This is a genomic window from Pseudoalteromonas sp. J2K-J031, from assembly GCF_058197095.2.
In genome coordinates, this window is the sequence record NZ_CM200279.1 from 192,843 (window position 1) to 250,513 (window position 57,671).

General features: G+C 40.4%; 49 protein-coding genes (2 of these 49 cut by a window edge). 28 read left to right on the top strand and 21 right to left on the bottom strand.

Annotated elements, in window-relative coordinates; translation table 11 throughout:
• The 3 genes from AC3KZC_RS00915 to AC3KZC_RS00925 form a co-directional block, all read left to right on the top strand.
• Nucleotides 1–1,609: the 3' portion of an alkaline phosphatase gene (locus AC3KZC_RS00915; RefSeq protein WP_490578312.1), read on the top strand. It extends 221 nt beyond the left edge of the window; only the last 1,609 of its 1,830 coding nucleotides appear in the window; its start codon lies beyond the left edge, outside the window; the stop codon is at nt 1,607–1,609.
• A gap of 96 nt (nt 1,610–1,705) precedes the next feature.
• Nucleotides 1,706–2,434 (top strand): hypothetical protein, encoded by a 729-nt coding sequence (locus tag AC3KZC_RS00920; RefSeq protein WP_490578311.1) that lies wholly within the window; start codon nt 1,706–1,708, stop codon nt 2,432–2,434.
• A gap of 78 nt (nt 2,435–2,512) precedes the next feature.
• Entirely contained in the window at nt 2,513–3,430 is a 918-nt protein-coding gene (locus tag AC3KZC_RS00925; RefSeq protein ID WP_490578310.1) for a DMT family transporter, read from the top strand.
• Here AC3KZC_RS00925 and AC3KZC_RS00930 read toward each other — a convergent pair.
• From AC3KZC_RS00930 to yjeH, 6 genes are all read right to left on the bottom strand, one after another.
• The gene (locus AC3KZC_RS00930; RefSeq protein ID WP_490578309.1) at nt 3,427–5,373 is read right to left on the bottom strand and encodes an alpha/beta hydrolase family protein; all 1,947 of its coding nucleotides are present in this window, start codon (nt 5,371–5,373) and stop codon (nt 3,427–3,429) included. The two genes, AC3KZC_RS00925 and AC3KZC_RS00930, sit on opposite strands and share 4 nt — an antisense overlap.
• A gap of 63 nt (nt 5,374–5,436) precedes the next feature.
• The gene (locus AC3KZC_RS00935) at nt 5,437–5,805 is read right to left on the bottom strand and encodes a hypothetical protein (protein ID WP_490578308.1); all 369 of its coding nucleotides are present in this window, start codon (nt 5,803–5,805) and stop codon (nt 5,437–5,439) included.
• Between the two features lie 174 nt (nt 5,806–5,979).
• Nucleotides 5,980–7,266, bottom strand: coding sequence for a hypothetical protein (locus AC3KZC_RS00940; RefSeq protein WP_490578307.1), 1,287 nt, complete (start codon nt 7,264–7,266; stop codon nt 5,980–5,982).
• Nucleotides 7,267–7,683: 417 nt separating this feature from the next.
• Nucleotides 7,684–8,697 (bottom strand): DUF389 domain-containing protein, encoded by a 1,014-nt coding sequence (locus AC3KZC_RS00945; RefSeq protein ID WP_490578306.1) that lies wholly within the window; start codon nt 8,695–8,697, stop codon nt 7,684–7,686.
• A gap of 33 nt (nt 8,698–8,730) precedes the next feature.
• The gene (gene glpK / locus AC3KZC_RS00950; protein WP_490578305.1) at nt 8,731–10,245 is read right to left on the bottom strand and encodes a glycerol kinase GlpK; all 1,515 of its coding nucleotides are present in this window, start codon (nt 10,243–10,245) and stop codon (nt 8,731–8,733) included.
• 248 nt (nt 10,246–10,493) lie between these two features.
• Entirely contained in the window at nt 10,494–11,780 is a 1,287-nt protein-coding gene (gene yjeH, locus AC3KZC_RS00955; protein WP_490578304.1) for an L-methionine/branched-chain amino acid transporter, read from the bottom strand.
• A gap of 139 nt (nt 11,781–11,919) precedes the next feature.
• Here yjeH and AC3KZC_RS00960 point away from each other — a divergent pair, with 139 nt between their 5' ends.
• Nucleotides 11,920–12,345, top strand: coding sequence for an Lrp/AsnC family transcriptional regulator (locus AC3KZC_RS00960; protein WP_490578303.1), 426 nt, complete (start codon nt 11,920–11,922; stop codon nt 12,343–12,345).
• A gap of 62 nt (nt 12,346–12,407) precedes the next feature.
• Here AC3KZC_RS00960 and ccoG read toward each other — a convergent pair whose 3' ends face one another.
• Both ccoG and deoC read right to left on the bottom strand, forming a co-directional pair.
• A complete protein-coding gene (gene ccoG / locus AC3KZC_RS00965; protein ID WP_490578302.1) occupies nt 12,408–13,790 on the bottom strand; it encodes a cytochrome c oxidase accessory protein CcoG in 1,383 nt (460 codons plus the stop codon).
• Nucleotides 13,791–14,032: 242 nt separating this feature from the next.
• Nucleotides 14,033–14,806 (bottom strand): deoxyribose-phosphate aldolase, encoded by a 774-nt coding sequence (gene deoC, locus AC3KZC_RS00970; protein WP_490578301.1) that lies wholly within the window; start codon nt 14,804–14,806, stop codon nt 14,033–14,035.
• Between the two features lie 383 nt (nt 14,807–15,189).
• Here deoC and AC3KZC_RS00975 point away from each other — a divergent pair, with 383 nt between their 5' ends.
• Entirely contained in the window at nt 15,190–15,756 is a 567-nt protein-coding gene (locus tag AC3KZC_RS00975; protein WP_490578300.1) for a DNA-3-methyladenine glycosylase I, read from the top strand.
• Between the two features lie 46 nt (nt 15,757–15,802).
• On the opposite strand, the gene AC3KZC_RS00980 is transcribed toward AC3KZC_RS00975, so the two are convergent.
• Nucleotides 15,803–17,221 carry a sigma-54 interaction domain-containing protein gene (locus AC3KZC_RS00980; RefSeq protein ID WP_490578299.1) on the bottom strand — a complete coding sequence of 473 codons (1,419 nt, stop codon included), beginning with the start codon at nt 17,219–17,221 and terminating at the stop codon, nt 15,803–15,805.
• Nucleotides 17,222–17,395: 174 nt separating this feature from the next.
• Between AC3KZC_RS00980 and AC3KZC_RS00985 the strand changes: the two genes are divergently transcribed.
• The 4 genes from AC3KZC_RS00985 to AC3KZC_RS01000 all read left to right on the top strand — a co-directional run bounded on the left by AC3KZC_RS00985 (nt 17,396) and on the right by AC3KZC_RS01000 (nt 22,177).
• Entirely contained in the window at nt 17,396–19,351 is a 1,956-nt protein-coding gene (locus tag AC3KZC_RS00985) for a hypothetical protein (RefSeq protein WP_490578298.1), read from the top strand.
• 286 nt (nt 19,352–19,637) lie between these two features.
• The gene (locus AC3KZC_RS00990) at nt 19,638–20,576 is read left to right on the top strand and encodes an ABC transporter ATP-binding protein (protein ID WP_490578297.1); all 939 of its coding nucleotides are present in this window, start codon (nt 19,638–19,640) and stop codon (nt 20,574–20,576) included.
• Nucleotides 20,563–21,750, top strand: a complete 1,188-nt coding sequence (locus AC3KZC_RS00995; protein ID WP_490578296.1) for an ABC transporter permease — start codon at nt 20,563–20,565, stop codon at nt 21,748–21,750. The genes AC3KZC_RS00990 and AC3KZC_RS00995 overlap by 14 nt, the downstream gene beginning before the upstream one ends.
• A 211-nt stretch (nt 21,751–21,961) precedes the next feature.
• Nucleotides 21,962–22,177: a hypothetical protein gene (locus tag AC3KZC_RS01000; RefSeq protein WP_490578295.1), complete on the top strand. Its 216-nt coding sequence runs from the start codon at nt 21,962–21,964 to the stop codon at nt 22,175–22,177.
• Between the two features lie 309 nt (nt 22,178–22,486).
• Here the strand turns inward: AC3KZC_RS01000 and AC3KZC_RS01005 are convergent, their stop codons facing one another.
• Together AC3KZC_RS01005 and AC3KZC_RS01010 are read right to left on the bottom strand one after the other, a co-directional pair.
• Entirely contained in the window at nt 22,487–23,098 is a 612-nt protein-coding gene (locus AC3KZC_RS01005; RefSeq protein ID WP_490578294.1) for a lipase family alpha/beta hydrolase, read from the bottom strand.
• 68 nt (nt 23,099–23,166) lie between these two features.
• Nucleotides 23,167–24,198 (bottom strand): choice-of-anchor H family protein, encoded by a 1,032-nt coding sequence (locus AC3KZC_RS01010; protein WP_490578293.1) that lies wholly within the window; start codon nt 24,196–24,198, stop codon nt 23,167–23,169.
• 173 nt (nt 24,199–24,371) lie between these two features.
• Here AC3KZC_RS01010 and AC3KZC_RS01015 point away from each other — a divergent pair, with 173 nt between their 5' ends.
• Nucleotides 24,372–25,595: a PepSY-associated TM helix domain-containing protein gene (locus AC3KZC_RS01015; protein ID WP_490578363.1), complete on the top strand. Its 1,224-nt coding sequence runs from the start codon at nt 24,372–24,374 to the stop codon at nt 25,593–25,595.
• 77 nt (nt 25,596–25,672) lie between these two features.
• Here AC3KZC_RS01015 and AC3KZC_RS01020 read toward each other — a convergent pair whose 3' ends face one another.
• On the bottom strand, nt 25,673–26,209 hold the full coding sequence (locus AC3KZC_RS01020; RefSeq protein ID WP_490578292.1) for a YaeQ family protein: 537 nt from the start codon (nt 26,207–26,209) through the stop codon (nt 25,673–25,675).
• 106 nt (nt 26,210–26,315) lie between these two features.
• On the opposite strand from AC3KZC_RS01020, the gene ylqF reads away from it, so the two are divergent.
• From ylqF to AC3KZC_RS01055, 7 genes are all read left to right on the top strand, one after another.
• A complete protein-coding gene (ylqF, locus tag AC3KZC_RS01025) occupies nt 26,316–27,260 on the top strand; it encodes a ribosome biogenesis GTPase YlqF (RefSeq protein WP_490578291.1) in 945 nt (314 codons plus the stop codon).
• Nucleotides 27,261–27,342: 82 nt separating this feature from the next.
• Nucleotides 27,343–27,744: a DUF4124 domain-containing protein gene (locus AC3KZC_RS01030; RefSeq protein WP_490578290.1), complete on the top strand. Its 402-nt coding sequence runs from the start codon at nt 27,343–27,345 to the stop codon at nt 27,742–27,744.
• Nucleotides 27,745–27,747: 3 nt separating this feature from the next.
• Nucleotides 27,748–28,506, top strand: coding sequence for an oxygen-binding di-iron domain-containing protein (locus tag AC3KZC_RS01035; protein ID WP_490578289.1), 759 nt, complete (start codon nt 27,748–27,750; stop codon nt 28,504–28,506).
• A 790-nt stretch (nt 28,507–29,296) separates the two neighbouring features.
• Nucleotides 29,297–31,021: a hypothetical protein gene (locus tag AC3KZC_RS01040; protein ID WP_490578288.1), complete on the top strand. Its 1,725-nt coding sequence runs from the start codon at nt 29,297–29,299 to the stop codon at nt 31,019–31,021.
• Between the two features lie 324 nt (nt 31,022–31,345).
• Entirely contained in the window at nt 31,346–31,993 is a 648-nt protein-coding gene (locus tag AC3KZC_RS01045) for a methylamine utilization protein (RefSeq protein ID WP_490578287.1), read from the top strand.
• Nucleotides 31,986–34,355 carry an EAL domain-containing protein gene (locus tag AC3KZC_RS01050; protein WP_518525903.1) on the top strand — a complete coding sequence of 790 codons (2,370 nt, stop codon included), beginning with the start codon at nt 31,986–31,988 and terminating at the stop codon, nt 34,353–34,355. Before AC3KZC_RS01045 ends, AC3KZC_RS01050 begins: the two co-directional genes overlap by 8 nt.
• Complete coding sequence (locus AC3KZC_RS01055; RefSeq protein ID WP_490578285.1) at nt 34,348–35,568, top strand: hypothetical protein; 1,221 nt, start codon at nt 34,348–34,350, stop codon at nt 35,566–35,568. The genes AC3KZC_RS01050 and AC3KZC_RS01055 overlap by 8 nt, the downstream gene beginning before the upstream one ends.
• 242 nt (nt 35,569–35,810) lie before the next feature.
• Here the strand turns inward: AC3KZC_RS01055 and speE are convergent, their stop codons facing one another.
• A complete protein-coding gene (speE, locus tag AC3KZC_RS01060; RefSeq protein WP_490578284.1) occupies nt 35,811–36,683 on the bottom strand; it encodes a polyamine aminopropyltransferase in 873 nt (290 codons plus the stop codon).
• Between the two features lie 350 nt (nt 36,684–37,033).
• Here speE and yihG (AC3KZC_RS01065) point away from each other — a divergent pair, with 350 nt between their 5' ends.
• Genes yihG (AC3KZC_RS01065) through AC3KZC_RS01075 form a run of 3 tightly spaced genes read left to right on the top strand, consistent with a single transcriptional unit; the run spans nt 37,034 to nt 40,051 of the window.
• The gene (yihG, locus tag AC3KZC_RS01065) at nt 37,034–37,927 is read left to right on the top strand and encodes a 1-acylglycerol-3-phosphate O-acyltransferase, YihG family (RefSeq protein WP_490578283.1); all 894 of its coding nucleotides are present in this window, start codon (nt 37,034–37,036) and stop codon (nt 37,925–37,927) included.
• A complete protein-coding gene (yihG, locus tag AC3KZC_RS01070; RefSeq protein WP_490578282.1) occupies nt 37,927–38,844 on the top strand; it encodes a 1-acylglycerol-3-phosphate O-acyltransferase, YihG family in 918 nt (305 codons plus the stop codon). The genes yihG (AC3KZC_RS01065) and yihG (AC3KZC_RS01070) overlap by 1 nt, the downstream gene beginning before the upstream one ends.
• Before the next feature lie 10 nt (nt 38,845–38,854).
• On the top strand, nt 38,855–40,051 hold the full coding sequence (locus tag AC3KZC_RS01075; protein WP_490578281.1) for a mechanosensitive ion channel family protein: 1,197 nt from the start codon (nt 38,855–38,857) through the stop codon (nt 40,049–40,051).
• Here the strand turns inward: AC3KZC_RS01075 and AC3KZC_RS01080 are convergent.
• The 3 genes from AC3KZC_RS01080 to chrA are packed head-to-tail and all read right to left on the bottom strand — an operon-like array spanning nt 40,017 to nt 43,292.
• Nucleotides 40,017–40,961 carry a histidine kinase gene (locus AC3KZC_RS01080; RefSeq protein WP_490578280.1) on the bottom strand — a complete coding sequence of 315 codons (945 nt, stop codon included), beginning with the start codon at nt 40,959–40,961 and terminating at the stop codon, nt 40,017–40,019. The genes AC3KZC_RS01075 and AC3KZC_RS01080 overlap by 35 nt on opposite strands.
• Complete coding sequence (locus AC3KZC_RS01085; RefSeq protein ID WP_490578279.1) at nt 40,958–42,127, bottom strand: sensor histidine kinase; 1,170 nt, start codon at nt 42,125–42,127, stop codon at nt 40,958–40,960. Before AC3KZC_RS01085 ends, AC3KZC_RS01080 begins: the two co-directional genes overlap by 4 nt.
• A gap of 37 nt (nt 42,128–42,164) precedes the next feature.
• Nucleotides 42,165–43,292, bottom strand: coding sequence for a chromate efflux transporter (chrA, locus tag AC3KZC_RS01090; RefSeq protein ID WP_490578278.1), 1,128 nt, complete (start codon nt 43,290–43,292; stop codon nt 42,165–42,167).
• A gap of 186 nt (nt 43,293–43,478) precedes the next feature.
• Here chrA and AC3KZC_RS01095 point away from each other — a divergent pair, with 186 nt between their 5' ends.
• Together AC3KZC_RS01095 and AC3KZC_RS01100 are read left to right on the top strand one after the other, a co-directional pair.
• Nucleotides 43,479–44,276 carry a substrate-binding periplasmic protein gene (locus AC3KZC_RS01095; RefSeq protein WP_490578277.1) on the top strand — a complete coding sequence of 266 codons (798 nt, stop codon included), beginning with the start codon at nt 43,479–43,481 and terminating at the stop codon, nt 44,274–44,276.
• Nucleotides 44,277–44,399: 123 nt separating this feature from the next.
• On the top strand, nt 44,400–45,044 hold the full coding sequence (locus AC3KZC_RS01100; RefSeq protein WP_490578276.1) for a YiaD family glycine zipper/OmpA-like lipoprotein: 645 nt from the start codon (nt 44,400–44,402) through the stop codon (nt 45,042–45,044).
• A 71-nt stretch (nt 45,045–45,115) separates the two neighbouring features.
• Here AC3KZC_RS01100 and AC3KZC_RS01105 read toward each other — a convergent pair whose 3' ends face one another.
• Both AC3KZC_RS01105 and AC3KZC_RS01110 read right to left on the bottom strand, forming a co-directional pair.
• Entirely contained in the window at nt 45,116–45,469 is a 354-nt protein-coding gene (locus tag AC3KZC_RS01105; protein ID WP_490578275.1) for a rhodanese-like domain-containing protein, read from the bottom strand.
• A gap of 2 nt (nt 45,470–45,471) precedes the next feature.
• Nucleotides 45,472–45,660 (bottom strand): YgaP family membrane protein, encoded by a 189-nt coding sequence (locus AC3KZC_RS01110; RefSeq protein ID WP_490578274.1) that lies wholly within the window; start codon nt 45,658–45,660, stop codon nt 45,472–45,474.
• A 136-nt stretch (nt 45,661–45,796) separates the two neighbouring features.
• On the opposite strand from AC3KZC_RS01110, the gene AC3KZC_RS01115 reads away from it, so the two are divergent.
• From AC3KZC_RS01115 to AC3KZC_RS01125, 3 genes are read left to right on the top strand one after another with little or no spacing between them, the layout of a single operon-like run.
• On the top strand, nt 45,797–46,108 hold the full coding sequence (locus tag AC3KZC_RS01115) for an ArsR/SmtB family transcription factor (protein ID WP_490578273.1): 312 nt from the start codon (nt 45,797–45,799) through the stop codon (nt 46,106–46,108).
• Nucleotides 46,105–49,434 carry an efflux RND transporter permease subunit gene (locus AC3KZC_RS01120; RefSeq protein WP_490578272.1) on the top strand — a complete coding sequence of 1,110 codons (3,330 nt, stop codon included), beginning with the start codon at nt 46,105–46,107 and terminating at the stop codon, nt 49,432–49,434. The genes AC3KZC_RS01115 and AC3KZC_RS01120 overlap by 4 nt, the downstream gene beginning before the upstream one ends.
• A gap of 2 nt (nt 49,435–49,436) precedes the next feature.
• On the top strand, nt 49,437–50,495 hold the full coding sequence (locus AC3KZC_RS01125) for an efflux RND transporter periplasmic adaptor subunit (protein WP_490578271.1): 1,059 nt from the start codon (nt 49,437–49,439) through the stop codon (nt 50,493–50,495).
• Between the two features lie 73 nt (nt 50,496–50,568).
• Here the strand turns inward: AC3KZC_RS01125 and AC3KZC_RS01130 are convergent, their stop codons facing one another.
• Nucleotides 50,569–51,246 (bottom strand): nitroreductase family protein, encoded by a 678-nt coding sequence (locus tag AC3KZC_RS01130; RefSeq protein ID WP_490578270.1) that lies wholly within the window; start codon nt 51,244–51,246, stop codon nt 50,569–50,571.
• A 316-nt stretch (nt 51,247–51,562) separates the two neighbouring features.
• Here AC3KZC_RS01130 and AC3KZC_RS01135 point away from each other — a divergent pair, with 316 nt between their 5' ends.
• Both AC3KZC_RS01135 and AC3KZC_RS01140 read left to right on the top strand, forming a co-directional pair.
• Nucleotides 51,563–52,438 (top strand): ABC transporter ATP-binding protein, encoded by an 876-nt coding sequence (locus AC3KZC_RS01135; RefSeq protein WP_490578269.1) that lies wholly within the window; start codon nt 51,563–51,565, stop codon nt 52,436–52,438.
• A gap of 9 nt (nt 52,439–52,447) precedes the next feature.
• Nucleotides 52,448–56,029, top strand: a complete 3,582-nt coding sequence (locus AC3KZC_RS01140; protein ID WP_490578268.1) for an ABC transporter permease/M1 family aminopeptidase — start codon at nt 52,448–52,450, stop codon at nt 56,027–56,029.
• Nucleotides 56,030–56,130: 101 nt separating this feature from the next.
• Here AC3KZC_RS01140 and AC3KZC_RS01145 read toward each other — a convergent pair whose 3' ends face one another.
• The gene (locus tag AC3KZC_RS01145; RefSeq protein WP_490578267.1) at nt 56,131–56,583 is read right to left on the bottom strand and encodes a GNAT family N-acetyltransferase; all 453 of its coding nucleotides are present in this window, start codon (nt 56,581–56,583) and stop codon (nt 56,131–56,133) included.
• Between the two features lie 463 nt (nt 56,584–57,046).
• Between AC3KZC_RS01145 and AC3KZC_RS01150 the strand changes: the two genes are divergently transcribed.
• On the top strand, nt 57,047–57,361 hold the full coding sequence (locus AC3KZC_RS01150; protein WP_490578266.1) for a DUF3718 domain-containing protein: 315 nt from the start codon (nt 57,047–57,049) through the stop codon (nt 57,359–57,361).
• Between the two features lie 97 nt (nt 57,362–57,458).
• On the opposite strand, the gene AC3KZC_RS01155 is transcribed toward AC3KZC_RS01150, so the two are convergent.
• A protein-coding gene (locus AC3KZC_RS01155; RefSeq protein WP_490578265.1) for a substrate-binding periplasmic protein crosses the window boundary here: on the bottom strand, nt 57,459–57,671 show its end. Its footprint extends 522 nt past the window's final position; only the last 213 of its 735 coding nucleotides appear in the window; its start codon lies beyond the right edge, outside the window — the gene reads right to left on this strand; it ends in the stop codon at nt 57,459–57,461.

A 57,671-nucleotide genomic window follows, 5' to 3' on the forward strand; every position in this document is an offset into this window, starting at 1 on the left:
AGCGACAAACGAAGTGACTGCTACAGAGCATGTGTGTGCGCCGACCCTGACTAGCCTTGCAGCATCGGATGTTGCAACAACCACAGCAAACCAGTGGTATAGCGACAGTGAAAACCGTGTTTTACAAGCTAAAGACATGGCGGCAAAAATCGCTAAAGAATCAGGTAAAGCAAAAAATGTAATTTTGTTTGTTGGTGATGGTATGGGTATTTCAACTGTGACCGCTGCGCGTATTTTGGCAGGTCAATACAAAGGCATGATGGGTGAAGAGCACCAATTAAGCTTCGATAAATTACCATTTTCTGGTTTTTCTAAAACTTACAATGTAGATGCACAAACCCCTGATTCAGCAGGTACTATGACTGCGATGATCGCTGGTGTTAAAACCGATATGGGCGTGATTGGTGTTGCTGAAGGTGCTACGCGTGGCAATTGTTTATCAACCAAAGGTCAAGAGCTTGTCACCGCAACGGAGCTCGCGGAGCTTGCTGGTAAATCAACGGGTATTATCTCAACCGCGCGCATTACCCATGCAACGCCAGCGTCTGTTTATGCTAAGGCGGCAGATCGTAACTGGGAAGATGTTTCAGATATGCCTGCCAGTGAGGCGGCAAATTGTGAAGATATCGCCTCGCAACTTGTTAACTTTGAAAAGAACTTAGAAGCACGTTTTGCGGGTGTAAATGTAGATGGTTTAGATGTGGTGATGGGCGGTGGTCGTCGTCACTTTTTACCAAAAGATATCGCGTATAATTCTCCCGATGCAATGAGTACTGTTGAAGGTGACCGTACTGATGGTCGTGACTTAACAGTTGAATGGAAAACGCAATATCCAGCGGGTCACTATGTGATGGACCAAGCTGGGTTTGATGCAATTAACCCTGCAACGACCACCAAATTATTTGGTTTGTTTAATGAATCACACATGCAGTATGAAGCCGATCGTAAAAACGATATTGCAGGCGAGCCATCACTGAGTGAAATGACGGCTAAAGCTATCGATATTCTTGATAATAATGACAAGGGCTTTTTCTTAACCGTCGAAGCAGGGCGCATTGATCATGGCCATCATGCAGGGAATGCTTATGCAGCGCTCACTGATACTGTTGAGTTTGCCAAAGCAGTGCAAGCAGCGGTAGATGCTACCGACTCAGATGATACCTTAATTATTGTGACTGCCGACCATAGTCATGTATTTACCATTGCAGGTTACCCTAAACGGGGTAATCCAATTTTAGGAAAAGTGGTTGGAATTGGTAAAGAGACACCTAGTTTAGCGGCTGATGGCATGCCCTACACCACTGTGGGTTATACCAATGGAATTGGTTATAAAAACTTAGGCACTCAAACGGATGCTGACCAAGGTTATAATCACCCAATTGTGACAGGTCGTGTTGATTTAACTGATGTCGATACGCAAGCATCGGGATTTTTCCAAGAAGCGTTAGTGCCATTGTCGTCTGAAACGCATGCAGGTGAAGATGTGGGGATTTATGCTTCTGGCCCAGGTGCGCATTTAGTGACGGGAACAAATGAGCAAAGTTATATTTTCCACGTGATGGATTATGCTGCTGATTTAGTGAAAAATGCTGAAAAAGCAGTGCAGTAACTATTTTTAACCTGACATGATAGGCACATAAAACTGTCAAATATGTGTAGTAAATTAGGGGCTCTTCAGCCCCTTTTTATTTTTAAGAAGTTACTTATGAAATATTTACTCTCGACCTTAGCGCTGTGCATGACTAGTTATGCCAATGCGGGTATTTCGGCATGCACACTCAACCCATCTTTGCTGGCAGCTCAGTACACCATTGTTACACAAAAAGGTCAGGGGGTTGTCAGTCAGCCATTTGAGCTTTGGCGCAATGGCAATTTAGTGGCACATTATCAACCTGAACAGCGCATGAGTGAAATTTGGCAGCATTTGAGTAATGGTCAAATTCGCCCTATTCGTTACTTTGAAGATTATAAACATGGTATTGAATATCAATCTGTTGATTTAATCGGCACAACTGCAGTGCCAGCTTGGCATGATAAATACCAGCTTATGACTCAGCAGCAGTTCGACAACATGACCTTGATACATGAAAGCGGTGAGGGCTGTGAGCAATTACAAACCTATACACTTAATAATGAGGTGGTCGTGTTAACGGTTAAGTGGTTACCTGCGCAAAAGTTAGTACAATCTTTAAAAGCGATAAAAAAAGATGCGAGCGAAGAGTGGCAACTTAAACACCTTGTGACGTCTGAAGATGCAATAAAACAAAAGTTTGCAGTGTGGGATAGCTATCAAACTACCGATTATGCCGATGTGGGTGATAATGAATCAGACCCGATGCTTGCGAAGATGATTAAACTCGGCTTTATTTCGCATGGTGCTTCAGGATTTTATCATGCTGATGGTACTCAAATTGAAAGCAGTCATCATCATTAATAACGGCTAAATAGTATTGATTGCACCCTTGTAGGCATCAGGATACATTCTCAATCTTAATTTTGAGGAGCACAGAGTATGCCTACGTTGCTTTGGCCTATTTTTTATGTATTGGCATCAGCCATTTTTATGGCAACAATCGGGATTTTTGCGCGTTTTGCTGTCTTACCTGCCGAGCACATCACATTTTTTCGTTTAGCTATTGGGGCGTTGTGTGTTTTTGTTTATTTATTCTTAAGTCGGCAATACAAAACAATTTGGCATAAACCCGCTTGGAGCACTGTGCTCAATGGGGTTATGTTGGCCAGTTTTATGGTGTGTTATATCGAAGCCATGCAATACACCACTATGGCCAATGCAATTATGTTGATTTACCTTGCCCCGTTATTGGCCGCTGTTGTTGCTCATTTTATTTACCATGAAAGGTTAAGTGCGGCGAGTTTGGCGGCTATTTTGTTGGCTTTGTTTGGTTTTGCTATGATGATGAATTTTGAGCTAGCAGTTGCTTATTCTACACAAGAGCGATTGGGTTTATTTTATGGTGTTTTGAGCATGCTCAGTTACGGCACATTCATTTTACTAAACCGCAAAAAAACGACTCAAACCCCTTATCAAAGTACCTTAGTGCAGCTTTTAGTTGGCGCTTTATGTGTTTTACCTTTTGTACTAGCCAAACCTGTCACTATTTCAATGCATCAAGCTGCGTGGTTGCTTGCTATTGGTATCATTCCTGGATTTTTGGCGATGTTATTTGCGGTCAAAGCGTTACGAGAATTACCCGCCATGACCTTTTCAACATTGGCCTATATTGAGCCCGTTGCGGTGGTGATGCTGGCATGGTTCATTTTTGATGAGCAGCTAGGGGGATTACAGCAAGCAGGTTGTGGCTTAATTATTGCCGCTGGTATCGGGCAAAGTTATGTTGAACATGTAAATAAAAAACGCAGAGCGCTAAAAGCAAAGGCTGAGACATGTGCCTCAGCCCAAGGGGCTTAAAGTAAGTGTTTATCTAAAAAGGTTTTTACTTCATTGAGATAACTCATTTGATTGTCAATATTCCAAAAACCATGACCTTCTTTTTCAATTACAAAAGAGGTGTACGTTTTTTTATGAAGATCAAGCGCTTCTTTAAGTTTAATGACATGCTCAACGGGAGCGCGTTCATCACGCTCGCCATGAGCTAAAAATAAAGGTGCCTTGATTTTATCAGCACCATACACTGGCGAGTTTTGTTTGAGTATTGCGTCGTTAGTGCCAATGACTTTACTAAGATAATCTTCTGTACTGCTGCGTTTTTGTAAGTCACCTTTGGTGTACAATAAGGCTAAGTCGTAAATTCCCGCATTGGCGACAGCACATTGATAAGTATCAGGGTAGAGTATGGCACTTTGGACAGCAGAATAGGCACCAAAACTAGCCCCCATGATGCAGACTTTATCTGCTTTTGCTAAGCCTTGAGCGATAGCCCAATCAACGGCATTTTTAAGGTCTGCTTGAATGGTTGTGCCCCAGTTGAGATAACCAGCCCGCGAAAATTGCTCCCCATAACCGCTTGAACCTCGGTAATTGACTTGTAATACCGAGTAGCCATTGAGAGCTAAGAATTGCACCTCAGGATCAAAACCCCATGTATCTCGGACTCCGTGCGGGCCACCGTGAACTAGCAATACCAATGGTGCAATTGTGTTACTTTGCGCTTGCTGTTTTGCTTTGGTGAAATATCCGGCCACAGTAAAATCGCCACTTTTGAAACTGACAGGTTCTGTGAATGCTAATTGGTCTTTAGCTATCTTTAAGCTATTGGGAAAAAGACCCTTAAGCTCATTTTTCTTTTGATTATAAATATAATATTCACCAGGATTAACATCAGAAGACACTTTGACAATTGAGAGTTCGCCATCTTTGGTTTGGCTTTCAATACTCACTGCATTACCGGTAAAGGTCGTTAAAATATCTTTAAATGCTTTTGCTTCAGGAAGTGCTTTATTAAGTAAAATATAAACCGGATAGCCATCATCTAACCGTAAAGCGTAAATGTTTTTACCATCATGTGTGAGATTTACAGATGAAACATCTACTTTTTTATCAGTGAATACAGGTTTATAGCTCCCATCGACAAACGAATACTTAAACAAGCCGGTTAAATCTTGGTTTAAGTTGTCTAGTGCATAAAAACCACTGTTATCATTGGTGATTGTAAGCGGGGTGAAGGCTGATCCAAACTGTGCGTTATTCACTTTTTGCCATTGATCATCGACCTTAAAATACACCATTTTTTCATTTTCTTTGCTAAGGCCAATAGCGAGTTGAGGCTCACCCTCCTGATCTGTGACAATTTTAACATTTGGAGCAGGGGCGCTACCTAACTCCTTTTGATTGCCGCGATAGATATTAATTTTACGCAATTCGCCTAAGCGATCTTGTCGATCATTCATGGCGGTCGACAAGATTAAAATATGGCGTTTATCATCAGGCAAGGTATCCACTATAGTCGCCCAGCCATAGTCTTGCTGTTTGCGGGCAAGGCGCGTGCCTGTTTGGTTTTCGCCTGAACGATAACCATAAATCAGGTTTGAGTTTTTACCATCATAATCAACCGCTAACAGCTCTCCATAAGATTCAGTGTATTCAAGCCAAGCTGCTTTTTGTACGACTTCAATGACTAAGCGTTCATCATTTGCCCAAACGTAAGGGCCAACTTCGCTATTGCCTTCAAGGGTGATTAAACCAACAAATTTCAGTGTATTACGGTCGGTCACAGCAAGTGCTTGTTTACCCTGATGGTTAATTCGCATGGAGATGTAGTCACCGCTAGGCGAAATTTGTACATCGTTATACTGCATCGCATTAAATAAATTTTTAAGCTCAACAGCGTCGGAAAAGGGAGAGGTTAATGTGCAAAGTATCAGCACAAAGCTGATAAATAATCGAGTTATCATTGTTATATCCTTGTTAATGTATGTGCAAGCATATAAAAAACAACTCGAAATTGGTACGGAAATTTAGCTGCCGCTAATGATAGCAATGAGTTTATTTACAAATAATTTTATAGCCGCTTCGTCGCTAAACTTAAACGCTAAGCCGTAGTGAATGGGTTTGCTGCTTTTAAAAATACGCGTTGGGAAGCGTGTCATTTCAGCACTGTGAAAATACCCTTCTTTATGCTTTACCCCTGCAAGTGCGTTTAAATCGGCAACAAATACTTCATAGGCTGGGCGAATTATCAGTTGGGGTACGCCGCTCTCAATGTGTAAGTAAAAGGCTTCTTTACTATTAGGGAGCATGTATTCGGTTAGGTTTTTAATGTTGAAGTTTGAGCGACATTGAAGCTCAGTTAAACAGGTGCTGATTTGTTGTTGAGTGATAGCCACGAAACGCTCCAAAAAGTACTAATATTTTCAATCCATTAGACGCTATCGGCACTTGCTTAGCAATAAAAAAAGCCCACCATAAGTAAACTTAAAGCAGGCTTCGGGAACAACAACTACATTTGTCAGGGTTGTTACTTAATATCGGGGGCAGAAATTAAGTGAACTCAGTGCTAGTTAGTGATCATGCTCTTGGGCTATCCCTAACCAGGTAATTTTATTTGGCACAAAATCAAGCTCTAACAAGGTGCTTGCTTTTTGCTCATGTAAATCAACAGCGATAATTTTTTGCTGTTGTTTGGCTGCAATGAATAACGTTTCATCAGCACGTGAATAAGTTAAGTTTAAGGTATCGTCAGCTTGCTCAAGTACTTTAAAGCGAGCCGTTACTTGCCATTGTGCTTCGGCTGAAAAAATAGATAAATAGCCTTGGTTGTCGATGACATATAGGTAGCCTTCTTCTTGATCTGCAACAGAGGCTACAACAGAAACACTGTCATTTTCACGCCATGTAATTTCGCTCATTTGCTGATTTTCAGGATCAATCAGGTAAAAGAAGTTACGTTTTGCATTACCAATAAATAGTTCGCTATCGTGACTTGATTTTAGCGAGCCAATTCTTGCACCTGCTGGCATGTCAGCGATGTTTGCAATCTTGCTGTTAGTGAAGTTTTCGCCCGATTGGGTGATAACAAGTACACCATCACCACAACCAAAAGCAATGTGCTCGTGATTTTGTGCGCTGCCATGTAGATTTGGGCAGCTCAGTTCAAAACGCTGCTCTTGATGAAAGTGGTCGTCATGCAAATGATATAAATCTACAAAGTCAGGCAGTGTATTGGTTGTTGCATCACTGCGATGAGTTGTGAGTACAAAATCTTCGCGCAGCTGTGCTGTGCCGTGCATTGCGTTTTCGAACGTGTGCTCAGCGACAATTTTCCCTTCTTTAATGCCGTGGTCATCAAGAATTAAAAATCCAGCTGGAATATTTAAGGTATTGTCACCATCAATAAATAAGCTAGCGCGTTCTTCATTGACATCAAAATGGGTTGGTTTAACGTGGCTGATATTAAAGCCAATCATGCTTGGGTCTATTTTGTAGCCATGATCGTGATCACCGTGGTCTTCCTGATATAAGCCACCATCAACAAACTCAACAAGGTCATTTGCGCGCTGCACTAAAACCGCATAGCGTAATCCAGGGCTTGCGTATAAACCATCAACAACATGGGTGGTATTAAAGCTATCTAATAACTGATTTTTATCTAATTCAAACAATGACACGCTTGCTTGATCTGCATGACTAATCGCTAAGCGACCTTTAGAAACAATTGTTTCATGTTTATGGTCGTTATCTTTTTGTTTGCTTTGCTCAGCAGCCATTTTATCGATTTCGCTATTACAGGCAGTCAATAAAGTTAATGTGCAAACAAGGGCGCTGAGTTTAAATCGTTTTAGATACATCTGGGTTGGGCTTCATGTTATGTGATAATATAGCGCAATGTTATATTATCACAAACGTATTGTGAAGAGTGTTGGGAATATTTTTTGTATAGATAAAATAAATGTCGTTTTTGATAAAGTATTACCTGTGCTCGATTTATACCCAATGGATTTCAAGGTGCATGTGGCACGCGGCCACCACTCGAGTATCTTGAAAGACGACGGGTATATGCATCAGGGTGATTTAACCTGAGTTATGGGCAGAGATTTTCAAGTGAAATAAGGCTGATTGTCGCATCAATAGCGAGCCTACTGCACGGTAATCACACTACTGCACGGTAATCCATTGAAAATAGAGTTTTATTATCCAGTATTCAGGTTGCCGCTACATGCGGGCATTAAGCTGCGAGTAATATGCAGCTTAATGCGATCTGTTGATTAAGAATCTGACAGCTCAGATGGTTGATAGTGTAAGACATCTCCATTTCTATCAATCACTTCAATACTGATGTAGCGGATCCTTACCTCAATTTTTTGACGCAAGCCTTCATTATTTAGTCGTGATTCTAAATGCTGCACAATGCTTGCACTTGGTTTGATGGGCGCACGCAGCACTACTTTTACCAGCCATGTATCGTTGTTGTCTTCGAAGTGAATTTTAACTACATTCGCCGCAGTAGACTGATTGAATTCTTGATTGATAATGCGGCGAACTTTACTCTCATAGAGTTGTTTTTCGACAATAGACTGCAAATTCATTAGTAATACGCCAGTAATCAGTAAGAGCAATAAAAGAGAAATGGCATTTCGTTTGATAACCGTAGTAAAAGTGATGCCATCCCAATTCAAAAAACCATGAAAACCGTTAAACCATAATACCAGCGAAGAAATAAATTGAATGGCTAAAATATTGGTGAATGTTAATAAAAATGCACCTTGCGCTAATTCAAATTCACCTTTGCTTAATAAAATACTGGCTGCGCATAAGGGGGGAACAAGGGCGGTTGCAATAGCGACCCCCACAAATGAAGTGCTTAATCGGGGTGAAATTGTTGCGTAGGCCCCAGCCGCTCCACCGGCGAGTGCAATCATTAAATCGATAAAATTAGGAGTTGTACGGGCCATAATCTCAGGGGTAATAGGAATATCGCCATGAATAAAGCCGATAATAAAAGCGACAAAACAAACAAGCAGCGAGCCTAATACAATCGACTTGAGTGAATCACTCATTAAGCTTTTGTCATTTTCCACCACACTTAACGCTACGCCTAAGATGGGGGAATACAGGGTTGCAACAATCATGGCACCAATAACAACCGCAGGGCTATTAGCAATTAAGCCATAGCTCGCAATAATAGCTGCCAGCATATTCATGATAATAAAGGCGATATCAAGTTTTGCGTTTGATTTTATGTTCAGCCGAGTTTGTTCTTTAAATTCTGTAATATCCATTTTGACCCTAAATAATATGGAAAAGGGAATTGTTTATTCGCTTTGTATGGCGTTACTTTGCACGCGAGATAAAGCCATTTGCCAGCCTTTAAGTAGGCTCGTCCGTTGATTATCAGCTAAAGTAGGGTGAAATACTCGCTCAACCACCAGATTTTGTTTTAATTTTGTTATATTAGGCCAAAATCCAACGGTCAAACCTGCTAAAAACGCAGCACCTACAGCAGTGGTTTCATTTTGAGTGGTGCGTATTACAGCTACATTGCTAATATCTGCTTGAAATTGCATTAAAAAATCATTATTTACAGCTCCACCATCGACTTTTAATTCAGTCAGCGTAATACCGCTATCATGGCACATTGCAGCCAGTAAATCTTGGCTTTGATAGGCGATGGCTTCGAGCGATGCACGGATAATATGATTGCGATTTGTGCCTCTTGTAAGCCCTATAAGTGCACCTCTGGCATCCGGATCCCAATGAGGCGCGCCAAGACCAACAAAAGCAGGCACTAAGTAAACACCTTGGGTGTCGGTTACTTGGGTTGCAAAATAGTGTGTGTCTTTCGCTTCGCGAATTAGGCCTAGCTCATCTCGTAGCCATTGAATTGTGGCGCCCCCCATAAAGACCGACCCCTCAAGCGCATAATTTATTTCACCTTGTGGGCCAATCGCGATAGTGGTCAATAAACCCTGTTTTGATACCGCAGCCTGCGCGCCTGTGTGCATCAATAAAAAGCATCCTGTGCCGTATGTATTTTTAGCGCTACCTGATTCGGTACAAAATTGGCCAAACAAGGCCGCTTGTTGGTCGCCAGCTAAGCCTGCAATTGTTATTTCGCTGTCTTGCCCTGCGATGCGTGTTGTGCCATACATCGCAGCTGATGGCATCACATTTGGTAGTAAGTTGCTAGGAATGTCGAAAATTTTCAGTAAACGTTGATCCCAGTTTTGCTGGTGGATGTTATATAACATAGTGCGCGATGCGTTGGTGGGGTCGGTTGCGTGTACTTTACCTTCTGTTAGTTTCCAGAGTAGCCAAGTATCGATTGTGCCAAAAAGTAACTCCCCTTGTTCTGCTTGCGCACGTGCGTTGGGTACGTTATCAAGTAACCACTTTATTTTACTAGCTGAAAAGTAAGGGTCGAGTACAAGCCCAGTGGCTTGATTTATATACTCTTCATGTCCGAGTTGTTTTAGCTGCTGGCAAATGTTATTGCTGCGGCGACACTGCCAAACAATGGCATTATGGATGGGTTTACCGGTATTTTTGTTCCAAATAACCGTGGTTTCACGTTGGTTGGCAATGCCAATAGCTGCTATTTCATTACCGTGGATCCCCGCATTAGATAATGCCTCTATTAAAGTCGCGCTTTGGCTGGCCCAAATTTCCATCGGATCATGCTCAACCCATCCTGCCTGAGGATAATACTGGGTCAATTCTCTTTGTGTCGTGGTAATAATTGACGCGTGATGATCAAAAATTAAGGTTCGAGAGCTGGTTGTTCCTTGATCTAACGCTACAACGTATTTTTTTATCGTGCTGGTTGTCATGCCTAAACCTTAATTGAAAGTGCAAAGTTAATGTTTATTAAACTAACTATTTTGCAAGGTAATTTGCAATCTTATTTTTGTGATTTTATATATTTCAATTGGTTAGGTTTGTGGTGGGTTAATAATTTGAGCCAAATGCTCTTAAGGTTCGCAAGCACTATCTGAAATCAACTAGAGACGTTAGATTTCATTAGATAGGAAGGCGAGTAATAAAATAGTTTTGTCGTTTTTTATTACTCGTACTTAAATTATATGTTTGGTTCAGAAATGGTCGTTTCGTTTAGTGATGCGATTTTGATTTGTTTACCCGTTTGGTACTGAAGCTGCCAATAAAGTAGTGGTGTAACACTCGTAATTAAGATCACCGCATACAGCATGTGCGCAGCCAGCCCGTAAATTAAACCTGAGCATAATAAAAGACCAAGTAAAATAAGCGGGCGAGAGTTTTTGGCTAATAAACGCCATGCTGCCAACATACTGATTGAGTAAATCACCACAAAAACCCCATTGACCCATGCAATTAAATCTTCAATATTTTGCTGTGTGAGATAGGTGAGAATTAGCACGCTCGCCATGAGCAGTAACATACAACTCAATGCCCGAGTGGGCACCGCAAAGCGATTTTTTTGGCTAAAATAGCGTGGCATGATGCCATCTTGGCTAAAACTACACAGTAAGCGTGCCACACTGGCAGTGTAAACATTAACGGTTGCAAGACCGCCTGCAATCCCTAAAGCGCCAATGACAATCGCACCATATCCGCCAATCAGTTGATTAAAAGCAGCAACCATTGCCAGAGGTTCAGTATTGGGCACTTTTAGTAGTAACCAAGTGCATGCTAAATATAATGCGCCGACCAGCAAAGTGCCGATCATCATGGCGGGGATCATGTCGCGTTTAGGGTGTTTAAAGTCATCGGCAAGGTGTGTCATGGCTTCGACTCCTAAAAAACTCCAAAAAGCCAAACCTGCCGCTAGCATGATGAAATCAAACTCCACAACGGTTGTGTTTGATACCGGCATTGAGGGGGTGAATGTTGCAGCGCCCAGTAGTAAAAGCACCACAAATACAATCATTAATGTGAGTAGAAATTGTAACTTGGCAGAGACATGAATACCGCGATAATTGAGTAAAAATAATAAAAGCAGCGTGCCAAGTTCCATTAAAAGTTGCCCCAAAGGAGTGAGGCTCACTAAGGAATTCACAAATTGAAATGTCATTAAAATGGCTGCGGGTGCACCAATTGGCACGACAAACAAAAATATCACTCCAATCACTCGGCCTGTTAGTCTGCCAAAGGCTTGCTCGGCAAAATAGGCAGGCCCTGCGGCGTGAGGGTGCAGGGCACTTAGGCGGGCAAACACTAATGTCACCGGAATAATGGCCACCGTCAGTAATAACCAAGCAATTAAAGCGCTTTGATGGGCAATATTAATGGTCATTTGCGGCAGAATAAAAATACTGGTGCCTAGCAGCGTTGTCGCCATTAAGCCGGCACCTTGCCAGCGGCCAATACCTGAGTGGTTTGTTTTCATGTTTATGTACTTTCAATAAGTTGAATGATTATTTTAAGTTGGAATGAGGTAACATTCTGCCTATTCTAACCAACTATTTAACGGTATTAAGGCTAAAAGCCGACAAAGTGTTGGTCAATTGTAAAGCCGAGGGCTGACTATGGATAAATTTGATCAGAATATTATTGCCGAGCTAAAAAAGAACGCCCGAGTGAGTATTTCTGCTATTGCGGAAGTCGTGAGCCTTTCGCGTTCTGCGGTATCGGAGCGATTAAAAAAACTTGAACAAAGTGGGCTAATTCGTGGCTATCAAGTGCTATTAAGTGAGTCGCAAAAAGAAGGTGTAACGGCGTATTTTGAAATTCAGCATCAATGCGCCCGCTGCGCAGATGTAGTGCATGTATTTCAGGCTATTCCTGAGGTGGTAACCTGCAGGGGGATCACTGGGGATATGGACTTATTGGTTTATGTGAATGCCCCTTCAATGCAACGCTTACATCAAATACGTGAAGGGCTTGATGCCCATCCAGATATCATAAAAATCAAAACGCATGTTGTACTGAGTGAGTGGATTAATAACCAATAAAAAGCAGGTTACACTTGTATAGACAAGGCTAACCTGCACATTGGTTTTAATTGGTTGGAAAGTTAGTTTTTATAAAACTTAGAGTCTTTGGTTAAGGTAAGTTGTGGATCATCAACGCCTGTTACGGTAAAGGCCACATCGGTGACTTTATGTGCTAAATCGTATCCGTCAGCAATTAAAGTCACTGGGATTTTTTGCATCACTCCCGGTAGCACTGTAATGGTGTTAGGAGCGCTAAGTGTTGCATGCTCAATGCCTGTTACTTTAATGTTAAAGTGCTGTACTTGTTGTGTTTTATTGCTAATTGTTAAGGTATAAGGGTTTTCAATTAAGCCCTCAAAGTTGGTACGATACAAGACATTGCGATCGCGCAGCACCGATACTTCAAGCGGTACTCGCACCGCCAGCCAAATTGCCATAATCGCAAAAATAGCGACAGTAAACACAGCGTAACCCACTAGTTTTAAGCGCCAAGGGTTGGTGGGTTTACCCGCCATATTATTTTCACTGGTGTATTTAATGAGGTCTTTTTGATAACCAAACTTTTCCATCGTTTGGTTACACGCATCAATACACAAACCACAGTTAATGCACTCATATTGCAAACCATTACGAATATCGATACCCGCAGGGCACACTTCCACACATAAATTACAGTCAACGCAATCGCCTAAGTTTTTACTTTTTGGATCGTCTTTACGTTTACGGGGGCCGCGATTTTCACCTCGCGCGCTATCGTAGGTGACTAATAAAGTATCTTTATCAAACATAACGGATTGAAAACGAGAATAAGGGCACATGTAAATACACATTTTTTCGCGCAGCCAACCTGCGTTGCCATAAGTGCAAAGCGTAAACAAAAAGACCCAAAACACCACTAAGCCACTTGCTTGCCATGTTGCAAGGTCGGTGTACAAATCATAAACCGGAATAAAATAGCTCATAAAAGTGGTAGCTGTGAGCACCGACATAGCAATCCAAATTGAGTGTTTTGCTGCTTTTTTTAGTGTTTTTTCGGCGGTGTTCGCTGATTTATCGAGCTTGATACGTTGATTGCGGGTGCCTTCAATTTTGTGCTCGACCCAAATAAACATCAGCATCCATACGGTCTGCGGGCAAACATAGCCACACCATACTCGGCCAAGCCAATTGGTGACAAAAAATAACGCAAAAGCACCGGCCATAAAAAGTCCAGCGACGAGCATAAAATCTTGTGGCCATAGGGTGAGTGAAAAAATGCGAAATTGCTGATTGGCGACATCAAATAAAATTGCTTGTTGACCCTGATAAGGAATAAAGGGGATTAGAATAAAACTAAGCATTAACAGCCAGTTTAGCACTCTGCGGTAGAGTTGAAATCGACCTTTTTGCTCGCGCACATAAATGCTTTGATCTTGCTTATAGGGTTTGATGATTAAATCTTCTTCTTTGAAATCAAATTTCATAACGGGTTTCTCAATGACGGTAATAATCCTACACCTCAAGTAACATGCCAATTTTAAATTTCATTAAGTGGTTGATTTTAAGTGGTTATAATTTAATTCTCTTTGTGTTTTGTGCGGTATTTCGTGGGTTGAACGGTATGTCGTGCTTTATTGTGTTTTTTTTCCCCTGGGCGCTAAAGATGAGAACAATGCCTTATTGTTCATTAATAAAGCATTTTTTGGGCGGCTAATTTAAAGGAGAGTTAATAGTGCGATGATTGGGTGCTTGATGTGCCATGCCCTAAGGTGTCGAGTAAATTAGCCAATAAGCTTGAAGCACCAAAACGAAAGGTGTTTTTACTCGGCCACTTGTCCCCTAAAATACTGGCAGCTAACTGTAAATATTGTTCGGCTTGTGCGGCATCTTTTACGCCTCCAGCGGCTTTAAAACCACACTTTAGGCTATGCTCTTTAATTGCTTCAAGCATGATTTTTGCAGCCTCTAAGGTTGCGTTGATAGCGACTTTTCCGGTTGATGTTTTGATAAAGTCAGCACCAGCAGCAATGGCAATTTCAGAGGCTTTTTGAATTAAAGCGGGCTGACTTAATTCGCCGGTTTCAAGAATCACTTTTAAAAGCGCTTTATTGTGGCAGGCTGCTTTACAGCTTTTCACTAAATCAAAACCAACTTGTTCATCACCGTCTATCAGGGCGCGATACGGAAAAACAACATCCACCTCATCAGCCCCTAATTCAATGGCGGCGAGAGTTTCTTGGGTTGCCTTTGCTATGTCGGTCGACCCATCAGGAAAGTTTGCTACGGTAGCGATTGTGAAATCTTGTGCGCCCAATTGGTTTAATGTTTCGCGCGCAAAAGTAATAAACTGTGGGTAGATGCAAATAGCGGCTGTGTGCCCTGCTGGGCTTAGTGCTTGATGGCATAATGCACGGATTGTTTCTGGCGTATCATTAGCATTTAAACTGGTCAGATCCATCAAACTAAGGGCTTGTTGTGCCGCGCTTTTTAAGTCGCTCATAGGGTGTTAATCTCAATTAGCTGTTGTCGCATTCAAGGTTAAGCAATCTTAAAGTGGAATACCATTGCTTTTTATTGCTAAGGTCAACTCACCTGAGCTCTGAATAATAAATTTATCTCCAGCGGCTACTTTCAACGCTAACGGCGTTGAATTTACTTACAATAGGCCAGCTATTGACGCGTAAATTCGCCTTGTTATCCTTAAAAGTTTCCGGCTACAACAGACTTGAAAAAACATTTACCAATTCAATATCAATACGTTGGTAAATCTCTTAACCAAAGCTCAGGTTAACTCGGTTTTTTAAATGTACCGCTTGTGGCCGTGCCTTGTGCCGCAGGGGGCGGGTTAATTATTAAAAATATTTTTATAATAAGAGTAACACTATGAATAATATGGCGCTTTGTCGTTGCCCTTGGGTGGATTTAACAAAAGCTGATTATGTGCAATACCACGATGAAGAGTGGGGTGAGCCAGTATATGACGATAAAAAAATGTTTGAGTTTGTGGTGTTAGAATCAGCGCAAGCGGGGCTCAGTTGGTACACCATTTTAAAGCGTAGGGCGAGTTATCGTGCGGCCTTTGCACAATTTGATGTGGAACAAGTTGCGGGTTTTGACCAACAAAAAGTTGAATTGTTGATGCAAGATAGTGGCATTATTCGTAATCGTGCAAAAATTAATGCCACCATTTCAAACGCTCAAGCATTTATAAAAATTCAGCATGAGTTTGGTAGTTTTTCGAATTATTTATGGGGTTATGTCAATCATCAACCGATAGTGAATCGGCCGCAAAGTAAAGGGGATTACCTTGCGACCTCTGCGTTGTCGGACACTATTAGTAACGATTTAAAAAAACGGGGCTTTAAGTTTTTTGGTTCAACCATTTGTTATGCCCATTTACAAGCATGTGGTTTGATTAATGATCACAGTGCTGATTGTTTTAAATCCTAATCGAAATAGGCTAAGCAAAGGTTATTGATAACAAAAGGGTCGCATTTTATCGCTTAATCCCTAATTTTTGCATCCGTGATCGTAACGTGCTGGCTGGCAAGCCTAATTGTTTTGCCGCACCGTGCTCACCCCCAATCACCCAATGGCAATGTTTTAAGACCTGTAAAATATAGTCCTTTTCGGCTTCTGCCAGTGTGACTATCGGTTGTGGGCCACTTGCGCCCTGACTCACCAATTTTTGTTGTAACTTTAAGGTGCTACTGTGCGATAAAATTACTTCTCGCTCGAGGATATTTTGTAGCTCGCGGATATTACCCGGCCAATTGTATTTCATTAACGCCGCTAAGCTGTGTTGGTTAATGCTTTTAATTTGTTTGCCAAGTTTTTTATTTAAATGTCCCAAAATATTAATACATAACAAAGGAATATCTTCTAATCGTTCGCGAAGCGCTGGTACAGCAATGGGAAATACATTGAGGCGATAAAATAAATCCATCCGAAATGTCCCTTGATCAACCATGGCTCGTAAATCACGATTGGTTGCCGCAATAATCCGAATATTCACTTTAATAGTTTGATTTCCGCCTACACGCTCAAACTCTTGCTCTTGTAAAACTCGTAATAACTTACTTTGTGCAGTCAGTGAGAGCTCACCAATTTCATCTAAAAATAAAGTGCCTTTGTCAGCGAGCTCAAACCGACCTTTGCGACGCTCGTTTGCACCGGTGAATGCGCCTTTTTCATGGCCAAACAATTCAGACTCAAGGAGGTTCTCGCTAAATGCCGCGCAATTTACTTTCACTAAAGGCGCATTTTTGCGTTGGCTGAGCTGATGAATATTGCGCGCTACGAGTTCTTTACCTGTGCCGTTTTCACCTAAAATCAGCACTGTACTGTCGGTTTTACTTACTAATTCGATTTGGCTAAGCATTGATTGGTAAATTGGGCTTTGACCTACTAAACCCGAGCCTGCCCAGCTTTCTGATAATTCACTTTGTAAATAGACATTTTCGGCAAGTAGCTTTTCACTTAATAGCCTGATTTCATTGAGCGCATTACGCAGCGCTAAATCAGTTTGTTTTTGCTGGCTAATATCTCGAAACAACGCCACAGCACCAACTATTTCACCTTGGTGATACACAGCCGTAGAAGTATATTCAACATCAAATCGGCTGCCATCTTTACGCCAAAAAACCTCGTTATCGACATGTCTGGTTTTGCCATCTTTAACGGTTGCGTAAATATTGCATTCGTCAGCCGGATAACAGCGTCCATCAGCATGGCTATGGTGATGGTACTGATGGATTTTTTTACCGAGTAATTCATTGTTTTTCCAGCCCGTCATACGTTCAGCTGCGGGATTTATAAACACCGCATTGCCTTCAAGGTCAAATCCGTAAATACCTTCACCGACAGCATTGAGCAATAAATCTGAGTTTGCTAACAAGTTTTTTAAATCGTTCATAATCTAAGCCACGAAATATCGTGTTTATATTGTGTGTTTTTTTCGATGAAAGGTAAAGTTGAAACTGAATGGTTTTTATTTACAAAACATTACATTGGAGAGCCTTTTTACGCATTTTAAGGGAGGAGTTAATGTACAATAAACGGAATTTTTCTAAAGGAATATAGGAACATAATGTTGAAAAAACTACTCATCCCTCTAGCTATTAGCTCTGCATTCTTACTTTCAGGTTGTTTAAAAGTTGAAGATAATGACAACACTCAGCAAATCATTGATGAAATCAACAAGACTAATAAAACAACAGAAAGCTCAGTAACTTTAACAGGCACTGTATCAGAGTATTTGTCTGGGGAAGTCATTAATGGATTGTTGATGCGCTATCACATTGCAGGTAAATGGTCAGAAGCTCAAAAGTTGACGTCAAATCAGTTTGAAATTAAAGAACTTAACCCAAATAGCGACCTAATTATTGAGTTCAAAGATGAAAGCGGTAAATTCCTTACTCGGGGCTTTTATTTGAAAACATCAGGAGCTGCTAGCGGACAAGTCGCTTTACAAAGTTTAGGTAAATTAAAGTTGATTCAAGGTGAAGAAAAAACCTTTTCTATTTTGGAAGATGGCTCAAATAATCCGTTAGAAAATATTGATGTGTCATACACAATTTCAGCATACCTTAATGATACATATTCGGATTTGGAGCAGCACTTGGAACGAGCCACCTTCGATGCTCAAACAGGTCTTTATTCTTTAATGCTGCCTAAGGCTCTAAACGCAGAGGTTAAATTTAAATTTGATATTGATTTTGATGGTAAAAATGATTATTTCTTTATAGAAACACATAGAAGCACCCTCAATTCATCCGATTTAGCTTTGCAAGACGTTATTTATGTAAAACCAAACGGGCTTGTGCAAAGCTTTGGTGTTGAATTACAGCTGATTAATCCGTTTGGGGAAGTGATCCCGGATTTAACGCTCTTTACGAGTTATGAAAATTCACCAAATCAAGCGGTGACATACAGCCCTGAAACTCAAAGTTATACATTTGAATATAAGGGAAATAACCAGCTCACTGTTAGTGTGCCCAGTTTTAAATTCAATGATGTGACGTTCAATAGCGCTTCAGTATTAATTAAACCGAATCCTGAAGGTGTGTCTGTTTCGTATTCGGGTCTTATAAATAACAATCACACGACACTTGAGCTTATCAATGACACGTTGAAAATAGCTGTCATGCCAAAAGAGGAGTCTAATGGCTCTTATTATGGTAATGGGATTGTCAGCAAGCGATTGAATAATATTGATTCTAGTTATAATGTCTTTTTTAAAAAACCGGTAAGCCTATCTGAAAACTCAGTTTTACTTGAAAAATTAAATCAATTAAAAATTACCAAAGGAAATGATTCAGAAACTGATAATGTACCTGCCGGAGTGACAGTTCTTGAGCGAGAATCAACACCTGTCGAACTTGAAACTTCATTAACTTATAACGATACATTTTTAAAAGCTTCAGCAAGCAAAGCCTTGTCGCCTGGTTTCTATCGATATAGGTTGAGTAATATCGTTGATAAAGAAAGCGGATTAGCTGTGAATATTTATGACTCCGCAGAGCAGCAATTTGAAATAAATCAAACAGTGTCTCAAGAGTTTAACATTAATGAATTGGTGCTTGATAATAATAATAAAATGAATGCGGGCAAGTTAATCGTGGCAAAAAATACTGCAGGTGTTGAAGCTTCATTTCAAAACCAATATAACCATTCGACTCTATTCATACCTAAATCGATGGAGACGTTAGATTATTTAAACCTCACTTTATTCGAAACTGTAAAACGTGGTTCAATCAATCAGCATTTCGAAGTGCTTACTATAGTTGATGGCACTTCTATTGGGCGTTCAAAGGTCTTTGCTACCAGCCTTGCTGGTAATGAGGTTATCCGCGATAAGTCTGGATATAATAACGTTTTTTACACCGTTTTAGCTGATGGTTTATGGTATCAAAAAGCAGAGTATTATTTTCCTGATGATGACCATATGGCTGACTCTGAAAACTCAGCTCGTTTTTATTATGAATACCGTATTAAAGGTCAGGCTGAAGTTAAAAAAGGAACTTTACAGTTATTTGTACAATGATTTTGACTTGGTTTTATTTTTAAGGCGCTCAATTGAGCGCCTTTTTTATTTAGTTTGAGTTTGGGACAATAATTTTTTAAGTATGACAAAGTGAATTAACTCACCACAAGCGGGCTTAGTAAGTTAATCCAAAGTGGTTAACGTTGAAAATATTTGCCAGAGAGATTTATTTACTCAGTGTTGAGATTGCTTAAGTGATAAGCGGCAATAAAAAATGATGACTGGTGAAATTATGTTGTGACAACAGGTTAGAATCGCTGAACTCAAAAAATAAAAAGGAACAATGATGCAGATTTCAGTCGAAGGTGTCGTTAAAGGCTACGCGACAGTGCAAGCGGTAAAGGGGATTAGTTTTGCTGTTCAGCAAGGTGAAATCTTTGCTTTATTAGGCCCAAATGGTGCGGGAAAGTCGTCTTTAGTGAGAATGTTGGTGGGATTTACCCAGCCAGATCAAGGGCAAATTCAGGTTAATATTAACAATCAACATTATGCTGCCATTCCCAATGACCAACTCGGATATTTACCTGAAGATAGAGGCCTTTACGCCGAAAAAACCGTGGCGCAAAACTTACTGTATTTTGCTGCGCTGCATGGGTTAGATAAAGCGACGGCCAAAGCGCGGATGGATGATTGGCTTGAGCGCTTTGAGTTACTCGATAGAAAAGATCAGCCGCTGAAGTCGCTTTCTAAGGGTAACCAGCAAAAAGTTCAGTTGGTGAATGCGGTACTGCATCAGCCAAAAATTGTGATTTTAGATGAGCCTTTTTCGGGATTAGATCCAATTAACCAAGAAAAAGTGGTGCTGTTTTTAGCTGAGCTTAAACAGCAAGGTATGACGGTGATTTTAAGTGCGCACCAGATGTCGATGGTTGAAAAAATGGCTGACCGTATGTTGTTAATGAATCATGGAGAGGTAGTGCTTTATGGCAGTTTGGCGGATATTCAGCAGCAAATTGGTGTTGGTGCCGAGCTTGTTGTTGAGTTTTCTCAATTACCTACATTGGAGCAAATGAGTGCAGCGCTTCGCAATTTTACTTTTAGCTTAAATGAGCACAATGCTGTGGTGGTGAGTTTAGCCAGTACCAGTGAGGTCAACGACGCTTTAACGCAATTGCTGACTTTGGGTCATATTACGAAATTAGACAGTAAAAAGATGGATTTACATCAACTTTACCTCAAGGCGATTTCAGAGCATCAAGGAGAAAAAAATAATGTCGCAGCGTAATAATACGTGGTTGGTTGCTAAATGGGAGTTCATGCACTTTTTCAAATGGAAGCAAGAGCTTATTAGCAAATTAGTGATGCTTGGTATTGCAGCTGTGGTGTTTTTTTGGCATAGCAGTCAGGAATTTGTCGCTACGCAATACCAAGTGGCCGTTATTGCAGATCATGCCCCAAACGGTGAGATTGAAAACTTTGTTTTTACCCAGTCAACTCTGCCAAAAGAGCAGTTGTTAGCACAGCTCAAGGCGGGTGATATTGATGCTGTGTTAGTTGCACAGCCAAGTGAGTCGCAAGTGGCGACATTTGACTTGTATAGTCAAGGTAAGCATGGTTGGCAAAGTGACTTAGCGAGCGTGCTTGAGCGCCATTATGCCGCACAAGTCACGCAGCAGCTAGGGCTAACGCAGGCGCAACTGGCTCAGTTACAACACCCTGTGGCTATTTATAATCAGTATTTAGATAGCCAGATAAAAACCGAAGAAAAAGCGTCAAGTTTTACCGCGATAGGCGTTTTGCTACTCATGGCGATAGGGATTTTTGTGTCTTTTGCACAAATATTTGTCTCGATTACCGGTGAAAAACAACAGCGTGTTACTGAGCAGCTTTATGCATGTATGGATGCGCAAACGTGGATTGACGGCAAAATTTTGGGGCAAATGTTATTAGCACTAAAAGCGATGGCCGGTATGCTGATTTCAATGGTGTTAGGCTTTAGTTTTATGCAGGTGATTATCCGAGGGCAGGGGTTGGATTTATCGTTTATTGATTGGCATTTATTGCCGTGGTTATTGATATTTGCCAGCTTAGGGTTGTATTTGGCCACCGCCTTTATGGCCGCGGTTGCAGCTGCAATTGATGACCCAAACCACAGTGGTAAATCATCGTTTATGATGTTGCCTTTAGTGCCGATGATTTTAACGTTTATTGTGATGGATAGCCCAAGTGGCTTTGCGCTGGCGATGCTGAGTTATTTTCCGCTGACATCGTTTGCTGCTATGCCAGTTAAAATGGCCTTAGTTGAAGTCAGTATGTGGCAACCTATTTTGTCTATTGCCTTACTAGTGTTGACCTGTTGGTATGCACGCCGTTTAGCAGGTCGCATGTTTAAAATGGGCATGGTGATGTACGGTAAAGAGCCGAGCTTTAAACAAATGCTGAAATGGGCTATGTCATAACCAAAATCTGATAGGTAGTACATATCAATGGCGCGCATAAATCGCGCCATTTTTTATGCATTTTTGGGTGTTGAGCTTAAAACTTGTTCTAAAACAAGGTTTTTACCGCTTTAACCTTTTTGGCTAAATGAACTTGATTTAGGTCAATTTTCGCGCTCAATAAATAATCAATACTGGCTGTGTTGAAACAAAAATACAGTGAGGGATTATCATGCATACAGTTAAAAAAAGTGAAATCGTCGTAGTTGTAATTGCTATTTTGGCATTTGTTGTGGGTGTTGTTGGTCATTTAGCTGGGGCAAGTTATGCCAATTCAGATGCATTTGGCTATATCGCAGCGCCGACTCCTTTAATCATTGGTTTGATTGCGTTTATTGCTTATAAATATGCCGAAGCAGATGAGCGAAACAATCCGAGCGAGCATTAAACACCTGCACACTGAGTCGCGAGATAATAAATCTATTTCAGTGAGCTTTTGTCACAGCTAACCTCGCAAGGTAAGCGTGAATAGCCTGCTATTGGGCAATCAAAGGTTTTATTGCTCTTAAAGCTCTTTAGCTAGAGAGAGTTAATTCAATATCTTGGTAAGCTTAATGTTCAGAGTGTGGTGATGTTTTTTAAAAACTAAAAAATAATAAGTGGTTTACTTTGCGCTGCAGATGCAGCCATCTAGGTATTATCTAGATGAATAAGGCAGTTTTTATACTGCCTTTTTTATTTTTAAATTGTGAATAGTTTAATGAGCGCTGTCTGTATTGAGTGTGGTCAGAATGTATTGCATGACTTGGCGCGAATAAATCATGGAGGTGTGGCTTAAGTGAAAAACTTTATGTTCAGCCATGCCATGTAATTTGGTTTCATCGAGTAATACAGTGCCATCAGATTGGCTGCCTTTTTGTAAAATAGGCATTAATCCAATGGGTAAGTCACCGGCAATGCTATATAACTTGGCTTGGAATGGCCAATCAATATTATTTGAGAGCAAAAACTCCACACTATTTTTTAATAATCGTTCAAAGCCTTTTTTTTGCATGTGTTTGGCAATTTGGCTACCTTTGTGTGGCGTGCCTAGGGTGATCACCTTGCTGATTTTTTGTGCGTTAGTGCTGCTTGCTTCTAAGTAGGCTCTGGCAATCAAGCCGCCAAGCGAGTGGCACACTAAAGCGGTATCCTGATCGCCAATAAACGCATCCATTTGTTTAAAAATGGTTTCTTTGTCAGGTGATAAGCTATTGTAAGTGAGATTTAAAATCTCAAAGCCCGCCTTTTTTAATTGATGACACAGTGGGCGCATAACAAAACCGGACATGTATAAACCGTGCAATACAATGATGCGTTTTATTGTCATATAATCCCCAAACATGGTGTGTGCTAAGTCTAGCGACAGTTTTACTGACTGTCATTGCAAATTTATGGCTAAGTTTTTGTTCTCTTTAACCAAATGAGTGGCAATAACCCACCCAGTAACCAAAATACACTGCCTGCACTTTGTATTACTTCTATTTCAAGATAATTATTTTGCTTGATGTAATCTCTCGATTCTAAGGCTATATGCCCAAGAGACGTCCAAGCGGAAGATTGCAAATAATGTAATTGATACCCATAGGATGCATCACGAATCTCAATTGATAGGTCGTAATGACTCGGCCTAAAACCATTTGCCAGTATGACGTCAAAATGCTGCTGATCTGAGCTTGAATTACCATAAAGAGTAAATGGTCTACTGGTATATACCACTTGGTTGTCTATGATTAAATCGGCTACAACCGTTTGTTTTTGATAGCGACTATCAGCATCTAAATGTAATGTGAATGCTTCAAAGTAGCCGTCATTATCCGCATCGTGATCGAGCGTTAATCGTAATGAATAAATAGAGAGTTGATTGTCTTGATCGAAACGCTGACTTTCTAAAGCGATGTCTTGCAATGCGCTAAAATCATGATTGTCGGCATAGAGTAAACGTTGCTGATTACGGTCTTGGATATCAATAATAATTTGGTAATAGTCGCTGCTAAAGTCACTGAGTAGCTGAAACTCAAAGTACTGGTTATCTTTGGTGCTATTACCAGATATGGTAAAAAAATCACTGCTAAATAAATGATGTAAGTGACCATTACTGCTTTGTAGATAAAAAGTGGCTGCTACTTGGCGGCTTTGATTTGTCTGCGTATCTAAATCGAGTTGAAGAGCAAGATTTTGATAATAGCCATCATTATCAATGTCTTGATAGGTGGTGGTTTGTAGTTCATAAATCCAAATTTGGCTTGCTGTAGTATTGGCTGGTTTGGTGACATTTGATTTGCTGGGGTGAGCGATGTTGATCGTTGGCACGTTATTAGTCTGATTTACTTTTACTTTTTCAGTATCATTTAAGGTGGTGTTTGCGTTTGCATAGTGAGTAATAAGCATACTTGCAAAGGCTAATATAAATATGACTGGTTTTAGCATAGTGATTCATCCGCCAATGAGGGTTTAACTTATAAAAGCCTTTTTTGACTGAATCATTCCTGAATGTGGCGTAGTTACCCCATATTCTGTTGTTAAAAATTGTGTGATTTACTGTCTCTGAAATTGTTACAATTGCTTTTTTGCTAAAAATCAATGGAATAGTTTTGTCTGCGATGCGTCTTCGAATGTCTTTTTTCTCAGTACTTAAGCGCTGTAAGCCTTTGGGGTTACATCAATGGTTAGGCTTTCAGCTGAGTGTTTTTTTTCTGATATTTAGTTTAAGTGGCTTGATATGTTTGATTGAGGCACCACTTCGTGCGGTGTTTTTGGGGCAATATCAGTCGGCTCTTAATCAGCAACCTCTTAATTGGCAAAAGCTTGAGTCGAATTTAACCGCGCACTATCCTGGCATGCAAATTTATAATGTTTCTATTGAGCCTGAAGCGTATTTAGTGGGTAAAGTCAGTTTAATGCAGGCTAAAACTCCAAGCAGTGCAGCTCAGAAAGTAGAGGTTTTTTTCGACCGTAATACCTTGCAGGTATTGGGAGAACAGCGCCAAGCTGATTGGCTTTATAAAGTAGGGCGATTTCATCGCAATTTAAGTCAAGTCAGTGGTTTAAGTATTTGGTTGTTGGCGATTGGGCCTTTAATGCTGCTGGTTATTTGTTTGAGTTTTTATCAGTATCGCCATCGTTTTTTGAGTTTATGGCAGTTTAAAACTAGCTCTAAACGGTCGTTGCATCAAGTGGTTATGGCATGGTGCGCTCCTTTGACGTTATTAATCGCCATCAGTGCTAGTTGGTTTTTTATTGAAGGCGTTTTGTGGCAAAGCAAGGTGTCGGTTTATCCAAATTTACCAAAATCCGATGGTCAAGTGCGCGAAGTGGCACTGCCATTAAGTCAGCTTATGCAGCAAGTAGAAGAAATTGTGCCCAAACGGGCTATTCGCTCGATGAGTTACCCATCAAGCAATACGGGAACATTTTCAGTGTTACTGCAAAGCGAACAAGCTCTGGTTTATTACCGTGCCGAGCAGTTACATTTTAATGCGTTTACGGGTGAATTATTACGCCATATTAAACCTGAGCAGGTTGTGGGATTAGCTTGGTGGGCTGATTTAATGCGTTATGTTCATTATGGTGAAGCCACAGGCTTAATGTTGTTTTTGGTGCTGGCGACGGTTGGGTTTATTGTGGCGATTTATTGGGTGCTTGGCAGTTATTATCGTCAGTTAAAGCTGCGCTTGCTTAAAGCGCGGTTTGGTTTGGTAAAATTGAGCTTGTTGATGGGGCTGAATATTTTGGCGGTTGCTTTGGCGTGTTATGGTATTTTTCAGCTTGGTAGCAGCACTCCATATTTCGGTTGGCCAGTGGTTTCGCCGGTTCTATCGCTGTAAATGTTGTTTATAAAAAAGCGTTCTGATTTGGATAAGACATGTTTCTTATCCAAACTCTGGGGTTGCATTGGGTGCGATTACAGTAATTGAACGGGTTTTATTTCGACACTGTTATTGGCATCTGACAGCCACACATCACCGTCTTGTATTGTAATGTTAAGTTGCATGCTTCGCGCTGCAAGGGCTGCAATTTGTTGAGTCGCCTGTGAAGGCAGTGAAAAAATTTCTAGGTTTTTTAATTGAGAGAGTTTGCTGGCATTTTTTTGCCACCAAATATCTTGTGCGCCTTCACCATAGGTATATAAACGGACTTTTTTGGCGCGTCCGACCGCTTTTTTCAAGCGTTTTTCTTCAGGTAGGCCCAGTTCTACCCACAGCTCAATTTCACCACTGTAATTTTTAGCCCAAATTTCGGGCTCATCATCAGCACATAAACCTTTTGTAAACTCTAAATGTTCACAGGTGTTAAGGGCATAGGCTAAAACACGGATCATTAATCGTTGTTCTGTTTCAGATGGGTGCTGAGCTATGGTTAAGTTGAGGTCTTGATAAACGTGTCTATCCATGTCGCTCACGGTGACAAGCGCTTTGATTATCGTTGCTTTAAGGGCCATATTTGAGTACTAACTAAAAAATTTTGCCCAGTATATCTGAATATTAGTGACGCAGCGCGCTTAGGGCAGCTAAAATAACCGGCTTAATGATAGTGAGGAGTAAAAAATGGCGATCCAATGGTTCCCAGGCCACATGAACAAGGCCCGTAACGAAATAAAAGAAGTCATGCCACAAATGGACGTGATTATCGAAGTATTGGATGCGCGTATTCCTTACAGTAGTGAAAATCCAATGGTAACGGCATTACGTGCTGATAAACCAGTTATAAAAATTTTGAACAAAGCAGACTTAGCCGACCCCGTGATGACTTCTGCTTGGATGAGCTATTTTGAGCAAGAAAATGGCGTAAGAGCCATTGCTTTTGGTAATGATAAGGCTGCTGAAGTACACAAAATTAATGAGTTATGTAAAAAGCTCGTGCCTCACAAAGTTGGGCCTGATAAACAAATTAAAGCCATGATCATGGGGATCCCCAATGTTGGCAAATCAACCTTGATTAATACACTTGCAGGCCGTATTGTAGCCAAAACGGGGAATGAACCAGCGGTCACCAAAGCGCAGCAACGTATCAAACTTGAAGATGGCATCATGCTTTACGATACGCCAGGCATGCTGTGGCCAAAAGTAGAAAATGAAAACTCAGGCTATCGTTTAGCTGCGACAGGCGCTATTCGTGATACTGCAATTGAGTATGAAGACGTTGCAAGTTATACCGCTGAGTACTTATTAAAAAGCTACCCGAAGTTACTACAACAGCGTTATAAAATTGATGAGTTACCAGAGCAAGATTGGCAATTTATGGAATTGGCGGGTAAAAAACGTGGTTGTATTCGCCAAGGAAATCAAATCGATACACATAAAATGTCTGAAATTTTGATTAATGAACTACGTGATGGTGTGATTGGTAGAATTACCATGGAAACACCGACAATGCGTGATGCCGAAGAGCTTGTGGTTGAGCAATTACGGATTGAAGCACAACTTAAGCTTGCTGCAAAAGAGCAAGAGAAAAAAGATCGTCGTGCACGAGCAAGAAAAAATAGACGTTAGTCGTACGCTTTTGATGTTGTCTGCGTGCAGCATCTGCAGCCTTGAGCTAATTTAACCTAATCTTCTTTTTAAGGAATGAAACATGATCAGAGCAGCTCAAGTTGTGATGTTTGTGTGTGCAATGATGTTCAGTAACTTTAATGTCGCTGCGGCAGATATTTACAAATGGGTGGATGCGAAGGGGGTGGTGCATTATTCAGATCGTCCTCACAACCAAACAGCGCAAAAAGTCATCCTAAGAAAGGAAAATATAGCGGATCCTGTCTCGGCAAGTGTTATTGATGAAATGTCTGGACCAGAAGATGATGGTAAGGAAGAGGGAGGTGACTTAGAAGGCGCTTCTACCAATACTCCAAAATTTACTAACAAACAACAATGTGCGGCCATTGAGGCTGAAATGACAAAAATGAATCAAGTGGCTCAAACGCTTGATGCCAATATGGTAGAGTTACTGCGCAAAAAAATTAAAGAATTAGGTTGTTAGCATTTGTTAGTTAAAGACGAAAATCCGATGTTACTCGCCAGAAGTACACAAATAGCAGCAAATTTGTGGCAATTTACCACAGCATCTAACGCCCAGTTTGCGTTTAATTGTTATCTGCTAGTGGGTGATAAAACCGCATTAATCCACACAGGAAAACCATCGCAATTTCAGACGTTGCTGGATTTAATGCAACTGGTTTTGTCGGGCCACACGCTTGATTACCTTTTGTTTTCTCATGTTGAAGCGGATGAGTGCGGTGCGCTTGATGCCTTATTGGCTTTGTATCCAGATTGCCAAGTGGTATGCAATAAAGTAGCTGCTATTTCATTAAATGAAATGTTGCCCAGCCCCCCTAAAGTGCTCAAAGATGGCGATTCTTTATCGCTTGGCGAGTATCAATTAACCTTACTTGAAACGGCGCACTTTCCTCATAATTGGGATGGCCATTTATGGTATTGCCAGCAGCTACAATGTTTATTTAGTTCTGATTACTGTAGCTTAGGCGGAATTCACCCACCTACGGTAGAAGAAGATTTAAGCCAACAGATGCTTAGTTTTATGGAACAGGGAAATTTTATTACTCATGGTGCGGGCATAAGCCAGATCACAGAGCGCTTAGCCCTATTGCCCGTGCAACTTATTGCAACTATGCATGGCCCCGCAACACAAGGGCATGCAGCTGCAAGTGTGCTCAAAAATATTCATAATGCTTGGCTGAAAAAAGCCCAGCTCGCTTTAAACGAACTAAAGCCACTGCAATAATTTAAATAAAATCAAATGTTAAACGCTAATTAGTAGCAATAAAAAAAGCCCGTAAGGGCTTTTTGGTTTCATATCTACCGTCACCGATATGAGCAATGTAGCAAGTAAATTGGTAAGGTTGGCCACCGTAATTTATGGCTCAGGGGCGATAGAGACAAAGGCTACGGTGGCCAAATCAGTTAACGTACTGTTAGACGTCTTTCAGGGTCGAGAAAGATGGGTATCCAGTGTCGAAATAAGCAGTGCTTCCGTCTTGTTGAGATTGATTATCATGTAGATTTAATTATTCGTCAACACTTTTTTGATAATAATTATCATTTAGATCTTGTTGTTTTGCGATCTTACCGCTGCTGCGATTTATTCTTCGTTCATCTTATTGATTTTAAGAGGAAAGTTAATTTTAAATTCTAGCGTCTATCAGAAGGTGATCTTTATTTGAGTTGTATTTTTGATGCTTTCTTTACTGGCAGTCTATTTTTTTTCGGTATTTTTATTTTAATTATGAGTAAAACATTAAGTGTTTATGTATTTAAGTTAAGAAATACTGATATACGACCTTTACGTCATAAATCTTTCATATTTTGGCGTTATATTTAGCTCAAACAGAGAGAGAGCATTTGATTTAGCTAACTCAGTTTTGCAGATATCCCTGAATAACCCTTAAGTATTTAAGCCAGCACTGCTGGCTTTTTTTTACAAAAAAGTTAGCTCCAAGAGTTTGAGATTGTGGGACATGGGCTTGAAATTTGTTTATAGTTCATGCACATGTTAAATGGAGTTTAAACTTATAATGAAAAAAGCACTCATTGCGACAGCAATAATTACTGCAGGCGTTACTACCTACCTTTATCAACAACAATCTGAGCCTCAAGGCGCAGTGCAGATACCTGCAATGAACGAATTGGCGTTTGTCCCTGCGGATACTTTGTTATTTTTTGGTCAGCTACACGCTTTCCCAATTAAAAATTATTTATCTTTTTTAAATGTTGGCCAAACAGAATCGCAGCGTGCAGCGCTAGAACACGACCTGCTTGAGACGAAAGAGCCTGCCGGAATATTTTTTGCGAGTTTGATGCAGCAATACTCACAAGCATTGGCAAGTCCACAAGCGTTTACCACTACTTTTGGTTTAAACGATGATGTAAAAGGTTTGTTTTATACCGTTGGCTTACTACCAGTTTTGCGTTATGAAATTGCAAAACCAGATGCCTTGTGGCAAATGTTTGCTAATGCTGAAAAAGAGTCTGGCTTAGTAGGTAAAAAAGAAAATATCCAAGGTTTGGACGTTGTTAAGTACGAACTCGCCAATGATTCAGGGCAGTTATTAGAATTGGTTGTTGCGGTACAAAATGGTTGGGTCACAGTAACATTTAATAGTAGTTTTAATGAAGAGGCTGACTTATTACAGGCGTTAGCGCTTGAAAAACCACGGTCATCATTGGGGCAAACTGATACGCTTCAGACTTTGGCAAATCGTCATCAGCTAGATGGTAAAAGCATTGGCTTTGTTAATCATGAAGTGTTGATTAATGGTTTAACCGGAAAGGATGTCGGTGCTTTTAGCCAAATGCTCAATAAAGTAACTCAAAATCAACTTGATGCTGAGATGGTTGAATTTAGAACTCCGGCTTGCCAAGCTGATTTTGCTGCAATTGCTAGTCATTGGCCGCGAACGGTATTAGGTTCTCAGAAGTTATTGATTGAAGCGGGTGAAGTGGCAATAAAAACTAAAATGGTGATTGAAAGTAACAGTTCAATCTTAAAAGAGTTATCAACAATTCGAGGCTTTTTACCAAGTTTTACTCAATCAGCACAAGAAAAAATATTTAGCACGGCATTTGGTATTGATGTAGCTAAAATATCGCCTGCCATTACCAATATCTGGACTGAATTTACAGAGGCTAAATACACATGCCAGCCTTTGGTTGAGCTGCAGCAGCAAGTAAAACAAAGTAATCCAATCATGCTAACTATGATGACAAGTATGGCTACGGGTGTAAAAGGCGTTAGCGCTTCGCTACTTGATTTAAAATTAAGTCAGCAACAAACCGAGCCGAAACTCGAAGTGCTTGATGCGCTTGTTACCGTTTCTGCTGCAAACCCAGTTGCGTTATTTAATAGTGTTAAAGGATTTTATGCGCCGTTGATGGGGGTTTCGTTACCAGCCGATGGTTCAAGTGTGATTCTGGGGGATTACCTTGATTTACCATTTGATTTGGCTGATTCAATCCAGTTGGCTGCTAAAGGTGATCATTTAGCTCTTTTTGCGGGTAAGAAAGCCGAAAAATTAGCTGAAAGCTTAAGCCAAGAAGCGTTGACGGCAAATGGTTTTACTAATTTTGCGATGGATTACCAAGCTTTTTTTGGTACGCTCTTTTCGTTTCTTGAACAATCGAATGAGGAAGTACCACCTGAGTTAGCTGCCTTAAAAGATTTAAACATGCAGTTGTATACTAGTGCCGATATTACCGGTCAAGGTATTGAAATGGTAACAGAGCTGCACTCTACAAAATAAATATTATGCGTTTTTGATAAAAGGCCTGCATTAAGCGATGCGGGCCTTTTTTATTGAAAAAACTAAATGGTAGGCTTGGTCTAGGTCAAATAATAGTCGTGAACGATTAGCAACACATGGGGAAATGGCTTTTAATGTAGGTATTGACGGTAAATACACTAGTGCATTGTTTTAAATTGAAATTATTCTGAGAAGTGAAAGGTCTTTATTCAGTGGCTCTTTGGTTAAGCGATTGGTTATTCGCTGATATTGAACTATTAATTAATAGGCTTATTTAAAATAATTTCCGCCATTTTTTCGTTTAATGATTAAAAAAGGATCTTTATGCATCGGCTTTTATCTTTAGTGCTATCGTGTTATTTGATGACGTCAGGGAGTCTTGTTCACGCCTTGTCTATACAAGTTAAAGACTCTGAGTTGAAACCAATGCCCGATACCATTGTGTGGTATATCAGTAATGATCAAAGCAAAACCCATCCTAACAGCGAAAATGAAACCATTTATATAATGGATCAACAAAATAAACAATTTGCCCCTTATGTCTTAGCCGTGCCAAGCGGCGGTAAAGTTGCATTTCCTAATTCAGACTCTATCAAGCATCACGTTTATTCATTTTCGGCAGCGAAGCCATTTGAGTTGAAGTTATATCAAGGCGTTAGCCATCAACCCTTAGTGTTTGACAAACCAGGGGTGGTTGAGCTTGGTTGTAACATTCATGATTGGATGTTGGGCTATATTTTAGTGGCAGATAGCTCTGTCATTGGCAAAACGGACGCGCAAGGCCATGTTTCTCTTGAACTTCCTGATGTTGCGGGTACTTTATATCTTTGGCATCCAAGATTTAAACAAAAAAACCAACCTCAGCAGCATATTATTAATCAAGATAAGCAAGTAGAAGTCATTATCAGCCAACCATTACTCCCTGATTTAGGTGGTTTTGGTAATACCGATAAGTTTGATGAATATGATTAATACATTTAGCACACTGCAAAGCAAAATTCTTTTATTATTTATAAGCTTATTGATAGCAGTATTGTTGTTATCAATGAGTACAGTGCTTAGTCAAAACTATCAGCACTCACGTCAGCAGCTTGATCAACGTATGGCTACTTCGGCCAAAGTAGTGCGATTTAAATTAGTGGCCGATGCAAATGTTTTATTGCGCTCGTTAACAACGTTGGCTAAAGATTTTTCAGTTAAGCAATTAATTGCCAGTGGTGAGCAAGATCCAGCTTCGTTAGAGTCGGCATTATTGAATCATAAAAGGCGTTTGAATAGTGATTTTGCTTTGGTTTTAAATGCCGACCAGCAAATTATAGCCGGTACCACTGAGCTTTCTCAGCAGGTGGTATTTGATTTTGATTTAACGCCTTTTAGTGATCACGATATTCGATTATTAGCCTTTAGTGATGGTTATTACCTAATGAAAGTGGCGCCGGTTAAATATGTCGAAAGTACCAACAGTATCAATGCTTGGCTGGTGATGGGGATAAACATAAACCATTTGATTGATCAAAGTTTGGTGGAATTATCGGGTTTTAATGTGAGTTTACTTGTTAACCCTGAGCAGCCAGAGTTTGTTGCATCAACCCTTGCGCTCAATGATTTTCAAGCATTATCGCAAAACAAACATGTTTTTGCGGCCAATATGCAAGAGGTGACAGTAGGGGAACATGTGCTTGTTGCAGGAATATTTCCGCTAGGTTATGTAAATAAAACCCAGCTTTATGTTTTATTATCAACAGATAAGCAAAAAGCTTTTTTATCTTTTAATGCATTAATTGTTGAATTGATGGGCATTATTGTTTTGTCGGTGATTGTGTCTTTTTTGGCGGCTTTTTTTGTATCAAAGGGCGTAACAAAGCCGCTTCGCTCACTGGCAAAAATTGCTGAAAATATTCGTTTAGGTAATTATGTTAACGATATACCCCATTCATCTACGCTTGAGGTTGAGTCGTTGTCGCAAGCATTAAATACCATGCAACACAGCATTCAAGAGCGTGAGGCGCAAATTAACCAATTAGCCTATTTTGATACCTTAACCAAATTGCCTAATCGCAATCAGTTTTACTCGACGTTGGAATTGACATTACAAGAGCACAAACGTTCAGTTTCAAAGTTAATAATTTTACAGCTTGATATTGACCGTTTTAAGGAAGTTAACGACACGTTAGGCCATGAATTTGGCGACAAGTTATTAATGGTTATTGCAAAACGGCTAAAAACCTTTATTTACCCAGGTGTTTTTTTAGCGCATTTTACCGCTGACGAGTTTGGGTTGATTTTGCCCAACATTAACAGTGCAGAGCTTGATAGTGTGTTGCAACAATTTGAAAAGTTATTTGGCTTTGCTTTTGTAGTTGATGATATTACTTTGGATATTGATGCTAGTATTGGTGTGTCGGTTTTCCCCCATGATGCAGATAACGCTGCTCAGTTATTGCAATGCTCTGATATTGCAATGCATGCTTGTAAAGAAAAGCATGTTCATTATCTGTGTTATCACTCAAATTTAAATAAACATTCATTACTGCGCTTGAGCCTGATGTCCGAATTAAGAGCAGCAATTTTAGATAATCAACTTGAGTTATTTTATCAACCAAAGCTTGGCATAGCGCAGCAAAAAATAATTAGCGTCGAGTGCTTAGTGCGCTGGCATCACCCTGAACATGGCTTTATTCAACCTGATGAATTTATTCCCTTAGCTGAACAAAGCGGCCATATTCGAGCTTTAACTGAATGGGCGATAAAAACCGCGCTAGCACAACATAAAAGCTGGTTAAAGCAAGGGATTGATTTGCAAATGGCGGTGAATATTTCAGCAGTAGACCTGATTGATTTGAAGCTTCCAGCCCTTGTTGCACAGTTAATGAGCTTTCATAGTTTATCGCCCCATTCATTAAAGTTAGAAGTAACAGAAAGTGCAGTCATGGCTGAGCCTGAGCAGGCGCTTCAGGCTTTATGCATGTTAAACCAAATGGGTATTAAGCTTTCAATTGATGATTTTGGTACTGGGTTTTCCTCCATGGCGCAACTTAAAAAAATGCCCCTTGATGAGCTCAAAATTGATAAATCTTTTGTACTTGATTTAAACAACGATGAAGATGATGAAGTTATCGTTAAGTCTACCGTTGAGCTTGCACATAATTTAGGGCTCAGTGTGGTTGCTGAGGGAGTAGAGGATTTACTCACGCTCAAGAAATTAACCGGATTTGGCTGTGATGTGGCTCAAGGATATTTTATCGCCAAGCCGATGACGGCTGAAAATTTTATGACGTGGTGGGATCCCGATAATTTGCGGCAATTAATATCTCAAGAGGTCTCACATGATTAAATATATTGTTTTAGTGGTGAGTTGTTTCATACCTTGGTTGAGCTTTGCTGCTGAGCTTAAAGGGTTAGTTCAAGTTCATGCGGTTAAAGGTTCAAAGCCGAACTCTTGGCTCAATAAAGGCGCTGGGATTTACCAGTATGATACAACTAATGATGGCGTAACGTTTGCTCAAGGTATTTTAAACCTTGAGCAAGAACTTGCGGATGAAGTGAGTTTTACAGCTGTTGTTAATTACAACCAACAGCCAGAACAGAGCATTGGTTTCACCCAAGCGTACTTTAAATACAAACCAATAGTGCCCAGTGCTTATAAATGGCAAATTCAAGCAGGTTTATTTTATCCAAAAATGTCGCTTGAAAATCCTGATTTAGGGTGGACATCGCCTTATACCTATACAAATTCGGCAATAAACTCATGGTTAGGCGAGGAAATAAAAACCATAGGATTAGAATTATCAGTCAGTCGGCCTGGGCGTTTGTTTAACACTGCGCATAGTTTTAATGCCGTTGCATCGGTATTTAAAGCTAATGATCCCGCTGGTACTTTATTAGCTTGGCGTGGGTTTGCTTTGCATGACCGCCAAACCAGCTTAAATGAATTAGTGCCTTTTGCTAATTTACCAAGTTTTTCAGGTACTCCACTGCGTTTTCAAGCGAGTAATGTTAGGCCATTTGAAGAGATTGATGGGCGATTTGGCTATTATGTTGGATTACATTGGGATTATTATAAACAGTCGCAATTGCGTTTGTATCTTTATGATAATAACGGAGATCCGAGTGTTTTAAATCAATCTACAGGCCAGTATGCATGGGATACAAAGTTCGTATCATTAGCGTGGCAATATAAGTTTGATCAACAATGGCGTTTTATTTCTCAGGCGCTACATGGCAACACTGCGATGGGACCTAAACGAGGGGTAGATGTTGATTTTAATGCTTATTTTGCGTTGGTTTCGTATCAGTATTTAGCCCATAGGTTGAGCTTACGATATGATAAATTTAATGTGATTGAGCGTGATGCTTGGTTGTGGGACCCTAACGACAGTGATGGTGATGGGCTTACAATTGCGTGGCGTTTTGATGTTACCGAGCAGTGGCAGGTGGGTTTAGAGTTCAGTGTGGCAAAAAGTTTTGTCGCAAATCGTGATTTATGGCAATGGCCACAGCATGAACGCCAGCGTCAGTCTTTGGCTAATTTGCAATATCGCTTTTAATCATTAAAAGTTGTTTGATTGGCGTTAAAAATAATGAAACACCATAAAAATGCAGCTAGAGCTGCATTTTTTATTCAGGCATTTAATATTAAGATTTATTATACCAATCACGATAAGTAAGTGATCAAAAATAGCGTAGGAAAAACGCTTGGGAACAAGGCAGATTTTTTCGATAAGTAGTTATTCTACAATCAAAAAATCTAACGAAGTTATCGAGTGTTTTAACAAGCTAGGGTGATCAGTTATTTATTACGATTGGTATTAAATGCCCGCTTCATAAAGTTAGGTGTTGCAAGTGCGCCTAAGTGAATGCCGCAGTTGTAGTACTCGGTTTCAAAATGGGCGTTATTTGCATCTTGCTGACGAAAACCTGTAAAAACATCATCTTTACGAGCCAGAGTAACAGACCATAAACCTGAAGGGTAAATCGGTTGTGGAAAAGGTAAGGTTTGTAAATCTGCAAATCCCACATCGCGCATTGCATCGCGCATTTCAACTAGTAATGGCATATGCATCAATGGCGATTCACTTTGTTGAACTAAGATGCCACCTGAGCGTAGGGCTTTTAAACAGCTGGTGTAAAACGCGTGGTTAAATAAGCCTTCACCTGGACCTACAGGATCAGTGCCATCAACGATAATAATATCGATTGATTCAGGTGCAGCATCAGCCATAAATTTTATACCGTCGTCAAACATAACGGTGGCGCGAGGGTCATTATTTGACTCACATAATTCTGGAAAATATTTAAGCGCCATTTCAGTTACAACTTCATCAATATCAATTTGATGTACTGTTTCAACCCCTGAGTGCTTTAATACTTCACGCAAAGTACCACAATCACCGCCGCCAATTATCACTACATTCTTTGGGTTGGTATGGCTATAAAGTGCAGGGTGGCTGATCATTTCATGATAAAAAAAGTTTTCACGGGTTGTCACCATGGTGCAACCATCAATAATCATTAAATTACCAAAATCTGTGGTCTCATACATTTCAACCTTTTGAAATGGCGATTGTTTCTCTTCAAGTTTTCTATTGATGCGTAAAGAAAACGCACTGCCATCACGGTCACTTACTTCAGTAAACCAGGCTGTTTGATCTAAGTTAGTCATATGATTTTCACTATGATAAAGGTAAAAATAGTCGCAATTTTGCCAGCGCAAGGCGGTGAGCTCAACCTATTTAATGACATTAACTGTAGTATCTTTTTTAAAAGGTGAACAAAATTGGAGTGAGGGCGCAAGTTAATATGCTAGCCGAATGTTTTTATTGATAAGAAGCAATCAGATTTAATAGTTTAATGCTATACAATATTTAATCTAACCTAATGAATTTTAGCGTTATTTAAGAAGGTGTTCGGTTTTTTTTGCACTATGTTTGAACTCGCATTTTACCTTAATCTGAGTATAATGAGCTGTTTTTAATATTGCTAATATAGCATTACCTTACTAAGGAGTGAGTTGTGACTGGTGTGGTCTCCATTTTTAGAATTATCCTAGCCGGAAGCTTATATGCATTAAATACACTTATTTGGGTTGGTCCAATTTTTGTGTGTGGTGTATTAAAATTACTCCCGTTAAAACCATGGCAAAAAGCGATGAGTTGGGTTGCGAAGACTTGCGCTGGTTTTTGGGTAAGCTGTAATACTGCGATTCAAAATATATTAACTCCTTTTAAACTTGAAGTGACAGGCCTTGAAGCGCTCAAGAAAAAAGACTGGTATTTGGTTATTGCTAATCATCAAAGTTGGGTTGATATTTTGGTGATGCAGCGCTTATTAAATAAACGTATTCCATTTTTAAACTTCTTTTTAAAGCAAGAGCTTATTTATGTGCCATTTTTGGGTTTAGCGTGGTGGGCGCTTGATTTTCCGTTCATGAAGCGCACTAATAAAGCGCAACTCAAAAAGAACCCAGCACTGCGAGGTAAAGATATGGAAACTACCCGTAAAGCCTGTGAGAAATTTAAAGAAATGCCTGTTAGTATCGTCAATTTTGTTGAGGGCACCCGTTTTACACCGCAAAAACACCAAAGACAAAACAGCCCATTTAATTATTTATTAAAACCTAAAGCAGGTGGCGTAGCCTTTGTCATGCAGGCGATGGGTGAGCAACTGGCGCAGGTCGTAAATATTACAATTCATTATCCACAAGGGATCCCGACCTTTGTCGATTTTTTAGCGGGCCGTGTCAAAGCGGTGCAAGTTGCGGTTAATGTTATGCCTGTTTCACAACATTTTATTGGTGACTACACTAATGACAACGAGTTTCGCATTCAATTTCAAAACGAGTTAAACCAATTGTGGCTTGAAAAAGATCAACAACTTGAATTGCTTTCAACAAGGAAGCAAGCTTAATGCTAAGTCGCGTATTACCAAGTTGGCTGTTAGCGCCGTTGGTATTGGCAGTATTAGTGAGTAACCTAATTTTTTGGGGTCTGATTGTTTTTAGTTTAGGTTTATTGAAACTTGTTTTACCGATAAAACCGGTTGGCCTGATTTTACACAAAGCGTATAAAGGATGGTGTTTAGGTAATCGTTTCGCGATTTACTTAGCGTGCCCGAAGCTTGAATTAAAAGTAAACGGTGATTTGAAGCAAGACGGTTGGTATTTACTCATCGCAAATCATCAGTCGAGTTTAGATATCGTATTGCTTACGGCGCTTGGACAATTACCAGCACCAAAATTCTTTTTAAAAGATGAGCTTAAGTTTGTGCCTTTTGTTGGCATGGGCGCATGGGCGATGGATATGCCGTTTATGAAGCGAGTCAGTAAAGCAAAATTAGCGGCAAACCCAAAGTTAAAAGGGATGGATGTTGCGCGTACTAAAAAAAGTTGCGCTCATTTTCGCACCCACCCAACCACAATTATTAACTTTGTTGAAGGGTCGCGTTTTAGTAAAGAAAAACACCAAAGTCAGCAAAGTGAATATCAACATTTATTAAAACCAAAGGCCGGCGGAATCGCATTTGCCATTGAAGTATTAGGGCAACAATTTGATGCTATGTTGAATACTTCGATTGTATATACAGGTAGTTCAGAGTCTATTCTCAAAGATTTTTTTACTGGAGAGCTGACCCACATTGCAATTGATATTGAGGTCATTGCGATTGCACCTGAGTTGATGGGGGATTATCAAACTGATCGCGCATTTCGTTTTAGTTTTCAGCAGCAGTTGAATCAAATCTGGTTAGCAAAAGACCAAAAAATAGGCTTGATGAAGCAGCAACAGCGTACATCATTTAATGCATTTATGGATAAAAGCACAATTTAAAGGGGTGATAATGAGTCAGTTAACCACAACGCTTGTCGAATGGTTTTTACCATTAAAGCAAGCGGTGTTGTTTGCACAAATTAGTGCAACTACAATAGGGATAGTGACGTTATTGCTGCTGTATCTCTTTGCAAAGCAATTATTTTTACCTTCTATTCAAAAGCTTGTGATTTACTTCTCCCCAACTACAGCTGGCAGCTTGAGCGTATTACTTGATAAGTTCAATGGTCGGCTGGCTATTATGTTGTGTTGTATCGTGTTTGTAAGCACGTTAGATTTAATTTATCCGTTTAATGATTTCGTGTTAAGTGGCCTAAGAGCGTTCGCGCAATGTCTCATTTTAATTTTTGGTGGTTTGATTTTTAGTTCTATCGTCAGTATTTCAGGTGGTATATACAACCAGTTCACTTTCGCAAAAGATGTTCCTATTCAGGGGCTTATTCAACTTGTAAAACTTGTAACTTTCATTGTGATCAGTGTCTTACTGGTGAGTTTAGTGCTGGATAAATCGCCAGCCTATATTCTATCGGGTTTTGGTGCGTTAGCGGCTGTACTCCTTTTGGTTTTTAAAGACACTATTTTAGGCTTTGTTGCTAGCATTCAAATTGCAGCGAATCGGTTAGTGACTTATGGAGATTGGATCCAAATGGATCAATATGGAGCCGATGGTGAAGTGGAGGATTTAGGCTTAAACATAGTTAAAGTTCGCAATTGGGATAAAACCATTACGAGCATTCCTACTTATGCGTTAATTGCCCAATCGTTTAAAAATTGGCGAGGTATGCAAGAGTCGGGTGGGCGTCGAATTAAACGCGCGTTAAATATTGATATGCACAGTGTGAGGTTGCTAGAACCTGAAACATTACAAGCCCTTGAGCAGCATCCGGCACTAAAAACTTACTTTGATAAAAACACCGAGGATTTAAGCGGTTTTACTAACATTAGTTTGTTTCGTCGTTATGCCGAATTTTATCTTAAAGTGCATCCTCAGTTAAATCATAGCATGACACTGATGGTGCGAGAGTTGCAACCGACTGCAACCGGATTACCAATCGAGTATTACTGTTTTAGCGAAGACCAGCGCTGGATCCCTTATGAGCATCTTCAGGCTGATATTACGGATCATTATCTGGCTGTATTGCCGCTATTTAAATTGTCACCTTATCAACACATTAGTGGGACTTTGTCTGCTCAATCGCGGCGCTAAGATAAACAGTGTGATCGGCATAATCTAGGGTTGCATTGTGATTAAAGTAGTTTGGGTACTGTTTAGTGAGCTTGCGTTTAATCACTCTGGGGTAGTTGTATACACCACTGACAGTTAAACTCCAATGTGTTTCATTGCGCTCAAATCCAATGGAAATGGGTTGGTCAACTTTGCGATTGAGCAAATAACATAAATGATAAACACACAGCGGGGGGACTTCGATATCCTCGAGTAATTCATCTGCAATATCGGGGATGATAATCTCACCAGCGTTGGCAAGATGTTGCATAAAATGAACAGCATGAAGCTCATCTTTTAGGAGTACCGAACTTTGCTTGCTTGCTTTGAGTTTGTAGCGCAAGAGTTCAGCTAAATCGGTAATTGCATCACAAGCAGCATCTCTATCCTTATCAATTAAATTTTCAATGTTATCTAAACTTTGATAGAGCAACTCGGGCTGAATTTGTTGCGTTAATAACTTAAGGCTTTGCTCTTGATATTCATATTCAAGACGACTGCGTTCGCGAGCACTGAGCGCTAAGCGATAGCCAATAACCCAAATAATATTGAGCAATAGATTAAAGCCAAATAACGAAGAAAATAGTTTATCTCTTTCTTTTAAATCCGCCTCCCAAATTATGGTTAATAAATGGATTGGCAATAAGGCTGCAATAGTCGTTAGTGTGACAGCAACAAAAAAAGAAATGACATGGCGATGGGCTATTTTTTTAATAATATTGCGGGCAACAAAATGCCAGCATGCCATCGAAATACAGACGAACATGACCCAATCATGGGTATAAATGAATATTTTACTCGGCTCGACCACGGCTAAAGCGATGAGTGGAAATGTACAAACAAGTAAAAAAATAACGGCTTGTGCAAGCCAGTAATCGGTCATTTTAGTCATGTTTTTTTTGCCGTAAAAGGGATCACTAAGGTGACTTGGTAACTCGAACCATTCACAATGTGTGATGAAAGCTGGCTGTGTTTACCATATATCAGTTCTAAGCGTTGTGATAAATTGGCAAGCCCTGTTTTAGTGCCGTCGGCTTGATGATTTGGTTTAATTGGGTTGGTGACTTCTAAGGTGAATTTACCTCGGTAAACTCGGGCGCGAATGGTGATTTTGCCACCGTAAATGAGCGGTGTTATCCCATGTTTTATCGCATTTTCAACAAAAGTAAACAAGCTCATACAAGGTATAATTGCAGCGAGGGCCTTTTGATCGACTAGCCAAACAAGCTCCAAGCGCTCTTCAAAGCGTACCTTTTCTAACTCTAAATAAAGCTGGCAGAGCTCAATTTCTTGCTCAAGAGTTTGTAAGTGTTGTTTATTTTCAAAGTGATGCCTAAATAACGCTCTAAACTGTTGTAGAAGAGTTTTGGCTTCGTGGGCATCTTCATAGAGCATGCCGCGAATACTGTTGAGCGAATTGAATAAAAAATGAGGGTTAAGTTGATAGGTTAAAATGTCGAGCTGTTGCTTTTTTAACTGATTTTTGAGCTCTCGCTTGTGAGTAAGTGCTTGATATTGAAGTAATATCAATGCGAGCAAGCAATAAAACAAACCATGAACAAACGTTTCTGCAAAAAAGATCCCTAAACCTGTAGAGTCTTTATAGCCACTTCTAGCACCATTTAAATGAATGCCAAACGAGACTGAATTATCATCCTGGCCTTCAATCGTTGTATTCTCTTTGGGCTGATTTTGTTGTTTTGAGCTGTCTGCTGTTTGCTTTTCACTTTCTAATTTGAGCAAAAATGAGCCTGGAGAGCTCGCTGTGTGGGTATAAGTGGCGCTACCTAAACCCGCTAAAAAACCAAATGCTAATGACAATAAATAAATGCGCTTGCGGCTATTATTTTTTCGATACAATAGATAATTAATCGGAAAATAAATAAGCAAACAGGGTAAAAAAACAATTTGCACGAATTGATGAACGAAATGAATGCATTTATCACTTTCAATTTCAGTGAGTGAGTTAGGGATCCCGATTGTAGTAAGTGCAAGTAGCAGTATCAGTGATACTTGCACGCAGATTAAAACCCGATGCTGGCGGATTAATTTAAACACATAGATTCCTAAATATTTACTGCTTTATTGTTGTTATTTAGTGCAATAAAAGACCTAGTGTAACAAAGGCCAGTACCAAAAACAGTATTTTCATTTTTAAAAATCGTAAACAAATAAAACCAATTAAAACAATCGCTAGGTCAGTTGGTTGGTGCACTGAGCTGGTGAATATCGGCTGATAAAGAGCCGCCAATAAAAAGCCGACTACAGATGCGTTAATGAGGATGAGCGCTTTGCTAAATCGGGGATGAGTCGCTAAAGCCGTCCAACTGTCTTTTAGCGTCAGTAATAATAAAAAACCAGGTAAAAAAATGGCCGCAGTTGCTATTGTGGCAAAAAGCAATGGATTATGCGGGTGAGCTGCTGCACCTAAATAAGTTGCGAAAGTAAACATAGGCCCAGGTACTGATTGCGCGGCAGCATACCCTAATAAAAACTGATCTGAATTGAAGTGAGGTAACATATTTTGTAATAAGCTCAGCACAACATGACCACCGCCAAATACGAGTGAGCCAGCGTAAAAAAAAGCGCTAAATGTTTGCGCTATTTCACCCTGCGCGAAAAGTGCAATAATCACAGCGCTAATAAACAGCAGTGCAGGAATGCGTTTAGGTCTGGTGATTTTCACTATTGAGTGTGTTTGAGATTTGCTCATCAGTAAGCCAATAATTATGGCGCTGATAATAACCAGTAATTGGGTGTAAACATGCGGAATCAGTAATACGAGTGCTGCGCTACTTAAGCAAGTAATGGCTGTTAGTTTGCTGGTGCAAAAACTTTTTGCCATCGAGATGACAGCATCTAATACAACGACTACGGCGAAAAGTTTTAATCCAAAAGTAGCGGCATTTACGTATTGATTATCTGTATCGGGAAGTATGGCGAGTAAATAAAGTAAGATAAATGAAGGTAACGTAAAACCAATAAAAGCAGCGATAGCGCCACCAATACCAGCACGTTGATGGCCAATCGCAAATCCAACTTGGCTTGAGCTTGGGCCTGGCAAGAATTGGCTAAATGCAATTAACTGAGCATACTCTTCGGGTGTTAACCATTTTTTTTGTTCAACAAACACTCGTTGAAAGTAACCCAAATGTGCAGCTGGGCCACCAAAACTGGTGCAGCCTAGTTTTAAAAAAGTCATCAATATATTGAGATAGGTCATAATATGGCCTGCGTGAATTAAATGCAGTTGTATGATAATTGATTTTTTTTAATTTGTTATTAAAAAGTGACTAATATGAGATTTTTTGACCTTCAAGACAAAGTCACTTTATTATATTAGAATGAAATAGATGGGTAATGTTGCAAGAAATGGAATTTTTGCTCGACTAAACTTCAGGTGGTATGAGTGAAAAAAACAATCAAACATGTACAGCTCATTGTAAGTGCAATGCTTGGTTTATATGCGCTATCTGCAAGTGCCCAAGAGAACCCCGCTTCTCGAGTTACATTAGGAATCTTCCACTCCCCACCGTATTCTTATGTCGACAATACCACTCGTCCAAATGGATTATTGATTGAAGTGCTCGATATGATGGCGGCAGAACTAGACTTTTCTTTACAAATTATCCCATGCCCTTTTACTCGTTGTTTGAAAATGGTTAAAGAAGGTAAGGTCGATGTTTTGGGAGAACTTATTGATACGCCTGAACGTGCAGAAGATTTTGATTTTCTTCGCCCTGCTTACATGGTTTTACATTCATCATTTGTTTTTTATGCCCTCAATAATAGCAACATTAGTGTCCAAAATTACGAAGAGTTAGTTGATAAGCGCATTGCTGTGATGCGTGGCGCTGCGTATTTTTCAAAGTTTGATAACGACCCAATGTTAAATAAAGTTGAAGTGGATACTGAGCGAATTGTGGTGGAAATGTTATTAAAAGGGCGTGTGGATTTGGCTATTTCAGTTGAAGTTACCGCTGATCAACGCATGGGAATTTTAAATCAACCATCGGCTCGATTAAAAAAATTAGAATATCGTTATACCGATGAAATTATGGGGCATGTCGTCATTTCAAAGCAATTTGCGCAAACTTCCTTAGCCGACAAATTTAAGGCGACCTACAAGCGATTGGCTGAAGAAGGTAAATTTGACGAGATTTTAAAGCGTTATCATCTACCGGCCATTCGTTCAAAGACTAATTAAGTTATACTTTGTGTCGTATTGCTTCATTTACCATTCAGTTTTTGTTGGTACACTCAATGACATTAACGGTGCCGATGGCACGGTATAGTTTAAAATTCACAATGCAACATTAGGTTTCTTACTATGGCTTTTCATCTTCATACATTCAAAAAAATTATTATTCCTAGCGTCATTATTCCTTTATTTTTATCTGGTTGTGCGGCTACTAACGCTGAAAAGGGGGCTGCCATAGGGGCTGTTGCTGGAGCTGTGATTGGAAAATCAACCAGCAACCATAAAGATAAGCGTTTGATTTATGGAGCTGCAATTGGCGCCATTGCAGGTGCAGCTGTGGGCACTTACATGGATAAGCAAGAGCAGGCATTTCGTGATGAACTTGCTGGTTCTGGTGTAGAAGTGGTGCGTGAGGGCGACAATTTACGCTTGGTTATGCCGTCTAATATTACTTTTGCGACAGATCAATCTTATATTTCAACCGGTTTTCACGATACGTTAGATGCAATTGCTAAAGTAATGAATAAATACGAAAAAACATTTTTAAGCATCGAAGGTCACACCGATAGCACAGGTAAAGCGGAATATAACCAAAGCCTATCTGAGCAGCGTGCATTAAGTGTTAAAAATTATTTATTAAACAAGCAAATTTTAGATGTGCGCTTGAGTACGCAAGGTTGGGGTGAGTCTCGTCCTATTGCGAGCAACGAAACAAGCTCAGGTCGTGCATTAAACCGCCGTGTAGAAATTCAAATTGTGCCAAATAAGGCATAATTAGTTTAAAAAACAAAAAAGCCAAAGTGACGACTTTGGCTTTTTTATTGGTAAAAATAAAGCAATCTACTTTAGTTGGGTTGATATGCCGCTTGAATAATGGGTGCTTTGCACGTAATAACGGTGACATTTTCATAACCAATTCGTTTTAGTTGCTCTGCACTGAGGGTTGCCCGAGCAGCCGTGGCGCAGTGTAAATAAATTGGCCGCGTTTCATCTTTTTCAATCTCTAGTAATTTCATTTCTAACAAACCGCGTGGAATATTAATCGCGCCATGTGCAGGCATTGCAGCGTGCTCAGCAGGCTCGCGTACATCAATGAGTAAACCATGATTTTCAAGCATCTCTGCTTTCGCATCTACAGCGCTTATTTTACGAATATGGGCTGAAACTTCAGTAATTAGATCGGGTATCGACATCAACATAATTAGTCCTTTAAACCAAGTGAGCGTAATAAACTAATCATAGGGCACCATTTTGAAAATGCCGATTGGATTAAGTTTAAAGCGATAAATAGGGTGAAAAAAGTCCAGTATGGATGAACAAAGTAACTTAATAAAACCGAAACTATGATCATAAAACCGGCTATGAGGCGAAGAGCATCATTTATATTCATGGTGAGTCCTTAAGTGCGTGAGTTAAAACGGTTGACTAAATTTAGTATATTAGATTTGTTTAAATTAGCAATGTCTAATATTAGACAATTCTAATGTAATTGCTATACTAGCGTTATTAATGAAGAGGCTAGTGATATGCAACTTGATATAAACCAATTAACTAACAACGCCGAACAAGCCGAAAGCTTTTTGAAATTGTTAGCAAATAAAAATCGATTGATGATTTTGTGTACCTTGTTACAAGGTGAGTTGAGCGTTGGTGAGCTCAATAACTTAGTGCCGCTGGCTCAGTCTGCACTATCGCAACATTTAGCTGGATTGCGAAAATCAGGCCTCGTTAGTACGCGGCGAGAAGCACAAACAATTTATTACCGAGTTGATGACCCTCGTGTAGCGGCGATATTAACGCAGCTTTACCAATTCTTTTGCCAAGGAACGTCATCATGAGTGATTTAAAGCATCCCGTTGATAAGCTGATTGCTCAATCGCTTTCTGGGGCAATGCCGATGTTTATTTTTGTCTGTGCTGTGTTGCTCGGTATGTTGGCTTTAAACTTTACTGCCCGTGAAGAAGAGCCGCAAATTGTTGTGCCAATGCTTGATATTTTAGTCGATGTACCCGATGTCGCTGCCACTCAGGCTGTTCGTCAGGTCACGACCCCACTTGAAAAGCTATTGGCGCAAATACCTGGGGTGGAGCATGTTTATTCAACGACTCGTCACGGTCAAGTTGCTGTAACACTTCGTTTTTATGTAGGTGAAAATCGCGAAAATGCGATTTTAAATACCTACAATAAACTCAATGCTAATCAAGATCAGATGCCAAGTATCGTTAAAAGTTGGCAAATAAAGCCGATTGAAGTCGATGATGTGCCCATTATGATGCTTGGATTGTGGAGCGACCAACCGCAGCTTTATGATGATTATGAACTGCGCCGCTTTGCCGATGAAATAGTGATTGAGCTACAAAAAATTGCCCAAAGCAGTGAGGTAAAAGTAATTGGTGGGCGTAAGCGCCAAGCACAAGTGATGCTTGATTCTGCAGCAATGGCTGCCCGCAATACCACCATGATTGACGTACTTAATGCAATTACAGTGTCAAATCAGTTGCAACAAGTGGGCAGTCGAACTGCGCAAGGACAGCAAATAATTGTGGAAGCGGGTGACGTACTGCGCCACAGCAGTGAATTAAATAACCTTGTGGTCAATGTCATAAATGGTAAAGCGGTTTATTTAAAAGACATTGCCACGCTCACCGATGGGCCAAGTGAGCCGACTAGCTATCAATGGTTAAGTTACGCAGCTGCCCACCAAAATAGCGCTCAATATCAAAGTGATTACCCGCTTGTTACGCTCAGTATTGCAAAACAAACTGGCAGCAATGCGGTTGTTTTAACTGAGCAAGTACTTGAGAAAATGGCGTTGATTAGTCAGCAAATTCTCCCCAAAGAAGTGCATTTTGAAGTGCTGCGCGACTATGGCGCCACAGCCGATGAAAAAGTAAATAACTTAACCTCCAGTTTAGCGTTTGCTGTGTTTACCGTGGTGATTTTTGTTGGGGTGTTTTTAGGTTGGCGCCCTGCGATTGTGGTCGGCCTTGCGGTACCAATTTGTTATGGGATTACCTTATTTTTAGATATGAGCATGGGGTACACCATTAATCGTGTCACCTTGTTTGCCTTAATTTTATCACTTGGTTTATTGGTTGATGACCCGATCACCGGCATTGATAACATCAGTCGCTTTTTAAAGCGCAGCGGTGATAAAACCAACAATATTGTGCTGGCCATGGCTGAAATTCGTGGTGCGCTTGTGATGTCGACCATCACGATTATGTTGGCGTTTATTCCGCTAGCGTATATTACCGGCATGATGGGCCCTTACATGGCGCCAATGGCATTTAATGTGCCGATTAGTGTGATGGTTTCAACGGCGGTGGCATTTTTCGTTACTCCTTGGTTGGCGTTAAAGTTACTTAAGCCTAATGAAGCCCTCAGTAATGATGAGTTGGTTGAAAATGGCGGCTGGTATGGCCGAATGATCAGCCCGCTGCTTGCTAATCGTCAGCGTGCTAAATATACCTTATGGCTAGTGTTGGGATTGTTTGTGATCAGCGCAGCACTGCCTATTTTTAGAACTGTGCCGCTGAAGCTATTGCCCTACGATAATAAAAACGAGGTACAAATATTAATTGATCTCCCCGAAGCTGCCACGCTTGAGCAAACTGCAGCAATGAGTCAGCAAATTATTAGTACTTTAAAGCAATTACCGGAAGTAACGACCTTTGCTGCGTATGTGGGCGAGCCATCAGCGATTGATTTTAATGGCATGGTGCGTCGTTACTATCAGCGAGTGGCACCAAATTTAGCTGATATTCGGGTTTTATTATTAGATAAAACAGAGCGTGAGCACCAATCTCATGCGGTGGTGCTTCGAATGCGTGAGTTATTAGCGCCGTTAAATCAAAATGGTATTCGTATTAAAGTGGTTGAAGTTCCGCCAGGTCCGCCAGTATTAAGTACTTTGGTGGCTGAAGTCACAGCGCTGCCATTTGTAAGTGATGAAACACACCAAGCTGCAGCGCATGCTGTGATGGCAAGGCTTGGCACAGAAGCCCATGTTGTTGAAATAGATTCAAGCTTAATGAGCCCGCAAAAACTGCAACGCTTTGTTACCGATCAAGAAAAAGCGGCGCTTTCAGGTATTGCAAAACAAGATATTAAACACACCTTAGCTTTAGCGAGCGGTGGTGCAATCGCGGGTATTATTCATGAACCAAATGAAATAGAACCGCTTGATATAGCTTTAAAACTCCCTTATGCGCAGCGCAATCAGCTTGAAAGTTTATTAAGTTTGCAAGTAAAAGGCCGTGTTGGTATGAGCCAAACTCAGCAAGGGTTGGGGCTTGAAAGTGCACCGCAACCGCTCGTGGCATTGTCTGAGCTTGGGCATTTTAGCGAGCATGAGGTCGAGCAAGTCATCACACGTAAAGATTTAAATAATATTATTTATGTGTTTGCTGAGCTTAATGGCCGCACGCCAGCAGAGGTGATCAGTGATTTAAGTCATGATTTAGTCGATAGCGAGCACAAAATAGAGCGCTCGGATCTTACTGCATGGCAAGACCGCCATTATTTAAATGCCGGGGGCGATGATTGGTGGCAGTTACCCAGTGGTACTGCTTTAAGTTGGAGTGGCGAAGGTGAGTGGCGCATTACCATCAGGGTATTTCGAGATATGGGTATTGCCTTTGCTTTTGCGCTGGCAGCTATCTTTGTTTTGCTGCGCATTCAAACTCAATCGGTTGCGTTATCACTGATTATTATGTCGGCAATTCCACTCACCATCATAGGGATTATGCCGGGCTTTTGGTTGATGAATCAATTTGGTGAGCGGTTGATTGCAGGCAGCCCTGAGCCTGTATTGTTTACCGCGACAGCGATGATAGGCATGATTGCACTTGCGGGTATTGTGGTGCGAAACTCACTGATTTTAGTTGAATTTATTACCCTTTCGCGTAATCAAGGCTTGGCGATTAAAGAGTCGTTAATTCAAGCGGGTGCAGTGCGCATGCGCCCAGTGTTGTTAACCGCAGGGACAACGTTGCTGGGGAACTTGATCATCACGCTTGACCCTGTGTTTAGTGGGCTTGCGCTTGCAATTATGTTTGGCATTGTCGCATCAACTTTATTTTCGTTATTTGTTGTGCCGCTAGTTTATTTTTTAGTATTTGTTGAGCCTACGGGCGACGTTGCTCAATCAGAGGAGTTTTAATCATGTCTATACAAGTTAAAAATAATTGGTTAATGCCTGTTGTTGCGATTGGGTTGTTATTGGTTTTGATTGCAGTGATGGCTGGGTTATTCAGTGAAAAAGTATCACCGAGCGATACTGTTGCACAGGCATCGTTTTTTGGCAAAACTCAGGCAGTAACAGCGCAAGCGATTGAGCAAACTGAATATGTACCAGCAACAATTATTGCAAAACAAAATACCGTAATCTCGAGTCGGATTTTGGCACCCATCAAAACATTTGCGGTACGGGCAGGGCAAGCTGTACAGCAAGGCGATTTATTAATTGAGCTTGAAGATGGCCAATTAAAAGCACAAGTTGCACAAGCTAAAGCGCGGCTAGATGCGGTTAATAGTCAGCTCACGCAAGCGCAGCTACAGCTTAATCGCGCTATTAAATTACGTGAGCAAGGCTTAACTGCAATGAATGATTTAGATGTTGCTAAAACTAACTTTACAGAGCTTGAAGCGAGCCGCAATAGTGCAGCTGAGCAACTTGAGCAAGCGCAGGTGGGGTTATCATACAGTCAAATTCGTGCGCCAATTTCGGGTAAAGTGGTTGATCGTATGGCTGAACCCGGTGATACCGTAAGCCCAGGGCAGGTGCTGTTATCGATTTATAATCCACAATCGTTACAAATTGAAGCTGCGGTGCGTGAGCAAAAAGCAGTGAGTTTAAAGTTGGGCCAGTTATTGGCGGTCGAGGTGGCCTCTCTTAACCTTAGGGGACAAGCAACGGTTGCAGAGATAGTGCCTGTAGCCGATAGTAGTGCACGTAGCTTTTTGGTGAAACTTGATTTTGCTAATGATGTTAGGCTTATGCCAGGAATGTATGCCAAGGTGAGTTTACCAAGCAGCAGCGAAACTCAGGTGGTGATTGACCCGCAATACATTACTCGGTATGGGCAACTTAATATGGTTAAAGTCTTTAATAATAATCAGGTTGAGCGTCGCTTTATTCGCACAGGGGTTGTGCTGGATACTAAAAGGATTGTTGTTGTCTCGGGTTTAATAGCTGGTGAGCGGTTGGTGGTTGAAGAGTGATAAATTTATTTAAAATTAGTAAGTAGTTCATGTATATACAACTAAGGAGCCTGCATTGCAGGCTCTTATTGTTTTATAAAAAAGTCGCTATTTCAGCCAACCCTTTTTTAACTAAAGCATGCTCAGGAATACTCGCATCGTCATTTGGATATCCGGCAATAATTAGCATATAAGGGCGTTCGTTATCTTTATCGCGGCCACAAATATCACTTAAAAAACTCATTGGTTTAGGTGTGTGTGTAAGAGTCACCAAACCGGCATGGTGCAATGCTTGAATTAAAAAACCCGTCGCAATCCCTACGCTTTCATGAACATAATAATTGGTGTTTTTATCATCAGCATGAATGCCGCCTTTCTTTTGGCTAAAAATCGCAATCAGCCATGGAGCATGTTCAAGATAAGGTTTGTTTGCATCAGTACCAAGCGGCTTTAGAGCATCAAGCCACTCTTCACCTGCACGGCCTTCATAAAATGATCGCTCTAAGTCTTCGGCAGCTTTGCGAATTTTTTGTTTAACATCTTGGCTATTGATTGCCACAAAATGCCAAGGCTGATGATTAGCCCCGCTCGGTGCTGTGCCTGCGGTTTTGATGCATGCTGCAATTATTTCTTTTGGCACTGGCTTATCTGAAAATGAACGGATTGAATGACGGCGCTGGCTATTGGCTAAAAATGCTTCAGCACGTGCGAGCATTTCGTTTGTTGGGTATTCAATATAATCAGTTAAAGGTTGGTTTTGATGTGCTTGCATGGGCTTTTCGCTTCTCATTAGGGGATTAATGGTAAATTTATACCTAGCTTAGTGACACCAAGCAAGCACAAATTATAGAGTCAACACTCTATGTTAAGTTGTCGTTTAGGATTTATTTTATTGATTATATTGGTTTTTAAACTTAATCATGATTGTGGTTGTTCTTTTTAGCGTTATTAAATTTTGGCGTCTTTGCTTTAGACCTTTTATCACTTTTATTGACCGTTAATCACCTAGCGAGGGCTTAATTGTTGGCCATCACTTATGCTGGTGAGCGAAATTCATTCTATAAAAATTACAACGAGAGGTGCAAAGAATGTTAAAAATTGAAGGCTTATCAAAAACCTATGATAACGGCGTCAAGGCTCTGGATAATGTGAATTTAACCATTCCCAAGGGAATGTTTGGTTTGCTTGGCCCTAATGGAGCAGGAAAATCATCGTTAATGCGTACCATTGCAACCTTGCAGCAAGCGGATGCCGGTAGCATTAAATTTGCTGAGATTGATGTCTTAAATGACCCTCAAGCACTGCGCCAACGCTTAGGTTATTTGCCGCAAGATTTTGGTGTGTATCCGCGCATTAGCGCTTATGAATTACTTGAGCATATGGCTATTTTAAAAGGACTAAATAACAAAGCTGAGCGTAAAGAAGCTGTTGAGGGATTGTTAGCACATACCAACTTATATCAACATCGTAAAAATGCGGTGAGTGGATTTTCAGGTGGCATGCGTCAGCGTTTTGGTATTGCCCAAGCCTTATTAGGTAACCCTGATTTACTCATTGTTGATGAGCCAACCGCTGGTCTTGATCCCGAAGAGCGTAATCGGTTTCATAATTTGCTGGTGAGCTTAGGTGAAGAAAAAGTGATTATTCTATCAACGCATATTGTTGAAGATGTTACTGAACTGTGCCCCAAGATGGCAGTATTAGCATCAGGGCAAATTATTCTTGAAGGTAATCCTGTGAGCCTTACCGATGAGCTGCAAGGCAAAATCTGGCGTAAAGCAGTATCACAGCAAGAAGCGCAAGAAATTGAAGCATCGATGCCAATTATTTCCAAACGTTTATTTGCAGGCCAAACCATAGTTCATGTCATGGCTGATGAGCCACCACAAGGCTTTGAAACGGCACCCGCCAACCTTGAAGATGTGTATTTTTCAACGCTTCATAAGCACAGACGCGCGGCATAAGGAGGCGTTATGTTAGCTAGAATGTTTATGTTTGAATGGCGCTATTTTGTGCGTCAACCTTCATTTTATGTCACCAGTTTGATTTTTTTCTTTTTGACTTTTTTTGCCACGGTCAGTGAAAACGTTCAGATAGGTGGCGGTGGTAATGTTTTGTATAACGGGCCATTTTCGATTGCGCAAACCTTAGTGATTATGGGGTTGTTTGCCATGTTTTTAGTGGTGAATTTTGTTGCGAGCACCGCAACACGTAATGACTCCAGCAAAATGTCTGAGTTACTTTATAGTAAACCAATCAATCCTTTTACTTATCAATTAGGCCGTTTTTTTGGCTCGTTTGCAGTGGTATTAACGGTGTTTAGTTTTGTGCCACTGGGTATTTTACTGGGCACATTGATTGGAAGTGTAACGGGTTGGGTGGATGTTGAGCGCTTAGGTGAAACTCATTTAAGTTATTACTTTACAGCGTTCTTTTATTTATCGGTGCCAACCTTATTTGTTTTATCGTGTTTCTTTTATGCGGTAGCTGTCCGTTTTCGCTCAATGATGGCTGTGTATTTGTCAGCGGTGGCGCTGTTTATTCTCTATACCATTTCAGGGCAGTTTTTATCCGAGCCTGAGTATCGTGTTTTGGCGGCGCTGGCCGATCCATTTGCGTTTAATACCTTGGCAGAAGTAACTCGTTATTGGACCATGTTTGATAAAAATAATACTGCTATTGAGATGTCTGGTGTATTGCTTGAAAACCGTGTTTTATGGGCGGTGATTGGTGTTGTGATCATGGCGCTGTTTGGTGGTTTTAGAAGTCTTGAGCGTTTGCCTAAAGGTAAAAAAGTCAAAAAAGCGAAACAAATTCAAGGTGATGATTCTGCGTTGTTAACCAACACCATTAGTTATCGTAGCAGTCGAATCGATAACATCAGTCAACTTATTCACCGTACTAAGTTTGAGATTAAACAAGTGGTCTTCAGTGCGCCATTTTTAATTTTGGGTGCGTTAACGGTCTTTTTACTCGTCGCCCCTTTGCTCGATCCACAAGGTATGTTTGGTACACCAAACTGGCCATTAACCCAAATCATGGTGGAGTTAATCGCAAGCTCAACCAGTATGTTGATGTTGATTGTATTAGCTTATTACAGCGCTGAAATTGTATGGCGTGAACGTAGTTCGGGCATGGGCGATATTATTGATTCCATGCCTGTAAAAAACAGTACTTTTTGGTTGTCAAAACTGATAGCGATTTGTTTAGTTATGACGCTGTTGTACGTATTTGGCTTGTTAGTGACGGTGAGTAATCAGTTACTGCAAGGTTATAGTCATATCGAATTAAGCCAGTACCTTATCCGTTTAGGTTACGTTAATTTAGCGTCATTTTTTATGACCGCAGTGCTTGCGTTTTTCTTACAAGTTATTAGCCCAAATAAATATGTTGGCATGATGCTGTTTGTTTTATACATAATCAGTACGATAGTGCTCGGTAACTTTGGCTTTAGCCATAATATGTTCCACTTTAGTCAAGCGCCGGCTGTTCTATACTCTGATATTAATGGGTTTGGCACTTATTTAACGGCGCATTCTTGGTATTTAGTCTATTGGGGTGCATTTACTGTGGTATTAGGCGCTTTAGGGTATGGCTTGTGGCATCGTGGTCCGGCGCAGTCTTTAAAAGTACGCTTAAGTCATTTGGGCTATCAATTAGCTCCAGCGGGTAAAATGGCGGTTGCGGCCGGCTTAGTCGTTTTTGTCGCATCAGGCAGTTACATTTATTACAACACGCGAGTGCTCAATGAGTTTATGGTGCAAGACGATCGTGAACAGCTTCAAGCAGATTACGAGAAAAAGTACGTGCAATATAAAGATGCGCCTATCCCAACCATTACCTCTACTAAGGTCAATGTTGATATTTATCCGTATCAACGCAAACTCACTGCTCAAGCCGATATTGTGGTTAAAAACACCTCAAACGAAGTGATCGAGCGCTTTTTAGTATCACGTCCGAGTAATAACGCTCGCCAGTGGGATGTTAAAATTGCAGGCGGCCAAATTGCAGAGCAGGATGCACAGTTTAATACTGCTTGGTTTGAATTTAAGCAACCATTACAGCCCGGTGAAACGCGTTCAGGTCAGCTCACAGTCGTGCGTGAAAGCCAAGGTTTTACCGATGCAGATGAAGATGTGAAGCTGGTTCAAAACGGCACCTTCTTAAATAACTATGAGTTGTTCCCAAACTTTGGTTATAACGAAAGTTATCAGCTAAGTGACCGTCATAAGCGTCGCCAACATGATTTAGAACCGCTAGAGCGCGCCAATAAGTTAGAAGACTCAGCCCATTATAATGAGAGTTTTTTTGGTAAAGGGATTGGTTTTATCGACTTTGAAGCCACCATTACTACAGCCGAAGATCAGTTTGCCATTGCGCCAGGGTATTTGCAGTCTGAGTCAGTTGCTAATGGCCGTCGTACATTCCACTATAAAATGGACGCCCCAATGGTGAACTTTTATTCGGTGATGTCGGCAAAGCTTGAGCGTAAACATGAGCAATATAAAGGCATTGATATTGAAGTGTATTATCACAAAGATCATGACATGAATATTGATCGTATGATTGAGTCGGTTCGTGATTCGATTGATTACTTTACCGCTAATTTTGGCCCTTATCAGCACAAACAAATGCGGATAATTGAGTTTCCAGGTTATCAATCGTTTGCACAAAGTTTTGCTAATACGGTGCCTTACTCTGAAAAAATTGGTTTTATTACTGATTTACGCGATCCTGAAAATATCGATCCTGTGTACTACGTGACTGCGCATGAAGTGGCTCATCAATGGTGGGGTCACCAAGTGGGGGCCGCAAATGTACAAGGCAGTGCGATTATTTCTGAAAGTTTATCGCAATACAGTGCGTTGATGATTATGGAGAAAAAATACGGCGAAGATAAAATCCGTAAGTTTTTAAAATATGAGCTCGATCGCTACTTACGTGGCCGCACCGTTGAAGCATTAGAAGAAATGCCACTGATGCGTAGCGAAGACCAACAGTACATTCATTACCGTAAAGGGTCAGTGGTCATGATGTCGCTCAAAGACCGCTTAGGTGAAGCGAGACTGAATCAAGCGTTAAAAGCGTTTTTGGCGCATTACCAGTATCAAAGCGAACCTTATCCAACAACCTTAGATTTAATGGCCTATATCAATCAAGATACTACAGAAAGCGAAAAACAGTTTGTTAGTAACTTATTTGAATACATTACCTTATATGACTTAAAAACTACCGAAGTCGCAATTGCTGAGCAAGTGGATGCAAATGGTTATTACGATGTAACCTTAACGGTTGAAGCGAAGCTGCAGCGTGCTGATGGCCAAGGTAAAGAAACTGAAGTCGCGTTTTCAGATAAGGTTGATATTGGTTTGTTTAATGCCGATCCAGATGATTTAACGGCAGCGGATAACGTGCTGTATTTAGAAAAACATACGATTGAAAGTGGCACTAATACCATCACTTTAAAAGTTAAAGAAAAGCCACTTTATGCAGGGGTTGACCCTTTTATTAAGTTGGTTGATCGCGACAGTGGCGATAACATTAAAAAGTTATAACCACGGATTAACGTGTTTGAACAGGGCAACAATCAGCGCTTTTTAATGGCTGGTTGTTGCTTTTTTATTGGATTTTTTCAGATAAACCGGATTTTTTAGTTTTAATTATCGGTTAATTTTAGGTAGTAGCTTTTAAATTGCTCTTCAAGTTGGTAACCCAGCGACAGGTAGAGTTTTTGTGATTCAGTATTGGTATGGTGAGTTTCAAGCGTTAAGCTTACTGCAGCCGTTTCAATTGCCATGGCTTTGGCTTTATCGAGCAATGCCTTACCCACACCTTGCCCCCTGACAGCCTCAATGACAAATAAATCGTTTAATATCCAGCTGCGTTTAGCTGAAATAGATGAAAATGATGGATAAAGCTGCACAAATCCAACCATTTTATGGTCCTCGTTCTTTGCGACAAAGATCACCGATTCATTGGCCGCAATTCGTTCAGTTAAAAATGCTTTGGCTAAATTAATGTCGCTTGTTTGTAAATAAAACTGCCTGTACTGATCAAATAATACCGCCAGCTCGGTAATGTCAGGCAAATAAGCACGTTGGATAGTCATACATCACACCTTGATTAAAATATCAAAACTCTAAACTAAAAAAGTAGGTTCACTCTTCCTGTTTACCTTTATCTACTCTATCGCTGTCTAGTGATTGAAAACAAGCTAAATAAATGGCTATTTTTTTTAAGAGAGTGTTACAAAATGCGTTTGCCCCAAAAAAAAGTTGTGCGATAAAAAATTAACAAATCAGCTAATGATTTGGCTAAATAATGGTCTTTTTTACTCATTGGTAGGGGTAAAATAAATTTCAGCTGGGGGCGGTGAAACCAAATGTGTCGCTGCTTACATTTGGTTATATCTTTAAGGGATTTGGTTAACAATTATACAGCTTAGGGGTTTGGCTGCCGACATACCTTGTTACTTCAGGATATGCTTTTGATACACATTATGAATCGGATTGTATTACCTTCAAATGGTCACGTATTTATTACTTAACTAGCGCACCAAGAGGGACTTTATCATGAAACTATTAACCACTATTTTAGCAACTACAACATTATTAATCAGTGCCAATACTATGGCGCATGAGCAGGTGAAACTGACTGCATCGGATCACTCTCCATCAACACAAATTTGTATGGCGGTGGTGTCGAATAAGCCAATAAATTTGATTAAAGTATTAAAAGAAAATCAAATAACGATGAAAACAGCCACAAAAAAAATACGTTGCAATGACTTAACCTTAAGTGATTTTGCCCAAAAATATTCGGCCATTAAAATTGTAAATAATTTGAAGCGTTATGAGCAAAAAGCAGAGTTGTACAGTGCTCTGTAAGTGTTAACTAAATGTTATTGAGTTTTTTATTGGGCGTGCTAAATTTAAACAGACATTCCCAACAATTAAAAAGACACTGCTTGTAGTGTCTTTTTTCTTATTTGCGGTTTAATAGTGCGATTTGCGCTGCAATTTTTGCGATTAAATCATCGGAAGTTTCAAGATTAAAGGCCATGCACAGTGGTTTTGGTGTCGCGGCTCCAATAGCTATTTCAGGAGCTATAATCCCTGCATCTAACCCTTGTGCTTTGATATTTTCAATCATAGTAAATTCAGTAGAAGCCATATAATCGACACGCCCCGCAATGAG

What these genes read in the sequence shown, in the direction of transcription:
- AC3KZC_RS01005 (WP_490578294.1), bottom strand. Translation starts at nt 23,098, where the DNA reads ATGACAATAAAACGCATCATTGTATTGCACGGTTTATACATGTCCGGT.
- ccoG (WP_490578302.1), bottom strand. Translation starts at nt 13,790, where the DNA reads ATGAAATTTGATTTCAAAGAAGAAGATTTAATCATCAAACCCTATAAG.
- AC3KZC_RS00980 (WP_490578299.1), bottom strand. Translation starts at nt 17,221, where the DNA reads ATGAACGATTTAAAAAACTTGTTAGCAAACTCAGATTTATTGCTCAAT.
- AC3KZC_RS01075 (WP_490578281.1), top strand. Translation starts at nt 38,855, where the DNA reads ATGAGTCAGTTAACCACAACGCTTGTCGAATGGTTTTTACCATTAAAG.
- speE (WP_490578284.1), bottom strand. Translation starts at nt 36,683, where the DNA reads ATGACTAACTTAGATCAAACAGCCTGGTTTACTGAAGTAAGTGACCGT.
- glpK (WP_490578305.1), bottom strand. Translation starts at nt 10,245, where the DNA reads ATGACAACCAGCACGATAAAAAAATACGTTGTAGCGTTAGATCAAGGA.
- chrA (WP_490578278.1), bottom strand. Translation starts at nt 43,292, where the DNA reads ATGACCTATCTCAATATATTGATGACTTTTTTAAAACTAGGCTGCACC.
- AC3KZC_RS00925 (WP_490578310.1), top strand. Translation starts at nt 2,513, where the DNA reads ATGCCTACGTTGCTTTGGCCTATTTTTTATGTATTGGCATCAGCCATT.
- AC3KZC_RS01115 (WP_490578273.1), top strand. Translation starts at nt 45,797, where the DNA reads ATGCAACTTGATATAAACCAATTAACTAACAACGCCGAACAAGCCGAA.
- AC3KZC_RS01145 (WP_490578267.1), bottom strand. Translation starts at nt 56,583, where the DNA reads ATGACTATCCAACGTGCTTATTTGCCTGACATTACCGAGCTGGCGGTA.
- AC3KZC_RS01100 (WP_490578276.1), top strand. Translation starts at nt 44,400, where the DNA reads ATGGCTTTTCATCTTCATACATTCAAAAAAATTATTATTCCTAGCGTC.
- AC3KZC_RS00940 (WP_490578307.1), bottom strand. Translation starts at nt 7,266, where the DNA reads ATGTATCTAAAACGATTTAAACTCAGCGCCCTTGTTTGCACATTAACT.
- yihG (WP_490578282.1), top strand. Translation starts at nt 37,927, where the DNA reads ATGCTAAGTCGCGTATTACCAAGTTGGCTGTTAGCGCCGTTGGTATTG.
- AC3KZC_RS00985 (WP_490578298.1), top strand. Translation starts at nt 17,396, where the DNA reads ATGTTGAAAAAACTACTCATCCCTCTAGCTATTAGCTCTGCATTCTTA.
- AC3KZC_RS01040 (WP_490578288.1), top strand. Translation starts at nt 29,297, where the DNA reads ATGAAAAAAGCACTCATTGCGACAGCAATAATTACTGCAGGCGTTACT.
- AC3KZC_RS01140 (WP_490578268.1), top strand. Translation starts at nt 52,448, where the DNA reads ATGTTAGCTAGAATGTTTATGTTTGAATGGCGCTATTTTGTGCGTCAA.
- AC3KZC_RS01010 (WP_490578293.1), bottom strand. Translation starts at nt 24,198, where the DNA reads ATGCTAAAACCAGTCATATTTATATTAGCCTTTGCAAGTATGCTTATT.
- AC3KZC_RS00975 (WP_490578300.1), top strand. Translation starts at nt 15,190, where the DNA reads ATGAATAATATGGCGCTTTGTCGTTGCCCTTGGGTGGATTTAACAAAA.
- yjeH (WP_490578304.1), bottom strand. Translation starts at nt 11,780, where the DNA reads ATGAAAACAAACCACTCAGGTATTGGCCGCTGGCAAGGTGCCGGCTTA.
- deoC (WP_490578301.1), bottom strand. Translation starts at nt 14,806, where the DNA reads ATGAGCGACTTAAAAAGCGCGGCACAACAAGCCCTTAGTTTGATGGAT.
- AC3KZC_RS01015 (WP_490578363.1), top strand. Translation starts at nt 24,372, where the DNA reads ATGCGTCTTCGAATGTCTTTTTTCTCAGTACTTAAGCGCTGTAAGCCT.
- AC3KZC_RS00930 (WP_490578309.1), bottom strand. Translation starts at nt 5,373, where the DNA reads ATGATAACTCGATTATTTATCAGCTTTGTGCTGATACTTTGCACATTA.
- AC3KZC_RS00990 (WP_490578297.1), top strand. Translation starts at nt 19,638, where the DNA reads ATGCAGATTTCAGTCGAAGGTGTCGTTAAAGGCTACGCGACAGTGCAA.
- AC3KZC_RS01150 (WP_490578266.1), top strand. Translation starts at nt 57,047, where the DNA reads ATGAAACTATTAACCACTATTTTAGCAACTACAACATTATTAATCAGT.
- ylqF (WP_490578291.1), top strand. Translation starts at nt 26,316, where the DNA reads ATGGCGATCCAATGGTTCCCAGGCCACATGAACAAGGCCCGTAACGAA.
- AC3KZC_RS00960 (WP_490578303.1), top strand. Translation starts at nt 11,920, where the DNA reads ATGGATAAATTTGATCAGAATATTATTGCCGAGCTAAAAAAGAACGCC.
- AC3KZC_RS01030 (WP_490578290.1), top strand. Translation starts at nt 27,343, where the DNA reads ATGATCAGAGCAGCTCAAGTTGTGATGTTTGTGTGTGCAATGATGTTC.
- AC3KZC_RS01105 (WP_490578275.1), bottom strand. Translation starts at nt 45,469, where the DNA reads ATGTTGATGTCGATACCCGATCTAATTACTGAAGTTTCAGCCCATATT.
- AC3KZC_RS01125 (WP_490578271.1), top strand. Translation starts at nt 49,437, where the DNA reads ATGTCTATACAAGTTAAAAATAATTGGTTAATGCCTGTTGTTGCGATT.
- AC3KZC_RS00945 (WP_490578306.1), bottom strand. Translation starts at nt 8,697, where the DNA reads ATGGATATTACAGAATTTAAAGAACAAACTCGGCTGAACATAAAATCA.
- AC3KZC_RS01110 (WP_490578274.1), bottom strand. Translation starts at nt 45,660, where the DNA reads ATGAATATAAATGATGCTCTTCGCCTCATAGCCGGTTTTATGATCATA.
- AC3KZC_RS01135 (WP_490578269.1), top strand. Translation starts at nt 51,563, where the DNA reads ATGTTAAAAATTGAAGGCTTATCAAAAACCTATGATAACGGCGTCAAG.
- AC3KZC_RS01020 (WP_490578292.1), bottom strand. Translation starts at nt 26,209, where the DNA reads ATGGCCCTTAAAGCAACGATAATCAAAGCGCTTGTCACCGTGAGCGAC.
- AC3KZC_RS00920 (WP_490578311.1), top strand. Translation starts at nt 1,706, where the DNA reads ATGAAATATTTACTCTCGACCTTAGCGCTGTGCATGACTAGTTATGCC.
- AC3KZC_RS00995 (WP_490578296.1), top strand. Translation starts at nt 20,563, where the DNA reads ATGTCGCAGCGTAATAATACGTGGTTGGTTGCTAAATGGGAGTTCATG.
- AC3KZC_RS01120 (WP_490578272.1), top strand. Translation starts at nt 46,105, where the DNA reads ATGAGTGATTTAAAGCATCCCGTTGATAAGCTGATTGCTCAATCGCTT.
- AC3KZC_RS01045 (WP_490578287.1), top strand. Translation starts at nt 31,346, where the DNA reads ATGCATCGGCTTTTATCTTTAGTGCTATCGTGTTATTTGATGACGTCA.
- AC3KZC_RS01000 (WP_490578295.1), top strand. Translation starts at nt 21,962, where the DNA reads ATGCATACAGTTAAAAAAAGTGAAATCGTCGTAGTTGTAATTGCTATT.
- AC3KZC_RS01130 (WP_490578270.1), bottom strand. Translation starts at nt 51,246, where the DNA reads ATGCAAGCACATCAAAACCAACCTTTAACTGATTATATTGAATACCCA.
- AC3KZC_RS01055 (WP_490578285.1), top strand. Translation starts at nt 34,348, where the DNA reads ATGATTAAATATATTGTTTTAGTGGTGAGTTGTTTCATACCTTGGTTG.
- AC3KZC_RS01080 (WP_490578280.1), bottom strand. Translation starts at nt 40,961, where the DNA reads ATGACTAAAATGACCGATTACTGGCTTGCACAAGCCGTTATTTTTTTA.
- AC3KZC_RS01050 (WP_518525903.1), top strand. Translation starts at nt 31,986, where the DNA reads ATGATTAATACATTTAGCACACTGCAAAGCAAAATTCTTTTATTATTT.